Source organism: Variovorax pasteuri (assembly GCF_051216435.1).
Classification (GTDB): domain Bacteria; phylum Pseudomonadota; class Gammaproteobacteria; order Burkholderiales; family Burkholderiaceae_C; genus Variovorax.
The window spans coordinates 163,996-219,410 of record NZ_JBPJZS010000007.1 but is presented as its reverse complement, the minus strand read 5'-3'; the positions used below and the strand labels follow the sequence as shown (position 1 = coordinate 219,410).

At 68.2% G+C, this 55,415-nt stretch carries 51 protein-coding genes and 1 riboswitch; of the genes, 17 read left to right on the top strand and 34 right to left on the bottom strand.

What is annotated here, in order from left to right; all coding sequences use genetic code 11:
• The first annotated feature begins 85 nt into the window (after window positions 1–85).
• A complete protein-coding gene (locus ACSFBM_RS24180) occupies window positions 86–3,004 on the top strand; it encodes a DUF4132 domain-containing protein (protein ID WP_435486648.1) in 2,919 nt (972 codons plus the stop codon).
• A gap of 52 nt (window positions 3,005–3,056) precedes the next feature.
• On the opposite strand, the gene ACSFBM_RS24175 is transcribed toward ACSFBM_RS24180, so the two are convergent.
• A complete protein-coding gene (locus ACSFBM_RS24175) occupies window positions 3,057–3,911 on the bottom strand; it encodes an alpha/beta hydrolase (RefSeq protein WP_435486647.1) in 855 nt (284 codons plus the stop codon).
• The gene (locus ACSFBM_RS24170; RefSeq protein ID WP_435486646.1) at window positions 3,908–5,419 is read right to left on the bottom strand and encodes a M20 family metallopeptidase; all 1,512 of its coding nucleotides are present in this window, start codon (window positions 5,417–5,419) and stop codon (window positions 3,908–3,910) included. Before ACSFBM_RS24170 ends, ACSFBM_RS24175 begins: the two co-directional genes overlap by 4 nt.
• Window positions 5,420–5,510: 91 nt before the next feature.
• Between ACSFBM_RS24170 and ACSFBM_RS24165 the strand changes: the two genes are divergently transcribed.
• The gene (locus tag ACSFBM_RS24165) at window positions 5,511–6,281 is read left to right on the top strand and encodes a DUF72 domain-containing protein (RefSeq protein WP_435486645.1); all 771 of its coding nucleotides are present in this window, start codon (window positions 5,511–5,513) and stop codon (window positions 6,279–6,281) included.
• A gap of 24 nt (window positions 6,282–6,305) precedes the next feature.
• On the opposite strand, the gene ACSFBM_RS24160 is transcribed toward ACSFBM_RS24165, so the two are convergent.
• Window positions 6,306–6,815 carry a bactofilin family protein gene (locus ACSFBM_RS24160; protein WP_435439790.1) on the bottom strand — a complete coding sequence of 170 codons (510 nt, stop codon included), beginning with the start codon at window positions 6,813–6,815 and terminating at the stop codon, window positions 6,306–6,308.
• 138 nt (window positions 6,816–6,953) lie between these two features.
• On the opposite strand from ACSFBM_RS24160, the gene ACSFBM_RS24155 reads away from it, so the two are divergent.
• Complete coding sequence (locus ACSFBM_RS24155; RefSeq protein WP_435486644.1) at window positions 6,954–7,892, top strand: ion transporter; 939 nt, start codon at window positions 6,954–6,956, stop codon at window positions 7,890–7,892.
• On the opposite strand, the gene ACSFBM_RS24150 is transcribed toward ACSFBM_RS24155, so the two are convergent.
• From ACSFBM_RS24150 to ACSFBM_RS24135, 4 genes are all read right to left on the bottom strand, one after another.
• Window positions 7,837–8,424 carry an IMPACT family protein gene (locus tag ACSFBM_RS24150; protein ID WP_435486643.1) on the bottom strand — a complete coding sequence of 196 codons (588 nt, stop codon included), beginning with the start codon at window positions 8,422–8,424 and terminating at the stop codon, window positions 7,837–7,839. The two genes, ACSFBM_RS24155 and ACSFBM_RS24150, sit on opposite strands and share 56 nt — an antisense overlap.
• 25 nt (window positions 8,425–8,449) lie before the next feature.
• Complete coding sequence (gene metW / locus ACSFBM_RS24145; RefSeq protein WP_435486642.1) at window positions 8,450–9,040, bottom strand: methionine biosynthesis protein MetW; 591 nt, start codon at window positions 9,038–9,040, stop codon at window positions 8,450–8,452.
• Complete coding sequence (metX, locus tag ACSFBM_RS24140; protein WP_435439794.1) at window positions 9,037–10,209, bottom strand: homoserine O-succinyltransferase MetX; 1,173 nt, start codon at window positions 10,207–10,209, stop codon at window positions 9,037–9,039. Before metX ends, metW begins: the two co-directional genes overlap by 4 nt.
• 220 nt (window positions 10,210–10,429) lie before the next feature.
• A complete protein-coding gene (locus ACSFBM_RS24135; protein ID WP_435439795.1) occupies window positions 10,430–10,993 on the bottom strand; it encodes a TMEM165/GDT1 family protein in 564 nt (187 codons plus the stop codon).
• 11 nt (window positions 10,994–11,004) lie between these two features.
• Window positions 11,005–11,193, bottom strand: a riboswitch (yybP-ykoY riboswitch).
• A gap of 264 nt (window positions 11,194–11,457) precedes the next feature.
• Between ACSFBM_RS24135 and ACSFBM_RS24130 the strand changes: the two genes are divergently transcribed.
• Window positions 11,458–12,024: an RNA recognition motif domain-containing protein gene (locus ACSFBM_RS24130; protein ID WP_435486641.1), complete on the top strand. Its 567-nt coding sequence runs from the start codon at window positions 11,458–11,460 to the stop codon at window positions 12,022–12,024.
• Between the two features lie 94 nt (window positions 12,025–12,118).
• Here the strand turns inward: ACSFBM_RS24130 and ACSFBM_RS24125 are convergent, their stop codons facing one another.
• Genes ACSFBM_RS24125 through ACSFBM_RS24110 form a run of 4 tightly spaced genes read right to left on the bottom strand, consistent with a single transcriptional unit; the run spans window position 12,119 to window position 15,140 of the window.
• A complete protein-coding gene (locus ACSFBM_RS24125; RefSeq protein ID WP_435486640.1) occupies window positions 12,119–12,901 on the bottom strand; it encodes an SDR family oxidoreductase in 783 nt (260 codons plus the stop codon).
• Between the two features lie 18 nt (window positions 12,902–12,919).
• Window positions 12,920–13,582 (bottom strand): LPS export ABC transporter periplasmic protein LptC, encoded by a 663-nt coding sequence (gene lptC, locus ACSFBM_RS24120; RefSeq protein WP_435486639.1) that lies wholly within the window; start codon window positions 13,580–13,582, stop codon window positions 12,920–12,922.
• Window positions 13,579–14,139 (bottom strand): KdsC family phosphatase, encoded by a 561-nt coding sequence (locus ACSFBM_RS24115; RefSeq protein ID WP_435439799.1) that lies wholly within the window; start codon window positions 14,137–14,139, stop codon window positions 13,579–13,581. Before ACSFBM_RS24115 ends, lptC begins: the two co-directional genes overlap by 4 nt.
• A complete protein-coding gene (locus ACSFBM_RS24110; RefSeq protein ID WP_435486638.1) occupies window positions 14,139–15,140 on the bottom strand; it encodes a KpsF/GutQ family sugar-phosphate isomerase in 1,002 nt (333 codons plus the stop codon). The genes ACSFBM_RS24115 and ACSFBM_RS24110 overlap by 1 nt, the downstream gene beginning before the upstream one ends.
• 96 nt (window positions 15,141–15,236) lie before the next feature.
• On the opposite strand from ACSFBM_RS24110, the gene ACSFBM_RS24105 reads away from it, so the two are divergent.
• Complete coding sequence (locus tag ACSFBM_RS24105; protein WP_435486637.1) at window positions 15,237–17,222, top strand: monovalent cation:proton antiporter family protein; 1,986 nt, start codon at window positions 15,237–15,239, stop codon at window positions 17,220–17,222.
• A 37-nt stretch (window positions 17,223–17,259) separates the two neighbouring features.
• On the opposite strand, the gene ACSFBM_RS24100 is transcribed toward ACSFBM_RS24105, so the two are convergent.
• The 7 genes from ACSFBM_RS24100 to rpmH form a co-directional block, all read right to left on the bottom strand.
• The gene (locus ACSFBM_RS24100) at window positions 17,260–18,168 is read right to left on the bottom strand and encodes a zinc ribbon domain-containing protein (protein ID WP_435486636.1); all 909 of its coding nucleotides are present in this window, start codon (window positions 18,166–18,168) and stop codon (window positions 17,260–17,262) included.
• A gap of 163 nt (window positions 18,169–18,331) precedes the next feature.
• Window positions 18,332–18,793, bottom strand: coding sequence for a Crp/Fnr family transcriptional regulator (locus ACSFBM_RS24095; RefSeq protein ID WP_435486635.1), 462 nt, complete (start codon window positions 18,791–18,793; stop codon window positions 18,332–18,334).
• 90 nt (window positions 18,794–18,883) lie between these two features.
• Entirely contained in the window at window positions 18,884–20,290 is a 1,407-nt protein-coding gene (mnmE, locus tag ACSFBM_RS24090; protein WP_435486634.1) for a tRNA uridine-5-carboxymethylaminomethyl(34) synthesis GTPase MnmE, read from the bottom strand.
• Between the two features lie 73 nt (window positions 20,291–20,363).
• On the bottom strand, window positions 20,364–22,058 hold the full coding sequence (gene yidC, locus ACSFBM_RS24085) for a membrane protein insertase YidC (protein WP_435486633.1): 1,695 nt from the start codon (window positions 22,056–22,058) through the stop codon (window positions 20,364–20,366).
• Complete coding sequence (yidD, locus tag ACSFBM_RS24080) at window positions 22,055–22,342, bottom strand: membrane protein insertion efficiency factor YidD (RefSeq protein WP_435439806.1); 288 nt, start codon at window positions 22,340–22,342, stop codon at window positions 22,055–22,057. Before yidD ends, yidC begins: the two co-directional genes overlap by 4 nt.
• On the bottom strand, window positions 22,339–22,782 hold the full coding sequence (locus ACSFBM_RS24075; protein ID WP_435486632.1) for a ribonuclease P protein component: 444 nt from the start codon (window positions 22,780–22,782) through the stop codon (window positions 22,339–22,341). Before ACSFBM_RS24075 ends, yidD begins: the two co-directional genes overlap by 4 nt.
• Window positions 22,783–22,883: 101 nt before the next feature.
• Window positions 22,884–23,018 (bottom strand): 50S ribosomal protein L34, encoded by a 135-nt coding sequence (gene rpmH, locus ACSFBM_RS24070; protein WP_007834827.1) that lies wholly within the window; start codon window positions 23,016–23,018, stop codon window positions 22,884–22,886.
• Window positions 23,019–23,337: 319 nt separating this feature from the next.
• Here rpmH and dnaA point away from each other — a divergent pair, with 319 nt between their 5' ends.
• From dnaA to gyrB, 3 genes are all read left to right on the top strand, one after another.
• A complete protein-coding gene (dnaA, locus tag ACSFBM_RS24065; RefSeq protein ID WP_435439808.1) occupies window positions 23,338–24,717 on the top strand; it encodes a chromosomal replication initiator protein DnaA in 1,380 nt (459 codons plus the stop codon).
• 90 nt (window positions 24,718–24,807) lie between these two features.
• On the top strand, window positions 24,808–25,914 hold the full coding sequence (gene dnaN / locus ACSFBM_RS24060) for a DNA polymerase III subunit beta (RefSeq protein WP_093054972.1): 1,107 nt from the start codon (window positions 24,808–24,810) through the stop codon (window positions 25,912–25,914).
• A 135-nt stretch (window positions 25,915–26,049) separates the two neighbouring features.
• On the top strand, window positions 26,050–28,671 hold the full coding sequence (gene gyrB / locus ACSFBM_RS24055; RefSeq protein ID WP_435486631.1) for a DNA topoisomerase (ATP-hydrolyzing) subunit B: 2,622 nt from the start codon (window positions 26,050–26,052) through the stop codon (window positions 28,669–28,671).
• A 70-nt stretch (window positions 28,672–28,741) separates the two neighbouring features.
• On the opposite strand, the gene ACSFBM_RS24050 is transcribed toward gyrB, so the two are convergent.
• A complete protein-coding gene (locus ACSFBM_RS24050) occupies window positions 28,742–29,215 on the bottom strand; it encodes a hypothetical protein (RefSeq protein WP_435486630.1) in 474 nt (157 codons plus the stop codon).
• Complete coding sequence (locus ACSFBM_RS24045; RefSeq protein WP_435486629.1) at window positions 29,200–29,457, bottom strand: hypothetical protein; 258 nt, start codon at window positions 29,455–29,457, stop codon at window positions 29,200–29,202. Before ACSFBM_RS24045 ends, ACSFBM_RS24050 begins: the two co-directional genes overlap by 16 nt.
• A 321-nt stretch (window positions 29,458–29,778) precedes the next feature.
• Here ACSFBM_RS24045 and ACSFBM_RS24040 point away from each other — a divergent pair, with 321 nt between their 5' ends.
• From ACSFBM_RS24040 to ACSFBM_RS24030, 3 genes are all read left to right on the top strand, one after another.
• Window positions 29,779–30,315: a hypothetical protein gene (locus tag ACSFBM_RS24040; protein WP_435486628.1), complete on the top strand. Its 537-nt coding sequence runs from the start codon at window positions 29,779–29,781 to the stop codon at window positions 30,313–30,315.
• 158 nt (window positions 30,316–30,473) lie between these two features.
• Entirely contained in the window at window positions 30,474–30,959 is a 486-nt protein-coding gene (locus tag ACSFBM_RS24035; RefSeq protein ID WP_435486627.1) for a hypothetical protein, read from the top strand.
• Between the two features lie 153 nt (window positions 30,960–31,112).
• The gene (locus tag ACSFBM_RS24030; protein WP_435486626.1) at window positions 31,113–32,360 is read left to right on the top strand and encodes a metallophosphoesterase; all 1,248 of its coding nucleotides are present in this window, start codon (window positions 31,113–31,115) and stop codon (window positions 32,358–32,360) included.
• Window positions 32,361–32,369: 9 nt separating this feature from the next.
• Here ACSFBM_RS24030 and ACSFBM_RS24025 read toward each other — a convergent pair whose 3' ends face one another.
• The 4 genes from ACSFBM_RS24025 to ACSFBM_RS24010 all read right to left on the bottom strand — a co-directional run bounded on the left by ACSFBM_RS24025 (window position 32,370) and on the right by ACSFBM_RS24010 (window position 36,193).
• Complete coding sequence (locus ACSFBM_RS24025; protein ID WP_435486625.1) at window positions 32,370–32,867, bottom strand: polyhydroxyalkanoate granule-associated phasin; 498 nt, start codon at window positions 32,865–32,867, stop codon at window positions 32,370–32,372.
• Between the two features lie 150 nt (window positions 32,868–33,017).
• Complete coding sequence (locus ACSFBM_RS24020) at window positions 33,018–33,971, bottom strand: lysylphosphatidylglycerol synthase domain-containing protein (protein WP_435486624.1); 954 nt, start codon at window positions 33,969–33,971, stop codon at window positions 33,018–33,020.
• 140 nt (window positions 33,972–34,111) lie between these two features.
• A complete protein-coding gene (gene clsB, locus ACSFBM_RS24015) occupies window positions 34,112–35,377 on the bottom strand; it encodes a cardiolipin synthase ClsB (protein ID WP_435486623.1) in 1,266 nt (421 codons plus the stop codon).
• Between the two features lie 27 nt (window positions 35,378–35,404).
• A complete protein-coding gene (locus ACSFBM_RS24010; RefSeq protein ID WP_435486622.1) occupies window positions 35,405–36,193 on the bottom strand; it encodes an endonuclease/exonuclease/phosphatase family protein in 789 nt (262 codons plus the stop codon).
• 217 nt (window positions 36,194–36,410) lie between these two features.
• Between ACSFBM_RS24010 and ACSFBM_RS24005 the strand changes: the two genes are divergently transcribed.
• The gene (locus ACSFBM_RS24005) at window positions 36,411–36,839 is read left to right on the top strand and encodes a serine/threonine protein kinase (RefSeq protein ID WP_435486621.1); all 429 of its coding nucleotides are present in this window, start codon (window positions 36,411–36,413) and stop codon (window positions 36,837–36,839) included.
• Window positions 36,840–36,908: 69 nt separating this feature from the next.
• Here ACSFBM_RS24005 and ACSFBM_RS24000 read toward each other — a convergent pair whose 3' ends face one another.
• The 8 genes from ACSFBM_RS24000 to ACSFBM_RS23965 all read right to left on the bottom strand — a co-directional run bounded on the left by ACSFBM_RS24000 (window position 36,909) and on the right by ACSFBM_RS23965 (window position 45,398).
• On the bottom strand, window positions 36,909–37,487 hold the full coding sequence (locus ACSFBM_RS24000; protein WP_435486620.1) for a Spy/CpxP family protein refolding chaperone: 579 nt from the start codon (window positions 37,485–37,487) through the stop codon (window positions 36,909–36,911).
• Window positions 37,488–37,634: 147 nt separating this feature from the next.
• Complete coding sequence (locus ACSFBM_RS23995; RefSeq protein ID WP_435486619.1) at window positions 37,635–38,714, bottom strand: flavodoxin family protein; 1,080 nt, start codon at window positions 38,712–38,714, stop codon at window positions 37,635–37,637.
• Window positions 38,715–38,788: 74 nt separating this feature from the next.
• Window positions 38,789–39,685: a pirin family protein gene (locus tag ACSFBM_RS23990; RefSeq protein ID WP_435439822.1), complete on the bottom strand. Its 897-nt coding sequence runs from the start codon at window positions 39,683–39,685 to the stop codon at window positions 38,789–38,791.
• 61 nt (window positions 39,686–39,746) lie between these two features.
• Window positions 39,747–40,514 (bottom strand): GNAT family N-acetyltransferase, encoded by a 768-nt coding sequence (locus tag ACSFBM_RS23985; protein WP_435486618.1) that lies wholly within the window; start codon window positions 40,512–40,514, stop codon window positions 39,747–39,749.
• On the bottom strand, window positions 40,511–41,704 hold the full coding sequence (locus ACSFBM_RS23980; protein ID WP_435486617.1) for a biosynthetic peptidoglycan transglycosylase: 1,194 nt from the start codon (window positions 41,702–41,704) through the stop codon (window positions 40,511–40,513). Before ACSFBM_RS23980 ends, ACSFBM_RS23985 begins: the two co-directional genes overlap by 4 nt.
• An 84-nt stretch (window positions 41,705–41,788) precedes the next feature.
• Window positions 41,789–42,358, bottom strand: a complete 570-nt coding sequence (locus tag ACSFBM_RS23975) for a hypothetical protein (RefSeq protein ID WP_435486616.1) — start codon at window positions 42,356–42,358, stop codon at window positions 41,789–41,791.
• Window positions 42,339–43,268, bottom strand: a complete 930-nt coding sequence (gene xrtQ / locus ACSFBM_RS23970; RefSeq protein ID WP_435486615.1) for an exosortase Q — start codon at window positions 43,266–43,268, stop codon at window positions 42,339–42,341. Before xrtQ ends, ACSFBM_RS23975 begins: the two co-directional genes overlap by 20 nt.
• Before the next feature lie 24 nt (window positions 43,269–43,292).
• The gene (locus ACSFBM_RS23965; RefSeq protein ID WP_435486614.1) at window positions 43,293–45,398 is read right to left on the bottom strand and encodes a VIT and vWA domain-containing protein; all 2,106 of its coding nucleotides are present in this window, start codon (window positions 45,396–45,398) and stop codon (window positions 43,293–43,295) included.
• Window positions 45,399–45,602: 204 nt separating this feature from the next.
• Between ACSFBM_RS23965 and creD the strand changes: the two genes are divergently transcribed.
• The 4 genes from creD (at window position 45,603) to ACSFBM_RS23945 (ending at window position 51,506) form a co-directional block, all read left to right on the top strand.
• A complete protein-coding gene (gene creD, locus ACSFBM_RS23960) occupies window positions 45,603–47,084 on the top strand; it encodes a cell envelope integrity protein CreD (RefSeq protein ID WP_435486613.1) in 1,482 nt (493 codons plus the stop codon).
• On the top strand, window positions 47,081–48,385 hold the full coding sequence (locus ACSFBM_RS23955) for a glycoside hydrolase family 3 N-terminal domain-containing protein (RefSeq protein ID WP_435486612.1): 1,305 nt from the start codon (window positions 47,081–47,083) through the stop codon (window positions 48,383–48,385). The genes creD and ACSFBM_RS23955 overlap by 4 nt, the downstream gene beginning before the upstream one ends.
• 13 nt (window positions 48,386–48,398) lie before the next feature.
• The gene (locus ACSFBM_RS23950; protein WP_435486611.1) at window positions 48,399–50,807 is read left to right on the top strand and encodes a penicillin-binding protein 1A; all 2,409 of its coding nucleotides are present in this window, start codon (window positions 48,399–48,401) and stop codon (window positions 50,805–50,807) included.
• Window positions 50,808–50,900: 93 nt separating this feature from the next.
• Window positions 50,901–51,506 carry a hypothetical protein gene (locus ACSFBM_RS23945; protein WP_435486610.1) on the top strand — a complete coding sequence of 202 codons (606 nt, stop codon included), beginning with the start codon at window positions 50,901–50,903 and terminating at the stop codon, window positions 51,504–51,506.
• Between the two features lie 5 nt (window positions 51,507–51,511).
• Here ACSFBM_RS23945 and creC read toward each other — a convergent pair whose 3' ends face one another.
• Entirely contained in the window at window positions 51,512–52,963 is a 1,452-nt protein-coding gene (gene creC, locus ACSFBM_RS23940; protein WP_435486609.1) for a two-component system sensor histidine kinase CreC, read from the bottom strand.
• A gap of 76 nt (window positions 52,964–53,039) precedes the next feature.
• A complete protein-coding gene (creB, locus tag ACSFBM_RS23935; protein WP_435486608.1) occupies window positions 53,040–53,831 on the bottom strand; it encodes a two-component system response regulator CreB in 792 nt (263 codons plus the stop codon).
• Window positions 53,832–54,398: 567 nt separating this feature from the next.
• On the opposite strand from creB, the gene ACSFBM_RS23930 reads away from it, so the two are divergent.
• Complete coding sequence (locus tag ACSFBM_RS23930) at window positions 54,399–55,358, top strand: YcjF family protein (RefSeq protein ID WP_435486607.1); 960 nt, start codon at window positions 54,399–54,401, stop codon at window positions 55,356–55,358.
• Window positions 55,359–55,415: the final 57 nt, after the last annotated feature.

Genomic DNA, 55,415 nt, shown 5'->3' with positions numbered 1-55,415 from the left:
TCATTCCGGCGCCCGCGAGGGCGCTTTTTTTTGGCCTGCCGCCGTGGCCGACAATGCCGCTCGCATCAGTTCGAGGGAGCATGGCATGGCGGTCGGTGGCAAATCGAAAGAGGAAAAGGCGGCACAGGGCCTGCAGGCACAGCCCGACGGCAGCGTGCGCTGGACCAAGGGCATGCGCGAATCGCTCGCGCGGTTCAACGACCGGGCCTGCGGCCACTGCGGCGGCTTGCTGTCCACCGAGCGCAGCCTGGACGACAGCCTCGACTTCTATCGCCGGCACCGCGCCAGCTTCTACCCGCCCCGCGCCGCGCGGCTGCGCATGCTCGAGATGCACGGCGCCGCGGCCGCCGAGCTGTTCTTCGAGCCCTCGCCGCACAAGGAGGCCGTGACCGACCTGCTGGCCATCCACGACGCGGCGGTCGTGCGCTTCTTCGTGACGCAGGTCAAGCAGATCGATTGCAAGTCCGCGCTGGCCAAGCAGGCCGCGCGCTGGCCGCTGTTCGTGCTGCGTGCGCTGCTGTCGGCGAACCCGTCACGCCACCAGGCCGGCGCCGCGCTCGTGCTGGAGCTGCTGGCCGCCAACCCCGACTGGCAGGCGGCACTGGAAGCGTCGTGCGACGACAGCCAGCGCAAGACGCTCGCGCGCCTGCAGGAAGACGGCTCCGACGGCGTGACCGACGCCGCCCCCCACGCGTGGCCCGCGCTGCTGCGCCATCCACCGTGGAAGAACCGGCAGGCGCTCCCCGTCGTTCCCACGCTGGCGCTGCAGCCGCTGCCCGCCACCGCCGCGCTCCACTGGAACACGCTGCCCCCGCCGCAGTACCAGCAAGCCACCGGCGAGGCGTCCGACTGGCTGGCGCAGGAGGTGCGCGCCTTGCGCGCGCGCTCCGACGAGCAGGCCAGGGATTTCGCTCGCCAACAGCCCGAGGCGCCCGCGGCCATCCGCAACGGCGACCCCGTGCGCAAGGCGCTGTGGATGTTCGGCGTACGGCCGGAGCGCATCGACGACATCGCCGAGGGCCGCGCGGTGCAACCGGACGACTTCGGCGACATGCCAGGCAGCGCCTGGGCCACGGCCGACTACATCTGGCAGCTGCCGCCGCAGCTGGCCATGGCGGTGTTCACGCACGGGCCGGCGCAGATGCACGCGCTGAGCGACGCGGGCCGCATCCGTCCGGTCCTCCATCACTTCGGCGTCGCCGCGCTGCCGGCGTTGCCGCACTACCTGCGGCACGGCGCGCGCGCCATGTTCGAGCTGGCGTCGGCCATCGAGTGGGACCCGCTGGCGGGCTGGATCGCCAAGGGCCTGCATACCAACCGCTGGGTGCGGCGCGAGGCCGGCGAATGGCTGGCCCGCTATCCCGACGCGGCCGCGCGCGGGCTCATTCCCGCTGCCTTGGGCGAACCCGGCCCCGCGCATGAAGCCGCCCAGGCCGCACTGCGCTGGCTGCACGCGGCCGGCCATGCCGACGCCGTGCGCCGGCAGGCCGCTGCCTACGGCGCCGAGGCCGCCGACGCGGTGGCGACGCTGCTGGCCATCGCGCCCGAAGACCTGCTGCCCGACGGCCTGCCCGTGCTGCCCAAGACACTGCCGCTCGCGGCGCTGCCCCGGCTGATCCTGAAGGGCAGCGGCCACGCGCTGCCGCAGGCCTGCGTGCCGGACGTGCTGATGGCCATGATGCTCGGCCGCCCCGACGCCCCCTACCCGGGGCTGCCCGCGCTGCTGGACACGCTGGCGCCCGACGCCCTCGCGCGCTTCGGCCGCGCGCTGCTGGCCTGGTGGATCGGCAACGGCCGCCCGAGCAAGGAGCGCTGGATGTTCGCACTGCAGGGCCGCCTGGGTGACGACGAAACGGCCCGCCAGCTCTACGGCCTGCTGCGCCAGTGGCGCGCCGCGCTCGACCGCGTGCGCGCCTACGACGCCATGGCCATGCTCGGCGACATCGGCAGCGACGCCGCCCTGATGCACCTGGCCGAGCTCGCGCGCCAGACCCGCTACGACGACCTGCGCACCCGCGCCGACCGCATGCTGGGCGAGGTGGCCGAGCAGCGCGGCCTGAGCCTCGACCAGTTGGCCGACCGCACCGTGCCCGACCTGGGCCTGGACGCGCGCGCGCGGCTCACGCTCGACTTCGGCCCGCGCACGTTCGAAGTGCGCATGGACGACCATTTCCAGCCCGTGGTGCACGACGCCCGGGGCAAGGTGCTCAAGACGCTGCCCAAGCCCGGCGCGAACGACGAGCCCGGCAAGGCCGCCACCGCGACCACGCAGCTGAAAGACCTGCGCAAGCTGGCCAAGACCGTCGCCACCACGCAGGTCAAGCGGCTCGAAGCCGCCATGTGCGCGCAGCGCCGCTGGGGCGTCGACGAGTTTTTGCCCTTCTTCGCGAACCACCCGGTGCTGCGCGTATTCAGCCGGCCGCTGGTGTGGGGCCTGTTCGATGCGTCGAACCGGCTCGAAGGCAGCTTCCGCGTGAGCGCCGAAGGCGAGCTGACCGACCTGCAGGACGACCCTGTCGCGCTGCCGGACACCGCGCGCATCGGCCTGCCCCACCCGCTGGAGATGGCCGCGCTCGACACGGCGCTGGCCCCCGCCTGGGCCGCGGTGCTGGCCGACTACGAAATCATGCAGCCCTTCGAGCAGCTGACGCGCCAGACCTTCATGTGCGACGAGGCGCTGCGCACGCGCCGCGATCTCCCGCACTGGGCCGGCCGGCAGGTGTCGAACGCCGGCCTGATGGGGCTGGAGGCGCGCGGCTGGCTGCGCGAGGTGGGCGACGGCGGCATGGTCGACAGCTTCAACAAGACACTGCCCGGCGGGCGGCGCCTCTGCGTGCAGCTGGAAGAAGGCTGGTTCGTGCAGGACAGCCCCGACGGCAAGGCGCTGCAGACGGTGCGCGCGGTGGCGCTGGACGGCACGCAAGGCTCGCTGGGCGACCTGTCGCCGATCGCCTTCAGCGAGATCGAGCGCGACCTGCAGCGCGTGATACGGGACGCCCCATGAACCGCGACCCCCGGCTGCCCGGCGTCGGCCCGGGGGTTGCTGAAGGGCGCGTTCAGGCGGGCGGAAAGCGCGCGTCGAGCCAGTGCTGCAGGGCCGCGAAGACCGGCTCGGCGTCGAGCTCGTTGAAGATCTCGTGGTACAGCGCATCGAAGCCATGCGCCTCGACCATGCCGCTGGGCGCGGCCGCAGCCGCAAAGGCGCGGCTTGCGTCGGCCTGCACGAGGTGGTCGTCGCCCGCGTAGAGCAGCAGCGTCGGCACGGGCCAGGTCGCAGCGCGCTGCTGCACGGCCCGGCCTTCGGTCGCAAGGAAGCGCGCCAGGCGGCTGCCGATGCGGTCGTGCGTGAGCGGATCGTCGCGGTAGGCCTGCACCACGGCCGCATCGTGCGAGAGGTAGTTGTCGTCCAGGCCGTTGCCCACGCGCAGGTTCGGCGCAATGCGCGGCAGCACCGCCAGCAGCGCCTTCTGCATGCCGCTCAGGCCCGGGTCGAGCCCCGGCGAAGACAGCACCAGGCCGTCGACCGGCCGCACGTCGCGTGCCACGAGGCTCGCCGCGACCAGCCCGCCCAGGCTGTGCCCCAGCAACACCAGCGGCACGCCGGGGTTCAGGCGGCGCGCGTCGTCGATCACCAGCGCAAGGTCGTCGACCAGGCGCAGTTCGCTCGGCAGGCCGCCGCGCGCACCGGTCGATTCGCCGTGCCCGTGGTGGTCGTGCGCCCATACGGCAAAGCCCCATTCGTGCAGGCATTCCGCCACCGCGTGGTAGCGGCCCGCGTGCTCGCCAAGCCCATGGACCACCACGATGACGGCACGCGCCGGGCCGGGTGCCGGCAACCGGCGCAGCGCCAGCGTCTCGCCGTCCGGGGCGGACAGCGACACGCGTTGCGGCAAGGGCAGCGGCTCGCTCAAGCGGCGACGGGCTCCGACGCGGCGGCGCGGTGCGCCACCGGCAGGGCCGCGATCACCTCGGCCACGGCGGCCGTCAGCTTCTTGGCATAGGGCACGTGCAGGAACTCGTTCGGGCCGTGCGCATTGCTCTTGGGACCGAGCACGCCGCAGACCATCATCTGCGCCTTCGGGAACCCGGCGCTGAGCATGTTCATGAGCGGGATCGTGCCGCCCTGGCCGATGTAGCCGCAAGAGGCGCCGAAGTGCGCCTGCGAGGCCTTGTTGAGCGCCTGCTCGAACCACGGCGTGATGGTCGGTGCATTCCAGCCGGTGGCGCCGCCGCCGCTCTCGAAGGTGACGCGGGCCTGGTAGGGCGCGTTGTCTTCCAGCAGGGTCTTGAGCTTTTGCACGGCCTCGGCCGCGTCGATCAGCGGGGGCAGGCGCAGCGACAGCTTGAAGGCGGTGTACGGGCGCAGCACGTTGCCCGCGTCCTTCAGCGCCGGGAAGCCTTCGGCGCCGGTCACCGACAGCGTGGGCTTCCAGGTGCGGTTGAGCAGCGCCTCCACCGGGTCGGTGGTGGTGGGCAGCGCGAACATGGTCGAGCCGCCGCAGTCGTAGTGCGCCCACGGAAAGCGCTTGTAGACCTCTTCCCCGAGGATCGCGGCGGTGGCCTTGGCCTGCGCGAGGCGGTCGGCCGGCACTTCGCAGTGGAAGCTCGCGGGCAGCAGGCGGCCGGTGGCGCTGTCTTCGAGGCGGTCGAGCACCTGCCGCATGATGCGAAAGCTTGAGGGCACCAGGCCCGAGGCGTCGCCCGAGTGAATGCCTTCGGTGAGCACCTCCACCTTCAGCGTGCCGCTGGCCATGCCGCGCAGCGAGGTGGTGAGCCACAGCTGGTCGTAGTTGCCAGCGCCCGAGTCGAGGCAGATCACCAACTCGACGTTGCCCAGTCGCGGACGCAGTGCGTCCACGTAGGGCAGCAGGTCGTAGGAGCCGCTTTCCTCGCAGGTCTCGATGATGCCGACGATGCGCGGATGCGCCGCGCCCTGCGCGTTCAGTGCCTGCAGCGCGGCCACGCTGGCGTACACCGCATAGCCGTCGTCGGCGCCGCCGCGGCCGTAGAGCAGGCCGTTTTCGTACTTGGGCGTCCAGGGGCCGAGGTCGTTGCGCCAGCCGGTGAACTCGGGTTGCTTGTCGAGGTGGCCGTACATCAGCACGGTCTCGCCCATGTCGGTGCCGGTGGCCGGCACTTCGAAGAACAGCACCGGGGTGCGGCCTTCGAGGCGCACGATTTCCAGCTTCAGGCCTTCGACCTTCTGCGCCTCGACCCAGGCCGCGGCGTTGCGCAGCACGGTCTCGAGGTAGCCGTTGGCCGACCAGTCCTTGTCGAAGCCGGGCGACTTGGCCGGAATGGCGATGTAGTCGGTGAGTTGCTTGACGATGTCGCCGTCCCATTGGGCGGTGACGTCAGACAGGGCGCGCGCGGCGTCGAGCGTGCCGGCGGGCATTTCGCGGTGCAGGGGAGCGTTCATCGGGGTTCTCCGCGGAGAGGGGAAAAATTCGCATTTTGCGCCTTGAAGCGACCGCGCGTAGAGTGCGGGCGATCTCAACGCTGGAGGCGACGTGAGCAAGCCAAACATCAAGGTGGGCATCGGCGGCTGGACCTACGAGCCCTGGCGCGACAACTTCTACCCGAAGGGGCTCGCGCAATCGAAGGAGCTGAACTACGCGAGCCGCCGGCTCAGCGCCATCGAGGTCAACGGCACCTACTACAGCACCTTCAAGCCCGAGACCTTCCGCAAGTGGCACGACGACACGCCGGCCGACTTCATGTTCTCGCTCAAGGCCTCGCGCTTCGCGACCAACCGCAAGCTGCTGTCGGGTGCGGGGGATTCGATCAAGCGCTTCATCGACAGCGGCGTGACCGAGCTGGGCGACAAGCTGGGGCCGATCGTGTGGCAGTTCATGCCGACCAAGCCCTTCGAGGCGGAAGACTTCGAGGCGTTTCTGTCGATGCTGCCGAAGAAGGAAGGCAGCCGCGCGCTGCGCCACGTGATGGACGTGCGGCACGAAAGCTTCATCGTGCCCGCCTACAAGGCGCTCGCGAAGAAGCACAAGGTGTCGACGGTGTTCACCGACGCCGACAAGTTTCCGTCCTTCGAGGAGCCCGAAGGCGACGTGGCCTATGCACGGCTCATGATGGCCGACGCCAAGCTCAAGACGGGCTACGGGCCGAAGGCGCTCGACACCTGGGCCGAGCGTGCACAGGGCTGGGCCGCATCGCCAAAAAAGCGCGACGTGTTCGTCTACTTCATCAACGGCGCCAAAGAAAAAGCACCGGCCGCGGCCGGTGCCTTGCTGGAGCGCCTGGGGTGGACGCCGCCTGGAGCCTGATGAGGCCCGCGCGGCGCACCAGAACTACGCCTTGGTGCCGAAGCTGATTTCGCCGGACAGCTGGCCGCCTTCTTCGATGACGATCTTGCCGTAGCGGATCTTGCCGGTGACCTTGCCGGTCGAATGGATCACGAGCTTTTCGCGCACGGTGAGGTTGCCGTCGAACACACCGCGGATCTCGGCGATGTCGATCTCGGCGGAGCCCTTGAATTCGCCCTGTTCGGCGATCTGCATCAGGCGCGAGTCCATCGTGGCTTCGACCAAGCCTTCGACCACGAGCGTGTCGCAATCGGTGATCTCCACGCCCTTGAGCTTGATGTTCGGCCCGACGGTGAGCTTGCTGCCGCCTTCCTTGGCGACGGGTGCAGCAGCTGCCGATGCTGCGTTCAGGCCGCCTTGCTGTGCGGTGAGCGACGAGGGATTGACGGGGGTACCCGAGAGATTGGTGCCTGCGCCGACCAGCGGTGCGGGGCGGGAAGTCAACGAGTCGGTGTCTCGGTCACGCTTGCCGAAGAAGGGGGACTGTGTAGCCAATGGGGAGCTCCTCTAGGAAAAGGACTATCGTAAGAACGCACTTGCGGCCTGCCGTACTTCATTGCGCAAGAGGCGTAACCGAGTAAGACGGTACACCCCGCCGACAATGGCTTTCCAGTAGACCCTAAACCACGGCAGATGACGACCCCTTCGAGCAGCACCGCCACCACCACCTCTTCGGATTCGGCCGCAGGCGACGAGCGTTTCGGCAAGCCCGAGCAGGGTTGGCGCCGCACGTTGTTCTCGGTGATCTTCGAGTCGGAGTCGCGGCTGGGCCGGCTGTTCGACCTGATCCTGATCGCGGTGATCGTGACCAGCGTGGGCGTGGTGATTCTCGACAGCGTGCAGGCCATCCATGTGCGCTTCGGCCACGTGTTCGGCGTGCTCGAATGGGTGTTCACCGCGCTCTTCACGCTCGAGTACCTCGGGCGACTGGCCTGCGTGAATCGGCCGGCGCGCTATGCAGGCAGCTTTTACGGCGTGATCGACCTGCTCGCGCTGCTGCCGACCTTCCTGGCCGTGCTCACGCCGGGCCTGGCCTACCTGATCGACGTGCGCATCCTGCGGCTGCTGCGCGTGTTCCGCATCTTCAAGCTGTCGCGCTACTCCGAGGAATACCGCGCGCTGGTGTCGGCGGTGCATGCGAGCCGGCGAAAGATCACGGTGTTCGTCGGCTTCGTGATGCTGGTGGTGCTGGTGATGGGCACGCTGATGTACGTGGTCGAAGGGCCGGTGCACGGCTTCACCAGCATTCCGGTGGCGATCTACTGGGCCATCTCGACCATGGCCACGGTGGGCTTCGGCGACCTCGTGCCCAAGACCGACCTGGGCCGCGCGATCGCCTCGGTGATGATGCTGCTGGGCTGGGGCGTGCTGGCCGTGCCCACGGGCATCGTGACCGCAGAGATGGCGCGGCGCGGACCCGGCGACGAGGCGGTGCCGCTGGCGCCGCGCGGCATTCTGGCGATGACGGCGTCGGTGTCCAAGGCACCCACTACACCCGCGGTGCCGGCGAAGCGCGTCACGCCTTCGGCCAGACGACGCGCCCTTGCGCAGCATCGCCGAGACGGGCGATGAACGCATCGGCGTCGGGCTCGGGCAGCGAGAAGGCGAAGGCCACGTCGTCGCCGTGCGCCACACCGTCGAGCACCGCGCCCGCCGCGGCAAGCTCGCGACGCACCAGGCCTTCGAGCGCGTAGGGCACCGTGCAGCGCAGGCTGCGCTGGCGCACCAGCGGCACGAGCGCGGCGCCGAGCAGGGCCTGCGCGACCGCATCGGTGTAGGCCCGCACGAGGCCGCCCGCGCCCAGCTTCACACCGCCGAAATAGCGCACCACGGTGGCAAGCGCTCCTTCGATCTGCTGGTGGCGCAGCACCTCGAGCATCGGCCGCCCGGCGGTGCCGCCGGGCTCGCCGTCGTCGTTCGCGGCCGACTGTCCGCCGGCCATCAGGGCCCAGCACACATGCGCTGCGGCGGGGTGCTCGGCGCGCAGCGAAGCCACCACGGCCAGCGCGGCCGCGCGGTCGGCGACCGGCTGCACGCAGCCGATGAAGCGGCTCTTCCTGATGAGCAACTCGCTGTGGACCGGCTCGGCAAGCGTGAAGCTCATCGCGCGCTGCGGGCGTGCTTCAGCTTCAGCTGCCGCCGCGCTCGAACTTGAAGACCGCCGTGCCGGCGCGCGCATTGGGCAGCCAGCGCACGTCGCGGCCGTCCTGCAGGCCGAAGGCATCGAGCACGCGCAGGTTGTTCTTGCCGGCCAGCACTTCGAAGTCCTTGAAGGTGCCCACGCGGATGTTGGGCGTGTCGTACCACTGGTAGGGCAGGCGGCGCGTCACCGGCATGCGGCCGCGCGCCACGCTCAGGCGGTTGGGCCAGTGCGCGAAGTTGGGAAAGGCGACGATGCCGGTGCGCCCCACGCGCGCGGTCTCGCGCAGCATCACCTCGGCGTTGCGCAGGTGTTGCAGCGTGTCGATCTGCAGCACCACGTCGAACGAGGCGTCGTCGAACATCGCCAGGCCTTCGTCGAGGTTCAGCTGGATCACGTCGACACCGCGGCGAATGCACTGCAGCACGTTGCCGTCGGCAATCTCCACGCCGTAGCCGGTGCAGCCGCGCTCGCGCTGCAGCAGGTCGAGCAGGGCGCCGTCGCCGCAGCCGAGGTCGAGCACGCGCGAGCCCTTCGGCACGAGCTGCGCAATCAGGCGTTGATGGTCGAGGTCGCTCATTGGATCTCCTTGGCAACGCGCTCGAAGTAGGAGCGCACCACACCCATGTAGCGCACGTCGTCGAGCAGGAAGGCGTCGTGGCCGTGCGGCGCGTCGATCTCTGCGTAGCTCACGTTGCGGCGGTTCTCCAGCAGCGCCTTCACCAGCTCGCGGCTGCGCGCGGGCGAGAAGCGCCAGTCGGTCTTGAAGCTCACGAGCAGGAACTTGGCCGTGGCATGGGCGAACGCGGTGCTGAGCTTGCCGCCGTGGCTGCGCGCGGGGTCGAAGTAGTCGAGCGCGCGGGTGATCAGCAGGTAGGTGTTGGCGTCGAAGTACTCGCTGAACTTGTCGCCCTGGTAGCGCAGGTAGCTCTCGATCTGGAACTCGACGTCCTGCGTGGAATAGCGGTAGTCGAGCGCCGCGGGCCCGCCGTTGCCCTCACCTTCCACGGCACTGCGCAGGATGCGGCCGAACTTCGCGTTCATCACGTCGTCGCTGAGGTACGTGATGTGGCCGATCATTCGCGCGATGCGCAGGCCGCGCTTCGGAACGACGCCGTGTTCGTAGAAATGGCCGCCGTGGAAGTCGGGGTCGGTCACGATGGCGCGGCGCGCCACCTCGTTGAAGGCGATGTTCTCGGCCGTGAGGTTGGGCGCGCTGGCCACCACCACGGCGTGGCGCACGCGCGCGGGGTACTGCAGCGTCCAGGACAGCGCCTGCATGCCGCCGAGGCTGCCGCCCATCACGGCCGCGAGCGTGTCGATGCCGAGCGCGTCGAGCAGCGCGGCCTGGGCGTCGACCCAGTCCTCGACCGTGACCACCGGGAAGTCGGCGCCGTAGACGCGGCCGGTGGCGGGGTTGACGTGCATCGGGCCGGTCGAGCCGAAGCAGGAGCCGAGGTTGTTCACGCCGATCACGAAGAAGCGGTCGGTGTCGACCGGCTTGCCCGGGCCCACCATGTTGTCCCACCAGCCCTCGGAGCGGGCCTGGCCCTGGTAGACGCCGGCGACGTGGTGCGAAGCGTTGAGCGCATGGCACACCAGCACCGCATTGCTGCGCTCGGCGTTCAGGGTGCCGTAGGTTTCGTAGGCGAGCGTGTAGTCGCTGATCGACGCGCCGCTGCGCAAGGCCAGCGGCCCGGCGAACTGCATCGACTGCGAGGTGACGACCAAAGGAGGTGACGACGACATGAATGAAAAAACCCGGCCTCGCCAAAAACGAGCCGGGTCTGCCGCGCCTGTCTTTAGCTGAATTTATAAAGCGCCCGCAAGCTGTAGCAAATCGGCGCAGGGCAAGTATATCCCTCAGGCTTCGCGCACTTCGTGTCGCTTCTCCACCCCCTTTCCGGGGGCAACACCGGCGGCCCGGCGAAGCCGGTTCCGCGGTGTTCCTGGAAGGAACCCGTCCTTCTTACCAGCCGACGATCATGACGATGCCGAGCACCAGGAAGATCGCGGCGGAGATGCCGTGCACGAGCTTGATCGGCACGCGTCGCACGATCTTGTCGCCCAGCCACACCACCGGCGCGTTGGCCAGCATCATGCCCAGCGTGGTGCCGGCGACCACCCAGAAGTAGTCGTGCGTGAAGCGCGCGGCGAGCATGACGGTGGCGATCTGGGTCTTGTCGCCCATCTCGGCCAGGAAGAAGGCGATCACGGTGGTGCCGAAGACGCCGAACTTCGAAACGCCCGGGGCGTCGTCGTCGTCGAGCTTGTCGGGAATCAGCATCCAGACCGCCATGGCGATGAACGAGCCGCCAAGGATCCAGCGCAACACCTCGGGCCCGAGCCAGCGCGTGATGTAGTTGCCGACGGCACCCGCCAGCGCGTGATTGACGATGGTGGCGACGAAGATGCCGAGCACGATCGGCCAGGGTTTCCTGAAACGGGCCGCAAGCAAAAGGGCCAGGAGTTGGGTCTTGTCGCCCATTTCCGCGAGCGCAACAACGCCGGTTGCAACGAGAAAAGCTTCCATGATGAACGTGGGGTTCCTTGGGCCGAAGGACGCAATTGACCATGCAACACCTTCGGCCATATTTCCCGAAGTTGCATGGTCAAAGGTCTCGCCAGGTGTGGGCTCACTGCACGCGCCATGTCCCGTGTGGGGCAGGACAAGTCTGTTGACGCGGGCCCTTCTCGCAAATCGGAAGGCGGCTACTCCCCAATGACGGGGCGGATTCTAACCACCGGTCGCGCCGGAATACCACCCCCAACAGTAAGCGTGCACTGGCTTTCCGATGGTTTTGACAGGGGCTACCTCAAGACGCAAATTCCCGCTTGCTTTTTAAATATTTCACCCATAATGCACGAGCCTCCCTCTTCATTTTGGCCGGGAGACAGCTCGGTGATCGGTCAGTTTCGCGCGACTCGACGGCTCTCGTTTGAGTGATGCTTTCGGGACTCCATCGCTTTTCTTGATGTGTTTATAGGAGTCCCTCGATGGGCAACAAACTGTACGTCGGCAACCTGCCTTACTCGGTGCGCGACCAGGATCTCGAACAGGCTTTCGGCCAGTTCGGCGCAGTGACCAGCGCCAAGGTCATGATGGAACGCGACACCGGCCGCTCGAAGGGCTTCGGCTTCGTCGAGATGGGCAGTGACGCGGAAGCGCAAGCAGCCATCACCGGCATGAACGGCCAGCCCCTGGGCGGCCGCAGCGTCGTCGTCAACGAAGCACGTCCGATGGAAGCACGTCCCCCGCGCAGCGGTGGTGGCGGCGGCTACGGCGGCGGTGGTGGTGGTTATGGCGGCGGTGGTGGCGGTGGCTACGGCGGCGGCGGTGGTGGCTACGGTGGCGGTGGCGGCGATCGCAGCGGCGGCGGTGGTGGTCGCTCCGGCGGTGGCGGCTACGGCGGCGGTGGCGGTGGCCGCAGTGGCGGTGGCGGTGGCGGTGGAGACGGTGGTTTCCGCAGCCCCTACGGTGCCGGCCCGCGTGGCGGCGGCGGTGGTGGCCGCAGCGGCGGTGGTGGCGGCGGCTACGGCGGTGGTGGCGGCAACAGCTACTGAGCCCTGCACCTCGGCACACAGAAAGACAAAAGGCTCCCTCCGGAGCCTTTTTTCATGGTCGGCGCGCGCAAGACGCGCGCCGGCGTGATCGCGCTCAGGCTTCCCCGCTGCGCTTCTTGCGCCCCCGCCCCTGCACGGCCCGGTCAAGCAGGGCATTGGGCAGCATGCGCATGACCTTCGCGATCACGCCCATCTGCCATGGAATCACGCGGTAGCTGGTGCCCGACTCGATGGCGCGCAGCGCCTGGGCGGCGAAGTCTTCCGCCTTCATGAGAAACGGCATGCCGTAGCGGTTGCCCTGCGTGAGCGGCGTGTCGATGTAGCCCGGGCACAGGGTGACCACCTTGACGCCGCTGTTGTGCAGCTCGCCGCGAAGGCTTTCGCAGTACGCCACCACGCCGGCCTTGCTGGCGCAGTAGGCACCGTGCCCCGGAAGCCCCCGAATGGACGCCACGCTGCCGATGCCCACCAGCCGACCGCTGCCGCGCCGCACCATGGCCCGCACGAACGGATGGAAGGTGGCGGCCAGGCCGACGTTGTTGGTGGCAAAGGTCTGCGCCAGCACGTCCAGGTCGGCGCGCTCCGCCGTGTCGATGCCCACGCTGATGCCGGCATTGGCGATCACCACGTCGGGCAACCCCTGGCGCGCGATGCAGGCGTTGCCTGCAGCCACGATGCTGTCGCTCTGCGCCACGTCAGCACTATAAATTTGATAGCGATCCGTGCTTAATTGACGCGCGTTCGCCCACGATTCGATCTCTGCCGTGCGGCGCGCGACGAGCGCCAGCCGGTAGCCCGCGTCGCAGAAGCTCGCGGCCAGGGCCTGGCCGATGCCGCTCGATGCGCCGGTGATGAAGACTAGCGGGGACGTGGTCATGCGGGGGTTTGTTCTTCTTCAGCGCTTCTTGGCGGGGGCAGGGGCGGCAGCCGCCGCCGACGGAATCAGCACCCCGCGCACCCGGCCGTTCAGGTTGGCCACGCCGCTCAGGTTGTCGTAGTCGAGCGTGTCGCCCACGAACTTGTCGGTGCCGCGGATGAGCGTGACCGGCTTGTTCGAGGTGACGCGCTCGGTGTCGACGTAGGCATGCAGGAAGTCGCCGCGAAACTCGAGCTGCGGCGTGGCCTTGCCGCCCGGGCCCACCGTCGGCTCTCGGATGACGATTGCATTGCCGAACAGCTGGATCTCGCTGCCGTCGGAATTCGACAGGCCCCGGTCGGCCGTTGCGCGGGTCACGAGCCCTTCGGGCGACACGGAGCGCATGCGCACCTTGTCGACTTCCATGGTGTCGGTGTCGGGGAAGTGCCGGCCCTCGGTGCCGTGCAGCTCGCTGCGCAGGTCGCCGTTGGGCAGGAAGTTCTTGATGACGAAATCGCGCATGAAGTAGTCGGGCTCGTGCGTGGGCGCCGCCTTGGCCACGGGCTCCAGCAGCTTGGGCGCGTTGCGCACCAGCCAGTAGGTGCCCAGCGCGACGGCCGCCGTCAGGATGATCGGCAGGTAGATCGTGGCGCGGTCGAGGACGTCGCGCGCCAGGCCCCACACGCGTTTCACATTGCTCATGGCTTCGGTTCCCGGTTCGGGCCCAGCGCCGCGTCGAGCAGCGCGCGGTATTGGCCGCAGGCGGTGAGCAGCAGGTCGCAGAACTCGCGCGCCGCGCCTTCGCCGCCGCGCGCCTGGGTCACATAGTTTGCAATGCCGCGCACCTCGGCATGCGCATTGGCCGGCGCCGCCGCGAAGCCCACGCGCGTGAGCACGGGCAGGTCGGGCCAGTCGTCGCCGATGGCCGCGGCCTGCGCCCAGCCGAAGCCCAGCTGGTCGAGCATGGCCTGTGCGGCGGGCAGCTTGTCTTCGGTGCCGTAGCGCACGTGCTCGATGCCGAGCGCCTCGAGCCGCACGCGCAGCGGCTTGGAGTCGCGCCCGGTGATCACGGCCGGCACGATGCCGGCCTTGCGCAAGAGCTTCAGGCCGTAGCCGTCGAGGATGCTGAAGCGCTTGAGCGTCTCGCCGTGCTCGGTGAAGTACACCCCGCCGTCGGTCAGCACGCCGTCGATGTCGAAGAAGACGATGCGCACGTCCTGCGCGGCGAGCAAGGTCTCGGCCTGGAACTCGAGCGGCATCAGATGACCTTCGCTCGCATCAGGTCGTTGGTGTTGATCGCGCCCACGATCACCCCCGCGCCGTCGATCACAAACAGGCGGGTGATGCCGCATTGCTCCATCAGCTCGGCGGCCTCCACCGCCAGCGCGTCCACGCGGATGGTGCGCGGGTTGCGGTGCATCACCTCGGCCGCCTTGGGGCTGCGCAGGTCGGCGCCGGCTTCGATCAGGCGGCGCAGGTCGCCGTCGGTGAAGATGCCCGCGGCGCGGCCATCGGGCTCGACCACCGCAGCGGCGCCGAAGCCCTTGATGCTCATCGCGCGCATCAGCTCGCTGATGCTGGCCGACGGCGGCACGCGCGGCACCTCGTCGCCCGAGCGCATGACGTCGCTCACGTGCGTGAGCAGCTTGCGCCCGAGCGCGCCGCCCGGGTGCGAGCGCGCGAAGTCTTCGGAGCCGAAGCCGCGCGCGTCGAGCAGCGCCACGGCCAGCGCGTCGCCCATCGCCATCTGCGCGGTGGTGCTCGCGGTGGGGGCGAGGTTGAGCGGGCAGGCTTCCTTGGCCACGCCCGCGTCGATCACGATGTCGGCGTGGCGCGCCAGGGTCGATTCGGGGCGCCCGGTCATGGCGATCAGGGGCACGCCCTGGCGCTTGACGACCGGCAGAATGACGGTGAGCTCGTCGACCTCGCCGCTGTTGGAGATGGCCAGCACCAGGTCGACCGTCTTGATCATGCCGAGGTCGCCGTGGCTGGCCTCGGCAGGGTGCACGAACATCGCGGGCGTGCCGGTGGAGGCGAGGGTGGCGGCGATCTTGCGCCCGACATGGCCGCTCTTGCCCATGCCCATCACGACCACGCGGCCGCGCACGTCGAGGATCTTGCGCACGGCCTCCACGAAACTCGGGCCGACGCGGCCCTTCAGGCCGAGAACGGCTTCGGCTTCGATGTCGAAAGTCAGGCGTGCCCGGGCGAGGATCGCTTCGGGGTCGACCACGGGGGCCGGGGCGGGGCGGGAACTCATCGCCGGATTTTACGGGCGGGCGGCCTTGCCCCCACGCTCGGCACGGCGTGCCCTCCCGCACGCCTGCGCACGAGTCTTGCTCTAGCATCGGCGCCTATGTCTTCGTTCGATCTCACGCTGTTGTATCTGTTGGCCGCGGTGATCGGCGTCGTTGCATGCCGGTCGCTGAAGCTGCCGCCGATGCTCGGCTACCTGTCGGCCGGCGTGCTGATCGGACCGCACGCCTTCGCGCTCGCGCAGAACACCGAAGGCATCCAGCACCTGGGCGAGTTCGGCGTGGTGTTCCTCATGTTCGTGATCGGGCTGGAGTTCAGCCTGCCCAAGCTGCGCGCAATGCGCAAGCACGTGTTCGGGCTCGGCCTGCTGCAGGTGCTGCTGACGATGACCATCGCCACCGTCGGCGCGCTGGTGATCGCCACGCAGCTGCCGCCCGCCTGGCGGCTGGGCTGGCAGACCGCGCTGGCGCTGTCGGGCGCGCTCACCATGAGCAGCACGGCCATCGTGGTCAAGCTGATGGCCGAACGCCTCGAGCTCGAGAGCGAACACGGCAAGCGCGTGATGGGCGTGCTGCTGTTCCAGGACCTGGCCGTGGTGCCGCTGCTGGTGCTGATTCCGGCGCTGGGCGCGCCGCCCGAGGCGCTGGCCAAGGCGCTGGGCTTCGCGCTGCTGAAGGCGAGCTTTCTCATCGGCTTGCTGCTCTACGGCGGGCCGCGCGTGATGCGCTGGTGGCTCACGCTGGTGGCGCGGCGGCGCAGCGAGGAGCTCTTCATCCTGAACGTGCTGCTGGTCACGCTGGGCCTGGCCTGGCTCACCGAACTGGCCGGCCTGAGCCTGGCGCTGGGCGCGTTCATCGCAGGCATGCTGGTGTCGGAGACCGAATACAAGCACCAGGTCGAGACCGACATCCGCCCGTTCCACGACGTGCTGCTGGGGCTGTTCTTCATCACCGTGGGCATGTCGCTCGACTGGCACATCGTGGTCGAGCGCTGGTTGCTGGTGGGCGTGCTGCTGCTGGTGCCGCTGGCGTTCAAGCTGGGGCTGGTGACGGTGCTGGCCAAGGTGCTGGGCGCCACCTCGGGCGTGTCGCTGCGCACCGGCCTCTACCTGGCGCAGGCCGGCGAGTTCGGCTTCGTGCTGCTGACGCTGGCGCAGGAGCGCAGCCTGTTGCCGCCGTGGCTGGCCAACCCGGTGCTGGCGTCGATGGTGCTGTCGATGCTGGCCACGCCCTTCATCATCATGTACAGCAATGCCATCGTGCGAAAGCTCGTGGCGAGCGACTGGATGCAGCAGTCGCTGCAGATGACGAGCATCGCGCGCAAGACCATCAACACCGCCAAGCACGTGATCATCTGCGGCTACGGGCGTTGCGGGCAGAACCTGGCGCGCATCCTGGAGCGCGAAGGCATTCCCTACATGGCGCTCGACCTCGACCCCGACCGCGTGCGCCAGGCCGCCGCCGCCGGCGACTCGGTGGTGTTCGGCGACGCGGCGCGGCTGCAGGCGCTGATGGCCGCGGGCCTGGCGCGCGCGAGCGCCGTGGTCGTCACCTACCTCGACGTGCCGGGCGCCATGAAGGTGCTGGCCAACACGCGCGCCCATGCCGCCCACGTGCCGGTGATCGTGCGCACGCAGGACGACCACGACCTCGAGAAGCTGCAGGCGGCCGGCGCCACCGAGGTGGTGCCCGAGGCCATCGAAGGTTCGCTGATGCTTGCCAGCCATGCGCTGGCGCTGGTCGGCGTGCCGATGCGCCGGGTGATCCGCGTGGTGCAGGACCAGCGCGACGCCCGCTACAACCTGCTGCGCGGCTACTTCCACGGCGCCGACGACGACAACGCCGACGAGATCAACCACGAGCGGCTCAACAGTTTCACCCTGAGCACCGGCGCGCGCGCCATCGGGCAGACGCTGGAGCGCATGGCGCTGCCCACGCTGGACGTGCGCGTGGTCAGCCTGCGCCGGCAGGACGGCCAGACGCGTACGCTGGCCGAAGACACGGTGCTGTCGGACGGCGACACGCTGGTGCTGTCGGGCAAGCCGGCCGCGCTGGCCGTTGCCATCGAGCGGCTGCAAAAGGGCTGACACAGGCCGCTACGGCCGGCCCCGGCCCCGGCGCCGATCAGTTGATCAGGGTCGGATTGCGCTTTTCTTCTTCGAGACGCTGCTGGCGGCGCACCGCTTCGCACTGCGCGTGGGCCTTGAACTCGGCCTTCAGGCACTGGGCGGCCATGCACTGCGCCCTGGCGATGAAGTTGCGGTCGCCGCACAGGGCCTGGGGCTCCGGCGGCGCAGCGGGCGCGGCAGGCGGCGGGGCCGGTGCAACGGCGGGTGCCGCGGGCTCCGGTGTGCTCGGTGCCGCCGCGGCGACAGCCGCCTGCTTGCGCGGCTTGGCGACGGGCTTGGACGTCGCGGCGCCTGCCGCCGGGGCCGGGGCCGTTTCAGCGACAGGTGGCGGCTCGGCTGGCTCGGCGGCCTGCGGTGCCGGCGGCACCGCGGCAGGCGGCGGCTCGGCCGCTGGCGAGGGGGCCGCTGGCGCCGGTGCCGCAACGGCCGGCAGGGGCGCGTCGGCCACCGCGGGCGCCTTGCGCGTCCCGTAGCCGTACCAGCCGGCGACGACCATCGCCACGGCCACGACCAGCAGGCCGAGCCACAGCAGGACCATGCGCTTGCGCGGCGCCGGTTCGGCCGGCGCCGGACGGCGGACCGACATGCGCGCTTTCCTGCGTCCGTCCTTCGCGGCTTGCTGCGACTCGAAGGTCGCCGACACGGCATGCGGCGCAGCGGCGTACGGCGGTTCTTCGTCGCCGTCGTGCACCATGAGCACCGTCTGCTCGTCGTCCCGCGGCGCGGCGCTCAGCCTCCCGAAGAACGGCGACCGCGCAGGTCGGGGCGCCGGCGCGGGCACCGGCGCGCCCGGATCGAACAGCGGCGCCGGAATGGTGGGCGCGCGCAACTGGGCGGGCGCAGTGGTGGCCCATTCGCGCTCGGGGCTGGGCGGCGGGGGAATCCGGTCGGGCGCGGTGGACAACGCGAGGCCGCAGCTTCGGCAGAAATGGGCGCCGTCACGGTTTTCCGTGCTGCAGACCGAACAGATCAAGGCCATGGCTTGCGACTGACTACTCTGGAATCAAGAACGAAAACAGGGCGTCGAGCCCCTGTGGAAGACGGTCTGGCAGCGGACAGCGCAGGCCTCAGGTCACGGCGACGCGCTTGGAGCGATGCGCCATGCGCTTGGCGAGCACGGCACCCAATGCCATGGCAATTTCCAGCGCCATGTTGGGCTGGCGGTTCGACATTTCCCCAAAGCGGATCGCGTTGAGCCGCCACACGCGGCCCGCGCCGGTGACCACCACATTGGCCGAGTGCGGCTGGCGCGAGAAGAACGAACCTTCCCCGACCACCGAGCCGGGCGTGAGCACGGCGAGCTTCATCTGTTCCTTGCTGCTGACACGGTGCACGCTGATGGCGCCGCTCTCGAGGAAGAACACCGAGCGGTCCGGCGTGCCCTGCTCGATCAGCACGTCGCCGACCCCGGTCTCGATGGGCTGCAGGTAGCCCGCCAGCGTGTCCCACTGCTGGACGGTGAACGTCAACGCGAAGGCGTCGCTGTTCATGTTCTCCGCGATGGCGCGGCTCAGGTTCTGGATGGACATGTTTTTCTTCAACCCCGCTTGTGAGCCGCAGTATCCGCGAACGCGGCAAGATTCGGCTACAAGTGTTTACGCTTTTCCGCGCGCCTGTCGCTATTTGCCGATGCAGAAGCTCGAAAAGATGACCCCGAGCAGGTCGTCCGCGCCGAACTCGCCGGTGATCTCGTTCAGCGCGTTCTGCGCCAGGCGCAGTTCCTCGGCCAGCAGATCGAGCAGTTGCGCCTGCGCCGCCAGGTGGCCGGCGGCCAGCGCCAGGTGCGTTTCGACCTGCGCCAGCGCCTGCACATGGCGCGCCCGCGCGAGGTACACCCCCTCGGGCACGGCCTGCCAGCCGGCCATGGCCAGCAGCTGCTCGCGCAGCGCCTCGATGCCCAGGCCGGTCTTGGCCGACAGGACGATGCCTTGGGCGTGGTGAGCCGAAGGCGCCGCGTCCTGCTTGTTCCACACGTCGAGCACCGGCACGCTCGCGGGCAGCTTGCTGCGCAGGCTGGCCAGGATGCCGGCATCGGCGGCGGCGTAGTCGCCCAGGTGGGCGCGCGTCAGGTCGTGCAGGAACAGCACGGCATCGGCGCTTTCGATCTGCCCCCAGGCGCGCGCCACGCCGATCTGCTCGACCTCGTCGCTGCTCTCGCGCAGCCCGGCGGTGTCGGCCACGTGCAGCGGCACGCCGTGGATCTGGATGGTCTGCGAGACCACGTCGCGCGTGGTTCCGGCCACCGCGCTCACGATGGCCAGCTCGGCGCCGGCCAGCGCGTTGAGCAGCGAGCTCTTGCCCGCGTTGGGCTGCCCCGCGATCACCACCTTGATGCCTTCGCGCAGCAACGCGCCCTGGCGCGCGCGCTGCTGCACGGCCGCCAGCTGCGCCTGCAGCCGGTCCAGCTGCCCGGCGGCATCGGCCTTCTGCAGGAAGTCGATTTCTTCCTCCGGAAAGTCCAGCGTGGCCTCCACCAGCATGCGCAGGTGGATCAGCGCGTCGCGCAGCGTGTGGATCTCGCGCGAGAAGGCGCCCGACAGCGAGCGCCCGGCGCTGCGCGCGGCCGCCTCGGTGCTGGCGTCGATCAGGTCGGCGATGGCCTCGGCCTGGGCCAGGTCGATCTTGCCGTTGAGGAAGGCACGCTGGCTGAACTCGCCGGGCTCGGCCACGCGCAGGCCGGGAAGGCGAGGGCGCCCGCTGGCGGGGTCGGGCTCGGCGGCGGCCTCCAGGCAGCGCGCCAGCAGCAGCTGCAGCACGACCGCGCCGCCGTGGGCCTGCAGTTCGAGCACGTCTTCGCCGGTGAAGGAGTTCGGGGAGGGAAAGTGAATGGCCAGGCCGTGGTCGACCGGCTCGCCGTCCTTGTCCCTGAACGGCAGGTAGGTCGCTTCGCGCGGCTTGAGCGCGCGGGCGCAGAGCGCGCCGATCAGCGGCGCCAGCCTGGCCCCCGACACCCGCACGATGCCCACGGCCCCGCGACCGGAGGCTGTGGCGATGGCGACGATCGGGTCGGTGGTGCGTGCGAGCATGGTGGAAGCCGGATTCTTTCAGCAAAAAGGGCCGCTGATGCGGCCCTTCGGGATTGACGCAGCTGGCGTCCGGCTACTTCTTGCCGAGCACGCCGAGTCGCTTGTTGATGAACCACTGCTGCGCGATCGACAGCGTGTTGTTGGTGATCCAGTACAGCACCAGGCCGGCCGGGAAGAAGATGAACATCACGCTGAACGCGAGCGGCATGATCCACATCAGCTTGGCCTGCATCGGATCGGGTGGCGTCGGGTTGAGCCAGGTCTGGAACAGCGAGGTGGCCGTCATCACGACCGGCAGGATGTACCAGGGGTCCGGTGCCGACAGGTCGCTGATCCAGAGAATCCACGGCGCGTGGCGCATCTCGACCGACGACAGCAGCACCCAGTACAGCGCGATGAACACCGGGATCTGGATCACGATGGGGAAGCAGCCGCCCATCGGATTGACCTTCTCGGTCTTGTAGATCCGCATCATCTCCTGCTGCATCTCTTGCGGCTTGTCCTTCAGCCGCTCGCGCATTTCCATGATCTTCGGGTTGATGGCCTTCATCTTGGCCATGCTGGCGTAGGCCTTGGCGTTGAGCCAGTAGAAGGCCGCCTTCAGCAGCACCACCAGCGCCACGATCGACCAGCCCCAGTTGCCCAGGATGCCGTGCAACTGGGTGAGCAGCCAGTACAGCGGCTTCGAGATGATCGCGAAGATGCCGTAGTCCTTCACCAGGTCCAGGCCCGGGGCGATGGCTTCGAGCTTCTTTTCTTCTTCGGGACCGGCGAACAGCGCACTGTTCACGACCTGCGTGGCACCCGGGGCGATCTTCGGCAGCGTGGCCACCATGGCCACGGTGAAGAGGTTGTCGCCCAGGTCCTTCACGCGGAACTCGCGACGCAGCTGTTCGCTGGCCGGGTCGCCCTTGAGCAGCCATGCCGACGCGAAGTAATGCTGCACCATCGCGATCCAGCCGTCGTTGGCCGGCGGCGGCGGTTCGATCTTGCCCTTGGCGATGTCCTTGAAGTCGAGCTTGTGGAACTTCTTCTCGTTGGTGTACGCGGCGGGACCGGTGAAGGTGTTGGTGCCGAACATGGTGCCGGCGGCCACGGTGCCGTGGCGCAGCAGCTGCAGGTACAGCTGCGCGTCGCGCGGCTGGTCGCTCACGTTGACCACCTCGTGGCGCACGCCGATGACGTAGTCGCCGCGGTGGAACACGTAGGTCTTGATGTACTTCAGGCCACCGACGGGCGCGCTCTCGAAGCCCACTTCCAGCGTGTTCTGGCCATCGGCCATTTCGCGCGGGCCGGCCTTCGGCGTCATCGGCGTCAGGTGGTTGGGAAAGCGCTCACCGGTGTCGACCGTGTTCAGCAGGCCGGTCTGCGCGACGTAGCGCGTGGCCGGCGAGCCGTTCTCGAACAGCACGACGCGCTTGGTGCGGTCGGCTTCGTCGTACTTCTGCAGTTCCAGGTGGTTGACCGTGGCGCCTTCGCTGTCGATCGTGGCCTTGAACAGGTCGGTGGTCACGATGACCTGCTCGCGCGGCGCGGCCGCGGCAGCCTGCGTGGGCACGGCGCCTGCGTTGCCGGTGGTACCGGCCGCGGTCGGCACGCCGTTGGCTGCAGGTGCATTGGCATTGGCGGGGGCGGCCGCCGTGGCGGCCGGCTTGCTCGACGGCAGGAAGGTCGGCTTGTTGCCGTTGAAGACCTGCCATTGGTCCCACAGCAGCACCAGCGAGAACCCAAAAATCACCCACAGGATCGTGCGGCGGATATCGTTCATGACGAAGACTTCTTGTCGGAGGAGAGAAGAGACGAAAACAGCGATCCTGACTTGTCAGTGCGACGCTTTGATTTCGGTGGAACCGGATCGTGGCCGCCCTGGCACCAGGGCTGGCAGCGCACGATGCGGTGCGCAGTGAGGTAGCTGCCCTTGAGCGCGCCATGCACCTCCAGCGCCTCGATCGAATACACCGAGCAGGTCGGCGTGAAGCGGCACGACTGGCCGAGCCAGGGGCTCAGCAGCAGGCGGTAGCCCTTCACGAGGCCGATCAGCAGGCGTTTCATGGCGAGGGGGCGGAAGGCGCGGGCGTGGGAGCGCGCCCGGAACGCGCGCGCGGCGGCGCCGCCGGGCGGGCAGCCCGCTCCAGCAGCTGCTGGAGCTCGGCGCGCACGGCGGCCTTGAGCTTGTCCGACGTGGCGCTCAAGAACTCCTTGCGGTCGAAGGTCGAGCGCAACCGCACCACGTGCGCCGCACGCGGCAAGACCACGCCGGGAGCAGCGCTCACGGCGTAGATCTGGCGCTTGATGGCGTTGCGCGTGACCGCACGGCGCGCCCAGCGCTTGGGCACCATGGCGCCCAGCCAGACGTCGTCGGACACGAACAACGGCTGTGCGCTCGATGCGAGATCGAGCGCACAGCGGTGCAATGCGAAATGAGCAGTGCGCGCCACGGTGGCACCTGCGAGAGCGGCCTGGAATTGCGCGCGGGTCTTGAGCCGCTGCATGGAAGCCGGGCCGGGCACGTCGTGACCGGGAATACCGGATGCGCCGGCTGCGGGAGCTGGCGCTGACGTGTCGGCTGCTGGCAACGGCAGGTGAGCTGCCGTCAGACGGCCAGGCGCTTGCGGCCCTTGGCGCGGCGTGCGTTGATGACGGCGCGGCCGCCACGGGTCTTCATGCGGACCAGGAAGCCGTGGGTACGGGCGCGGCGGACTTTGGATGCTTGGTAGGTGCGTTTCATGGTGATTTCCTAATTCCCTGTTCGCGCGGGCTCTTCGTACGGAAGGCATGAAGAAACCTGCGGGGCGCCGGGGGAGCGTATTGGGATGGCCCCTGAGCTCCTAGTGACGAACGCAAGAAGGTTTTCAGGGAAACCCGCAATTATCGCAAACATTGGCCGCGGGGACAATCTTCGAGCAGATTTGCGGGCCTTTCGCCGACCCTCCCAGCATGTGGATAAGGTTTTGACAAGTTAGAATGCCGGGTGCCTTCCAGCAGAGAATATCCACAATACCTATACCAAAAAATGCACGAGGGTTTCACCACTTTTTCAAGCGCTCATGTCCACTGACGGCATCGGCGAAAGCCTCTGGCAGGCCTGCGTCGACCAGCTCGCGCAGGAGCTGTCCGAGCAGCAGTTCAACACCTGGATCAAGCCCCTGACCGCACAGGTTGCCGACGACCTGTCGCGCATGACCGTGTTCGTCGCCAACCGCTTCAAGCTCGACTGGATCCGGGCCCAGTACGCCGGCAAGATTGCCGCCATGGCCGAGAAGATGTACGGCCAGCCAGTGGCTGTCGAGTTAGCGCTTGCTCCTCGCGAAACACCCGTGCGGTCTGCGCCAGTTGCCGTGATGGCCGAGACCGATGTGCCCCGCGACGTCGCCGGCCCGGGCGAGGAGCCCGCGGCCGCCGGCTTCAAGAACCGGCTCAATTCCGGCCTCACCTTCGACACCCTGGTCGAGGGCACCGCCAACCGCATGGCGCGCGCCGCGGCCATGCACGTGTCGGGCATGCCGGGCCATCTGTACAACCCGCTTTTCATCTACGGCGGCGTCGGCCTGGGCAAGACCCACCTGATGCACGCGGTAGGCAACCGGCTGCTCGCCGACCGGCCCGATTCCAAAGTTCTCTACATCCACGCCGAGCAATTCGTGTCGGATGTGGTCAAGGCGTATCAGCGCAAGACTTTCGACGAGTTCAAGGAGCGCTACCACTCGCTCGATCTGTTGCTGATCGACGATGTGCAGTTCTTCGCCAACAAGGACCGCACGCAGGAAGAGTTCTTCAACGCGTTCGAGGCCCTGCTCGCCAAGAAGTCGCACATCGTGATGACCAGCGACACCTATCCCAAGGGCCTGGCCGACATCCACGAGCGCCTGGTGTCGCGCTTCGATTCGGGCCTCACGGTGGCCATCGAGCCGCCCGAGCTCGAGATGCGCGTGGCCATCCTGATCAACAAGGCGCGTGCCGAATCGGCCGAAATGCCCGAAGAGGTGGCCTTCTTCGTCGCCAAGAACGTGCGCTCCAACGTGCGCGAGCTCGAAGGGGCGCTGCGCAAGATCCTGGCGTACTCGCGCTTCAACCAGAAGGAGATCTCGATCGCCCTGGCGCGCGAGGCGCTGCGCGACCTGCTGTCGATCCAGAATCGCCAGATCTCGGTCGAGAATATCCAGAAGACGGTGGCCGACTACTACAAGATCAAGGTCGCCGACATGTACAGCAAGAAACGCCCGGCCAGCATTGCGCGGCCGCGGCAGATCGCGATGTACCTGGCCAAGGAGCTCACGCAGAAAAGCCTGCCCGAAATCGGCGAGCTGTTCGGCGGCCGCGACCACACGACGGTGTTGCACGCGGTGCGCAAGATCTCGGGCGAGCGCCAGCAGCTCACCGAGCTCAACCAGCAGCTCCACGTGCTCGAACAGACGCTCAAGGGCTGACAAACCGGATGTCATCGGGAGCGTCCCCGCGACAGCGGAGAATGGCGCCCTTACAAGCTGATTCAAAGAGATAGAGAAGAGGAAGAAGACATGATCGTTTTGAAGGCAAACCAAGACAAAGTCCTCGCCGCGCTGCAGTCGGTGGCGGGCATCGTGGAGCGGCGTCACACCTTGCCTATCCTGGCGAACGTGCTGATTCGCAAGACCGGTGGCCAGCTGCAGCTGACCACCAGCGACCTCGAGATCCAGATCCGCACCACCGCCGAGCTCGGCGGCGACGAAGGCAACTTCACCACCACCATCGGCGCGCGCAAGCTGATCGACATCCTGCGCACCATGCCGGCCGACCAGACCGTGAGCCTCGAGTCGAGCGCCAGCAAGCTGGTGCTCAAGGGCGGCAAGAGCCGCTTCACGCTGCAGTCGCTGCCCGCGGAAGACTTTCCGCTGGTGCAGGAAGCGGCCAATTTCGGCCCCGTGTTCAGCGTGCCGCAAAAGACGCTGAAGGACCTGCTCTCGCAAGTGTCCTTCGCCATGGCCGTGCACGACATCCGCTACTACCTCAACGGCATCCTGTTCGTCGCCGAAGGCAAGCAGCTGAGCCTGGTGGCCACCGACGGCCACCGCCTGGCGTTCTCCTCGGCCACGCTCGACGTCGAAGTACCGCGTCAGGAAGTGATCCTGCCGCGCAAGACCGTGCTCGAGATGCAGCGCCTGCTGTCCGACGCCGAAGGCGCCATCGAGATGCAGTTCGCGAACAACCAGGCCAAGTTCAGCTTCGGCGGCATGGAGTTCGTCACCAAGCTGGTCGAGGGCAAGTTCCCCGACTACAACCGCGTCATCCCGAAGAACCACAAGAACACCGTCACGCTCGGCCGTGCACCTTTGCTGGCCAGCCTGCAGCGCACCGCCATCCTGACCAGCGAGAAGTTCAAGGGCGTGCGCCTGAACATCGAGCCGGGCACCCTGCGCATCGCGTCCAACAACGCCGAGCAGGAAGAAGCCCAGGACGAGCTCGACATCGACTACGGCGGCGACGCCATCGAAATCGGCTTCAACGTGACCTACCTGATCGACGCGCTGTCGAACATGGACCAGGACATGGTCAAGCTGGACCTGGCGGACTCCAACAGTTCCGCGCTGCTGACCATCCCCGAGAACGCATCCTTCAAGTACGTCGTGATGCCGATGCGTATCTAGCAGACAGACCCTACAGCGCCTTGCGCACACGACCCGCGGCCCCCCGCGGGTTTGCGCTTTCAAGAGGCGGCGAATTGAGTTCTTGCGAGCCCGAAAAATCACGTCAATGCCGTGAGAGAGATAGAGGAATACCGAATGAGTGCAGAAGAAAACAAGCCCGAAGTGCCGCACACCGAGCCGGTCTACACGCCTGAAGTCCAGGTCGTGCCGCCCGAGGCCATCGCGGCCGACACCAGCTACGGCGAAGGCTCGATCACGATCCTCGAAGGGCTTGAGGCCGTGCGCAAGCGCCCCGGCATGTACATCGGCGACACCTCCGACGGCACGGGCCTGCACCACCTGGTGTTCGAAGTGGTGGACAACTCCATCGACGAGGCGCTGGCCGGCCATTGCGACGACATCGTCGTGACCATCCACAGCGACAACTCGATCTCCGTCACCGACAACGGCCGCGGCATTCCCACCGGCGTGAAGATGGACGACAAGCACGAGCCCAAGCGCTCGGCGGCTGAAATTGCGCTCACCGAACTGCACGCCGGCGGCAAGTTCAACCAGAACAGCTACAAGGTCTCGGGCGGCCTGCACGGCGTGGGCGTGAGCTGCGTGAACGCGCTGAGCATCAAGCTGCGCCTGGTCGTGCGTCGCGAAGGCAAGATCCACGAACTCGAATTCAGCCGCGGCTTCGTGCAGAACCGCCTGCTCGAACAGGTGAACGGCGTCGAAGTCTCACCGATGAAGGTCATCGGCGACACCGACAAGCGCGGCACCGAGGTGCACTTTCTGCCGGACACCGAGATCTTCAAGGAGAACTCGGACTTCCACTACGAAATTCTCAGCAAGCGCCTGCGCGAACTGAGCTTCCTGAACAACGGCGTGCGCATCCGCCTGAAGGACGAGCGCACCGGCAAGGAAGACGACTTCTCGGGCGCCGGCGGCGTGCGCGGCTTCGTGGAGTTCATCAACAAGGGCAAGACCGTCCTGCATCCGAACTCGTTCTACGCGGAAGGCGAGAAGCCCGCCGACACCTACGGCGGCATCCCCGGCACGCACATCGGCGTCGAGGTGGCGATGCAGTGGAACAGCGGCTACAACGAGCAGGTGCTGTGCTTCACCAACAACATCCCGCAGCGTGACGGCGGCACCCACCTGACCGGCCTGCGCGCCGCGATGACCCGGGTCATCAACAAGTACATCGAAGAAAACGAGTTCGCGAAGAAGGCGAAGGTCGAAGTCACCGGCGACGACATGCGCGAAGGCCTGTGCTGCGTGCTGAGCGTGAAGGTGCCCGAGCCCAAGTTCTCGAGCCAGACCAAGGACAAGCTGGTGTCCAGCGAAGTGCGCGCGCCGGTGGAAGACATCGTCGGCCGCCTGCTCAGCGACTACCTGCAGGAACGCCCGGCCGACGCCAAGATCATCTGCGGCAAGATCATCGAGGCCGCCCGCGCCCGCGAAGCGGCCCGCAAGGCCCGCGAAATGACGCGCCGAAAGGGCGTGCTCGACGGCATGGGCCTGCCCGGCAAGCTGGCCGATTGCCAGGAGAAGGATCCCGCGCTCTGCGAGGTCTACCTGGTGGAGGGCGACTCCGCCGGCGGCTCCGCCAAGCAGGGCCGCGACCGGAAATTCCAGGCCATCCTGCCGCTGCGCGGCAAGATCCTGAACGTGGAAAAGGCGCGCTACGAGAAGCTGCTCACCAGCAACGAAATTCTCGTGATGATCACCGCCCTGGGCACCGGCATCGGCCGCGCCGGCGCCACCAGCGCGGGCAGTGGCGCGGACGACTTCAACGTCGCCAAGCTGCGCTACCACCGCATCATCATCATGACCGACGCCGACGTCGACGGCGCCCACATCCGCACGCTGCTGCTCACCTTCTTCTACCGGCAGATGCCCGAGCTGGTGGAGCGCGGCCACATCTACATCGCGCAGCCGCCGCTCTACAAGGTCAAGGTCGGCAAGGAAGAGCAGTACCTGAAGGACGAATCCGCCCTCAACGCCTTCCTGATGAAGGTGGCACTGAAGGACGCGCGCATCGAGACCGGCGGCGCCAGTTCCACCACCCTGACCGGCGACACGCTCGCCGAACTGGCGCGCAAGCACCAGCTGGCCGAGGCCGTGATCGCGCGCCTGCGCAACTTCATGGATGCCGAGGCGCTGCGCGCCATCGCCGACGGCGTGACGCTCGACCTCGACACCACGCCCGCCGCCGAAGCCTCGGCCGCGGCGCTGCAGGTCAAGCTGCGCGAGCTCAACACCACCGGCATCCCGGCCGAGGTGAGCAACGAGTTCGACGCGCGCACCGACAAGCCGCTCCTGCGCATCAGCCGCCGCCACCACGGCAACATCAAGAGCAGCGTGATCACGCAGGACTTCGTGCACGGCGCCGACTACGCGGCGCTGGCCGAAGCGGCCAACACCTTCCGCGGCCTGCTGAGCGAAGAAGGTGCCGTGGTCCGGCGCGGCGAGGGCGAGCGCGCCAAGGAAGAAAAGGTCGGCGACTTCCGCCAGGCCATGAAGTGGCTGATCGGCGAAGCCGAGCGCGCCACCTCGCGCCAGCGCTACAAGGGCCTGGGCGAAATGAACCCCGCGCAGTTGTGGGAAACCACCATGGACCCGACCGTGCGCCGCCTGCTGCGCGTGCAGGTCGACGACGCGATCGAAGCCGACCGCGTGTTCACGATGCTGATGGGCGACGAGGTGGAGCCGCGCCGCGAGTTCATCGAGCAGAACGCGCTGCGCGCGGCGAACATCGACGTCTAGGAAGGAAGCGTCGTCGGTTCTCTGCCGCACCGACGACACGCAACGAACGCCCGGCCCCGCCGGGCGTTTGTCATTGGAGCTTCAAGGTCGAAGCCTGCGAACCGTCGGCGCACGGACCATCGGAATACTCCGCCGTGCCCGAAGACGAGACGCACTTGGTCACCGCCATGCGAACCGGTGTGGCCACCACGGGCGAGAGCTCGGCGGCGATGGAGGACGAGGGCACGGCCCGCGCAACGTAGGCCCGAACGGGCGGCGCGGGCGCATACACCGGCATCGCATCGTCGGCGCCAACGCTTGCCAGCGGCGGCTGAACGACGGCGGGGACCACACTCACCGGCACAGGGACGTGCGCGGCGCGCTCCTTCAGCAAGTCGGTCAGCGCCACATAGAAGAGGCTCACGGCCACCAGGGCCACGGCCAGGCACGGCGCCCAGTAACGCTGCGAGCCCGCCGCTCCTTGCGGCGGCCCGTCCAGTATTGCTGCTTGCTGCTGCCCGTTCAGTGCAGCGGCTTGCTGCCGGCCGCTCAGCGCCGCGGCCACGACAGCCCCCCGCCTTGCAACGCTCCCGCCAGCTTCGCGATGCCGCCGGTGCCGCTCGCCGCACGCCCGATCAACGCGCCGCCGGCCGCGCCCACCACGACGCGCATCAGGAACGACCGGCTGCGGCCCGCTGCCAGCAGCAGCAACACGCCCGCGCCCAGCACGGCGAGGTGCTCGCCGGGGTAGTCCGCCCGCTGGGCGTCCACGCGCTTGAACTCGTTGATCGTCGATTCGAGGGTCATGGCCGAAGCTCCTTGTGTCTGTTGCGCCATTCATATCGCGCTGCGCCATGCACCGCTGTAGGCCTGCACCCATGCACGTTTGCGGATTCGGACGCCAGAACGCGTCAAAACGCGGCGAAACCACCCGGATCAGGGTTTCCGTGAGGCTTGTTAACAAAAGTAGCCGGAGCGCGCGTCACACGGAGGTCATCAGCTATGAAAACAATAGCATTCAACTTGAATCCGCAGATCGTTCCTCGTAAACGCTATATCTAGCCCGACTCTTGCTAAGCAAAATCCTTGACGGATTTCACGTTACGCAAGATCGAGGACCCCACAGCAATGAACCCTTCGCGTCTCCGCCGGCCACTGGCCGCGCTGGTATTGAGCGGCACAGCAGCATTCCTCGGGGCCGCGGCCTTGGTCGCACCGGCCCATGCGCTCTCGAACCCACCCATCGAAGTGGCGCAGGGCATCGAGTACATGTGCGGCGGCGCCGCGCGTGACGAAGCTGCCTTCATGGAAATGGTGTCGCCGCGCTGGGCCGCCACCATCGCGCTGGGCGTGAGCGACGGCAAGGGCGCGCAGCAGGGCGGCTTCCCGGCCAAGGCCGCGGTCCAGATCCGCCAGAAATACACCGGCCAGCTGGTGATGGACGTGCAGACCAAGTCGCCGTACATGCTCGCGCGCCTGAACCCGGGCGCCTACGACGTGAACGTGACGCTCGGCGGCCTCACGCTGACGCAGTCGCTGGTGGTGATCGCCGGCGTGCCGGCGCGCGCGTCCTTCGTCTGGCCGTCGAACTTCGACATGGCCTCGGTGGCGCCGCAGCTGCCGCAGACGCAGACGCTGGCGCAGAGCTCGGCCGCCGCGCGCTGAGCCGTTGAGGTCCACAGGCCGCCGAAAGGTGGCCTGTTGCATTTCTCAGCCGCCGCATGGCGGCCTGTTTTCATTTTCCAGGTCAGCCTTTCCTAAGCCACGCCGCGCACAGTGGCACCGTGGCCGCTCGCCACGTCGACCAGGAAAGGATCCAGACCATGACCCCCCGTTTTCCATCGCGCATGCGGCCCCTGGCGGCCGCGCTGTTCTGCGGCGCCGCTCTGCTCGGCGCGCTGTCGTCGGCCCAGGCGGCGGTGAATCCGCCGATCTACATGTCGCACGGCGTCGAGTACATGAGCGGCGGCATCGGCAGCGATGAAGCCCAGCTGATGGAGACGGTGGCGCCGCGCTGGCCCGCCACCTTCGAATTCGCGGTCAAGGACAGCAAGGGCGCCGACTTCGCGGCCAACGTGCATGTCACCGTTCGCGACAGCCACGGCGTGGCGCTGATCGACAACGTGACCTCGGGCGGTCCGTTCATGGTGGCCCGGCTCGAACCGGGCAGCTACGAGGTGGAAGCGCGCCTGGGCAGCCAGGTGCTCAAGCAGCAGGTGCGCGTGCCGGAAGGCGCGTCGGCCAAGGCGACCTTCGTCTGGCCGGCGGGCACCGACATGGCGTCGGCCGGCACACGCGCGGTGCAGTAACGCCGCGAAAGGGCGCGAAAGGGCGTGCAAGTGGGCGCCGGCACCGCGTGGCGACGGCGCTTTTCTTGGGCTCCTTGCCGGCCACAGCGCCCGCTATCCGGGCCCCTCGCGCTATAGAAAAAATAGCGGCTCCCGCGTACCGCGGCGTCTTGAATGCGCGGCATGCGCCTTGCAGGTGGTGTATCCCGGGCAGTGCCCGAACCCATTGCCCCGATGCCGATCCGTCCCCTGAGCGCGCTCACCGCGCTGCTTCACGTCTACATTGCGCTGCGCCTGCTGCCCGCGCTGGCCGCGCTCACGCCTGCCTGGCCGCTGGCGCTGCTTGCGCTGGGGGTGTCCGCAGCCACGATTCCCCTGCCTTTTGTGTCGCGCCGCGTCGGGCGCGACGGCTCGGCCGGCGCCGTCCTGAAATGGGTCGGCCTGATCAGCATGGGCTGGTTCTCCTCGATGTTCGTGCTGACCGTGGTGCGCGACGCGGGCCTGGGGCTGACCTGGCTGGCCAGTGCCGCGGGCGGCGTGCAGGTGCCGTGGAACAGCCTGAAGCCCTGGAGCGCGCTGGCGGTGCTGGCGGTGGCCACGGCCACGTCGGCCGTCGGCTTTTTCAACGCGCGCCGCACGGCCAGCGTGAAGCGGGTCGACGTGCCGATCAGCGGCCTGCCGCAGGCGCTCGAAGGCTTCACGATCGCGCAGCTCAGCGACATCCACGTGGGCCCGACCATCAGGAGCGCGTACATCCAGCGCATCGTCGATGCGGTCAACCGGCTGGGCGCGGACGCCATCGCGATCACCGGCGACCTGGTCGACGGCAGCGTGCCCGAACTGCGCGAGCACATCGCGCCGCTGGCGGGCCTGCGCGCGCGCCACGGCACCTTCGTGGTCACGGGCAACCACGAGTACTACGCCGGCGCGCACGCCTGGATCGTCGAGCTGCGCCGGCTCGGCCTGAAGGTGCTGCTCAACGAGCACGTGGTGCTGCAGACGCGCAACGTGCGCGGTGCGCAGACCGACGAAGAGCTGTTCGAAAGCGCGCTGGTGCTGGCCGGCGTGACCGACTTCACCGCCGGGCACTTCGACGCGGCGCACGCCAGCGACCCGCACCTGGCGCTGCACGACGCCCCTCCGCTGGTGCACACGCGCGTGTTGCTGGCGCACCAGCCGCGCAGCGCCACGCTGGCCGCCGCCGCCGGCTACCAGCTGCAGCTGTCGGGCCACACGCACGGCGGCCAGTTCTTTCCGTGGAACCTGTTCGTGCCGATGCAGCAGCCTTTCACGGCGGGACTGCACCGCCTGCACGACATGTGGGTCTATGTGAGCCGGGGCACCGGCTACTGGGGCCCGCCGAAGCGCTTCGGCGCGCCTTCTGAAATCACGCTGCTGACGCTGGTGCCGGCGAAAGCCTGAACGTTTTCTTCAGGCCTCGAGGTCGGCCAACCGGCGCGCGTTGGACGTGGCGGCCGCATGGATCGGCTTGAGCCCTTCGCGCGCGATGCCCGCCGCGATGCCCGGCAGCTGGCTCGCGGCGTTGACGGAGCCGGCGGCCGACTGCACGAAGGCATCGCCGTTCGCCGCCGCCTGGGCCGGCGTGACGCTGCCAGCCAGCAGGAAGAAGGCGGTGGTGCCCTGCATCCATTGCTGCAGCGTGCGGCTGGCCAGCGATACCTGGCTGTGATGCCACTGCCGTGCCATCGCCATGCCCGATTCGCTCGCGGCGGCCAGCTTCTCCTGGCCCATGAGCTGGAACTCGGCCAGGTCGGCCGCGGTGGGCGTGAGCCCCGCCTTGGCCATGCGCTCGGTCCGCATGCGGATCACCGAACCTGACGACAACAGCATCTCGTGGGTCTTGAGCGCCAGGTCGAGCCACTGCGTGAGCGGATGATTCGGACGGGCGGCGGCATGGAGAGACGGCATGTGGGGCGTGCGCAGGGCTTGGAGGAGGTCGGCCCACTATAGGCTTCTCGCGCCGAAATTGCTGCGTCGCAACAATTGACTCCTGATTGTTGCGACATCGGTCCTGTTTTTCGACAGGCCAACTGCGTGGCAAGCGAGTACGTGGGGCCGTCAGGACCCTGCGCGCAGCCGCCTGGCGCGCACTTCGGTCGCCAGGTAGCCCAAGGTCGCCACCACCAACGGCAGCAGGTAATACAGGCCGCGGTACGCCAGCAGCGCCCCGAGCAACTGCGCTTCCGCCACGGCATGCCCCAGCAGCGCGACGAACACGGCCTCCAGCACGCCGAGCCCCGCGGGCACGTGCGTGACCACGCCCGCCACCGCGGCCACAAGAAGCACCGCGAGCACGTGCACATAGCCGACCTGCCCCTGCAGCAGGAACCAGATCACGCCGCCGATCAGCGACCAGTTGGCGCACGACATCGCCAGTTGCAGCAGCGCCATCGGCAGGCCCGGCGTCTTGAACGCATGCCCGCGCACGCGCCACACGCGCCCCTTGGCCACGGCGCACAGCACCAGGTAAGCCAGCGCCACCGCCAGCAGCGCCGCGCCCAGGATGCGCAACCCCTCGTTGCCGATCTTCCAGCCCGGCGGCAGCGCCAGCGGCCAGAAGCAGAAGGCCGCGCCCGCCACCACCAGGTAGCCGAACCAGTTGGTCAGCATGCTGAAGCCCAGCACCCGCGTGATGGTGTCGTTGCCCAGCCCCAGGCGCGAATACAGCCGGTAGCGGAACGCCACGCCGCCCACCAGCGAGCCCAGGTTGAGGTTGAACGCATAGCTGATGAAGGTCACGCCCATCACCGTGCCGGTGCCCAGCCGGTGCTTCGTCACATGCCGGCCCAGCAGGTCGTAGGTGCTGTACAGCGCGAAGCTGCACACCACCAGCGCGCCGGCGGCCAGCAGCGCGCTCGCGGGCAACGCGCGGATCGCACCGAGCACCTCGCCCCAGTCGATGGTGCGCGCCTGCGTCACCAGCAGCCAGGCGATCAGCGCGAAGAAGCCCCACACGGCCACACGGCGGGCCCAGGGCCACCAGGCGGTGCGGGAGAGAGCCATCGCGCTCATGGCGGCACCTTCGCGCTTCGCGCTGCGGTGCGCGCTTGCTTGGGGCGGCCCGGCGCTGCGTTCATACGAGCACCTTCGCGCTTCGCACTGCGGTGCGCGCTTGCTTGGGGCTGCCCGGCGCTGCGCTCATCGGCTGGGCCTCAGGCGGCTTCCGTCTGCGTGGCACCGCCGGTCGGGCTGCTCAGGCCGGAGTCGCGCCGGCTGGCCAGGTCGGTGGCCTCGGCCAGCGTCAGGCGCGGTACGTGGCGCGGCAGGCGGCCCAGCAGCGCCGGATACCAGCGCAGGATGTGGAACACGAAGAAGCTGCGCACCAGCCGCCAGCCGCTCCATTCGCTGGCCAGGTCCGCCTCCTCGATCTGCTTGCAGCTGTGGCGCATCAGCTGGTCCATGCGCTCCCACAGCACGCCGTTGAAGGCGGTGTCGCGCACGATCACGTTCGACTCCAGGTTGAGCGACAGGCTCAGCGGGTCGAGGTTGCTCGAGCCCACGGTGCTCCACTTGTCGTCCATCAGCGCGACCTTGCCGTGCAGCGGCCGTTCGCAGTACTCGTAGATGCGCACGCCGGCATGCATGAGGTGGTGGTACAGCATGCTCGCGGCCGTCTTCACGATGGGCATGTCCGGCTCGCCCTGCAGGATGAGCCGCACGTCCACGCCGCGGCGCGCCGCGCGGCGCAATTCCTTGATGAGCCGGTAGCCCGGAAAGAAGTACGCGTTGGCGATCACGATGCGCTCTTTCGCCGAACGGATGGCCGCGCGGTACTGGTGCTCGATGTCGTTGGTATGGCGCCGGTTGTCGCGCGTGACGAACATCACGTCGGCGTCGCCGGCATGGCTTTGCCGCACCGGCGGCGCCAGCTTCAGGCGGCGGCGGAACCACCCCGCGCCCCTGCCGCCCAGCGCAATGGCGCGCAGCACGAACTGATGGATCTGCGCGACGATCGGGCCCTCGAGCTCCACCGCGTAGTCCTGCTTGGCCTTGGGGCCGAAGTCCATCAGGTGGTCGGCCGAGTAGTTGATGCCGCCCACGAAGGCGCGCTCGCCGTCGATCACCACGATCTTGCGGTGCATGCGGCGAAACACGTTGAGCCGCTGGCCCATGAAGCGCGAGCCCGGGTCGAACACGCGCACCTTGACGCCCACCGAGGTCAGCCCCTCGATGAACTCGCGCGACAGGTCGGGCGAGCCGAAGCCGTCGATCATCAGGTCGACCTTCACGCCGCGCTGCGCGGCTTCGCGCATGGCGGCGTGCAGCTGCAGGCCGACCTTGTCCTCGAACAGGATGAAGGTCTCGACGATGGCTTCGCGCTTCGCATGGCGAATGGCGTCGAACACGCGAGGGAAGAACTGCTCGCCGTTCTCGAGCAACTCGATGCGGTTGCCACCGATCCAATGGTTGTTGTTCATGGGAATGCTCGCAAAACCTCGGGAATCTCAGAGATCGATGTTGGCCACCAGCGGCGCGTGATCCGACAGGTGCGACCACGGCCGGCGCGGCAGCACCACGGGTGCATGCACGCCGGCGTTGCGCACGTAGATGCGGTCGAGCTGCAGCACGGGGAAGCGCGCCGGAAAGGTCTTGGCCGCGCGGCCGTTGGCCTGCACGAACACCTCGCGCAGCGCGGCGCCCTTTGCGAGCACCTCGTGCGCGCGGCCGCGCCAGTCGTTGAAGTCGCCGGCCACGATCAGCGGCGCGTCGGGCGGCACCTCGTCGCGCACGATATGGCACAGCAACTCCAGTTGCTGCTGCCGATGCGCCTCGGCCAGGCCCAGGTGCGCGCAGATCGCGTGCACGTCGACCGTGCGGCCCGGCAGGCGCAGCACGCAATGCAGCAGGCCGCGCTTCTCGGGGCCGCTCACCGACACATCGTGGTTGCGGAAATGCACGATCGGGAATTTGGACAGCACCGCGTTGCCATGGTGGCCCTTGGGGTACACGGCGTTGCGCCCGTAGGCGAACTGCGGCCACATGGTGTCGGCCAGGAATTCGTAGTGCGGCGCCTCGGGCCAGTTGCTCACCTTGCGCTCATGGCGCGAATGCGTGCCCAGCACCTCCTGCAGGAACACCACGTCGGCCCCCACGGTGCGCACAGCATCGCGCAGCTCCGGCAGGATGAACTTGCGGTTCAGCGCGGTGAAACCCTTGTGGGTGTTCACCGTCATGACCTTCAACGAGGTGGTCACTGGCGCTGCGTCAGCGGATGGAATGGGCGAGGAAGACATCGTTGCACGGGTTGTACGTGGCTGAACGCATCCTGACTGTAGGAACGGGCCACCTTCTCTCGCCCCTTTCAGGCCTGGGGCGCGACCTCCTACAGGCATGCCTGCCACACCCCCACATGGCACGGAATTCGGCGCTCCTACGGTGATTTCAGGGCCTGGAGAAAGCAGCCCGCGTTTTCATCCATCCAAACCGAGACAAGCCACAAGGAGCACAACCATGAAGTCATCCACTTTTCACGCCACGGTTCTCGCCGCGCTGCTGGGCACCGCCAGCATGGCCATGGCGCAGACCACGTCGATCCCCGCCGCCCCCGACGCGTCGGTCGGTGGCGAGGCCAGCACCATGACGCCGGCCGGCGTGGCCAATCCGCCGCAGCGCCCCGACAACTCGATGCCGAACTCGCGCGAAGCCGTGAAGGCCGAAGCGCGCGCGCAGAACCGCAACAACGCCAACAGCATGGTGCCCAAGGGTGAAGCCAGCACCACGTTCAACCACCAGCCCAACGCCACGCCGCAGCCCACCGGCGAGATGTCGCGCGCCGAAGTGAGCCAGACCGGCCGCAAGGTCAAGCCGCAATTCGGCCAGAAGGGCGAGCGCCCGGACGTGGCGACGAACCCGACCGACAAGACCGGCACGCCGAAGTAACCCGGCCACGCACGCAGGAAAAAGCCCGCAGCGCTTTCGCGCTGCGGGCTTTTTTCTACGTGGCGAAGATCAGCCCTTGGCAGGTGCCGCACCGCGCTGGCCGTCAGGGCCGCCGTGGCCGTGGTGACCGCGGGGGCCGCCGTGACCGCCGAAATGCACGGTCTCGGCGTCGAAGGTCTTCTGCTGCTCCGGCGTCAGCCCGGCATAGAAGGTCTTCGTGGCCTCGGCGCGCTTGGCGAACATGGCGCTGCGTTCGGCCTGGCGGGCCTGCATGCGTTCCAGGCGCTGCGGCGTGGTCAGCTTGGCGAACTCGGCGCGGTCCATGCGCGGCGGGCGGGCGCCGGCCGGCGGTTGGCTCGCGGCGGTGAAGGTGCTCCATGCGCCTTCCTGGCCGGCGTTCAGCTTGAGCTTTTCCTTCAACTCGGCGAGGCGCTTGGCGCGGTGCTCCTGCATGCGCTCCATGCGCTTGGCGGGGTCCATGCGCTTGTGCTGCGCCTTGGGCGCGGCAGCGTTGTCGGCCTGGGCCACCGCGGCGGCGGGTGCGGCTGCGGAGGGTGCGACCGGCGCTTGAGCGAAGGCGCCCGAAGAGGCGAGGGCGGCCGAACCGAGCAGGCTGGCCCAGACGATGCGTTGGCGAAGAGAGATCATGAGAAGTGCTTCCTTTCGAAGACTGCCGCCGATGGGCAGCAGGTGAGACGAAGTGTGGAAGACCTCTGTATCGCATCCGTTAGCCCGGCGTGAGCTTGCGTAAAGAACGGTGAACACCGCACCGCGTGCCGGACAGGCGTGCGTTCCCTACTTGGGCCGCGGGCGCTTCAGCCCGCGGTCGGGCGGCTGCAGCTTGCCGGCGCGCAACTCGCCCACGGCGCGGGCCACCGCGCGCGCCACGTTGCGCACTTCTTCCTGCATGTCGGTATCGGCGTCCAGCACGTCATGGCTGGTGGCGTAGGGCTCGTAGTAGCCGATGTAGCGGTCCAGCCGCGCCTGCGTGCCGGCGTCGACGAGCCCCATCCAGTCGAGCCAGTCGCAGAGGTTGCGTCGCAGGCTCTTCACGCCGGCCACGTTGCCGTGCACCACCACGCCGTAGGCGCGGCCGTCGAGGTGCTTGGGGTAGCCCCAGCCCCCGCCTTCCAGCTCGAGCGCCTTGGCTTCCTCGGGCATCTTGCCGTGGGTGCTGCTCGGGTCGGGGTTGCCGCCGTCGGCGCACACCAGCCGGTCGATCATCAGCTTCAGCGGGCTCGTGGCCTGGTACCAGTGCGTGGGCGTGAGCAGGATCACGCCGTGCGCGGACACCCAGCGCTCGTAGATCTCGTTCATCCAGTCGCCGGTCTGGCGCAGCGAATGGTTCGGGTAGCAGCTGCATGGCCAGTGGCACAGCGGCATGGCGGTGGAAACACAACCCTTGCAGGGATGGATCTGCCGGCCGTATTCAGAGGTGACCAGGCTCAGGTCGAGCAGGTCGACTTCGATGCCGCTGCCTTCGAGCACCTCGCGCGCCAGTTCGGCCATGCGCCATGTCTTGGAGATTTCGCCGGGGCAGGTGCCGTCGTTGCGCGGCGAGGCGTTCACCAGCAGCACGCGCGAGCGCGTCTGCGGCAGCCCCCATGCGGCCTGCGCCGCATCGATGCGCGCCTTCGCGTCGAGCCAGTCGACGGACAGGTCGTAGCCGGGATCGGCATAGCCCGGCCCGGCCTTGCGCGTGACCGGTGCCTTGCGGCCTTCCTCGTAGGCCTCCCACGCGACCAGCTCGATGCGCTTGAGCGCTTCGGCCTCGGCCTGGAAGGCCGGGTCTTGGAAAGGCTGCATGAAGCGTTCATGGAACTGGGCGCGCTGCAGCGTGTCAGGCGCCTGTCCTTTTCGGATCGTGAGGGGCATCGCTGCAATCTAGGCAGCCGTGCGTGGGGCCGCGTCCGTGCCCCATGCCGTCTTGCGGTAGGCGGCCGACTACATCAGCCCAGCTTGCCGTTCTGGAAGTCGTGCATCGCCTGCTTGATCTCCTGCTGCGTGTTCATCACGAAGGGGCCGTACTGCGCGATGGGCTCGTGCAGCGGCCTGCCCGCGATGAGCAGCGCGCGCGCCGGGCTGTGGTTGGTGGCGCCCGCGCGCAGCACCACGCCGTCGCTGGCCGCGTCGTTGGCAAGGATGGCCATGCGGCGCGTCGGAATCTCGCTGCCCGCGATCCACAGCGATTCGCGGAACACGTAGACCAGCACGTTGTGATCGTGCGGCAGCGGCTGCGCAAACTCCGCTCCCGGCGGCAGCGTGATGTCGAGGTACAGCGGCTCGGTGTGCTCGCGCCGCACCGCGCCCTCAATGCCGTGGCTCGCGCCCGCGATCACCCGCACATGCACCCCGGCGGCGGTGGTGAACTCGGGAATCTCCTGGCTCTGGATGTCGCGGTACCAGGGCTCGCGCATCTTGTCCTTGGCGGGCAGGTTGAGCCACAGCTGGAAGCCTTCCATCAGGCCTTCTTCCTGCTCGGGCAGCTCGCTGTGCACGAGACCGCGGCCCGCGGTCATCCATTGCACGCCGCCGTTCTCCAGCAAGCCCTCGTGCCCCGCGCTGTCGCGATGGCGCATGCGGCCCGCGATCATGTAGGTGACGGTTTCGAAGCCGCGGTGCGGGTGGTTGGGAAAGCCGCCGATGTAGTCGCCCGGGTTGTCGCTGCCGAAGGCGTCGAGCATCAGGTACGGGTCGAGGCGCTTCTGCAGCGGCTGCTGCAGCACGCGGGTGAGCTTGACGCCGTCGCCGTCGCTGGTGGAAACACCGGCCACGATGTGGTCGATGCCGCGCGGCACGGCGACGGGATCGGTGGGGTGGTTGGCGTGGTGGTTGGCGTTCGTCATGCGGCCATGGTGGCACTAACCCGCGCCCGGCGCCACCCGTGCACGTCTCTGCGTGGTCTTCCTACTTCGTCCAGTAGCTGTACTGCCAGTGCGTCTCGAAGCCGGCGCGCCGGTACAGCGCCAGCGCGGCAGGGTTCGCCGCGTCGACCTGCAGGAACACCCGCTCGAACCCCTGCGCCAGCGCCGCCTGCGCCAGCCCGGCCAACACGCGGCCCGCCAGGCCGCGTCCGCGCTGTGCCTTGTCGGTTCGCATGCCGTGCACGCTGGCCCAGCCGTGGCCGAACGCCATGGCGCCGGCCGCCACCGTGCACCCGCCTTCGCGCACGCTGGCGTACAGCGTGCCCTTGGCGCGCGACAGCATGCGCACGCGGTGCGCGCCGTCCACCGGATCGAACCCCTCGCCGAGGAACAAGGCGGCCCACGCGTCGTCGGGGGCGCTGTCGACATCGGCCGGCGCCACGCCGGGCGCGGCCACCTGCCGCATGCGCTGCGCCGAGCCGACCTGCACGCAGGTCGGGGCGTCCGCCTTGTAATGGCGGCGTTCCAGCTCGGCGCGCAACCCTTCGAAGCAGGGCGCGTCGGCCAGCCGCAGCGCGGTCGCGGCCTGGCGGCTGGCGTAGCGGTCCTCGATGCGGTCGAGCGTGGCGGCATCGACCGCGCCGCGGTGCAGCGGCACGGCCGACTTGGCGCGCTTCACGGTGCCGTCGGCGAAGGGCAGCAGCCAGCCGTCGAGCTCCTCGGTGAGGTCGGGCGAAACGGCCGCGACGGTGGCGCGCTCGATGGCTTCGATGTCGGAGACGTTCAGCGTCATGGGATTCATGGGATTCATGGGGTTGCCTCGGGCGCCGTGAACTTCGCCGCGGCCACGCCCTTGAGCAGCGCCTCGCGCTGGTTCCGGCTGATGCCGCGGATGCCCTCGGCCACCCACTTGATGCGTTCGGCGTCGATGTGGCCGTCGCGCCGCCATTGTTCGAGCACGGCCTGCGGCTTGTGCAGCATGGCCGCAAGCCACACGGCCTGCGCCGGCTCCAGCGTGCGTGCGCTGCGCTTGAAGTAGCGGCGCGCCGCGGCCTCGGCGCCGCAGAGGTTGCCGCCCCACGGCGCGTTGTCCAGGTACAGCTGCAGGATGCGGGCCTTGCCCAGCGTCTGCTCCATTTCCACGGCGTACAGCAGCTCGCGCAGCTTGCGCTCGGCGGTGCGGTCGCTGCCCGTCACCAGCAGCTTGGCCAGCTGCTGCGTGAGCGTGCTGCCGCCGCGGCGGATCTGCCCGGGCTTCTGGTTGTTGTCGATCGACGCGAGGATCTCGGTCAGGTCGTAGCCGGTGTGAGTGAAGAAGCGCTGGTCCTCCGCCGCGATGACCGCGCGCGCCAGCCAGCTGTCGTTGCCGAGCTTGGCCGACGGGCCGCAGCTGGTGCGCGCGTTCAGCATGGCCTCGGTGCCCAGCCCCTCGACCGTGAACTGGCCGATGGTCGGCTGCACTGCGAAGGTGGCCTCGGGCAGCACGAGCTGCCCGCGCAGCGCCAGCGTGCCGCCGATGCGCGCGCGCTGCAGCTCGGGCAGCGTGGGCACCAGCACCGCGTACCAGCGCGCGATGGGCGCGTCCTGCACGCTGGCGTTGAGATGCAGGGTCTTGGGTGCGAGCCTGCCGTCCCACTGGCCCTGCAGCGGGGTGGTGTCGGTGCTCAGCGGCATGGCCTCGAAGGTGCCGGCGAGCATGTTGCCGTCGCGCTTGACGGTGGCGACCAGGCGCTCCACCTTGATCGGCTGGGTGCCCAGCGCCGACACCTCGGCGCTGCAGGGCACGCACTGCATTTCGAGCAGCTCGCCGGCCGGCTTCCAGGCGAAGCGCACGGTGCCGAAGCGGGTGTCGAGCGAACGCCCGTTCAGGTACGGCGCGAACCATGGCGAGGTGGCCACCCGCACCGCGGTCGGCACGCCGATCTCGAAGTTCAGCGGCCCGGCCTTCACGGTGGTGCTCCACTCGCCGGCGGCGGGCGCGAGCGCGAGCTTGACTATCAAAAAGATAGCTACACACGCAGTAATGACAAGGGCCAGCAGGCCATAAAGCACAAATCGCAGGGTCTTCTTCACAGGCACGTTTTCTCAGATCGGTCTCGCCACGGTGACAGCTTGCCATGGGCCATGCGACTGGCCGCTGGCCGCCGCCCAGTACCAGGCTGAAGTGTCAGTGAAAGCCGTGCCCCGGGCATCCACGATCCGCTCGCAGACGCGGATTTTTTGCGCGCCGTGCCGTTGCGCAACAAAACAGCGCCACAGGCGTTCCTGCGCATCGCGCTCCAGCCGCGCCTGCTCGATGCGGTAGCCCAGCGCGCGGTAGCAGTCCACCGCGGGGTGCAGCATGCGCGTGGGCTGCGTCACCGCGCGCATCACCAGCGTCTGCGTGCCGTCGGTCATGCGGCCGATCGCGCCTGGAAAGTTGTCGGCAAAGCGCTGCTCGACCTCGCTCAGCGCCAGCGGGCGCAACGGCGCGCCGTCCCATTCGCGGGGCCATTCATGCGACGTGGCCGCGGCCACCGGCCCGGCCGGCGCGCGCACCGCCGCGGTGAGCGACCACCCCATGCACAGCACCATCGCCAGCGCGAAGGCCGACTTGTGGCCGATGCGGTTGATGAAATGGTTGGCGAACCAGCGCTCAAAGAACGGTGTCGACACGGCGGCCTCCCTGGGTGGTGATCAGGCCCGGAATGGGTTGTTCGGAAAGTTCAGGCGCGGGACGCACCGGCACCATCAGCCGGGCGATGGCGCCGCACACCACGGCCAGCACCAGCAGACCCAGTGCGTTGTGCGCCCAGGGCGCCAGCGGATGGCCCGCGCCTTCGAAGGCGATCAGCACGCTGTTGCGCACGATGTTCCCGCCCAGCACGAAGAGGCCGACCATCGGCAGGCGGCGCACGAAGCCGCGGTCGCTGCGGCCGGCCCACAGCGCGACCGCGCAGGCCGTGAAGTAGCCGAGCCACACCATCTGCACACCGGAGCAGGGCGCATCGACGATCACCAGGCGGCCGTCGATCATGAGGGTCGCGCCTTCGCGCGCCACCTCGAAGCCCGGCGCCAGCAGCCAGCGGCTGAGCTCGGCGGTGACCACGCGCAGCGGGTAGCCGGCATAGAACTGCAGCGACGACAGCAGCGGCAGCGCCAGCACCGACAGGCCGACCACCGGCAGCGCCGCCACGCGCCGCGGCAGGAACGCGAGCAGGCCGCAGGCCAGCGCCAGCACGGCGACCAGGCCCGCCGCCAGCGGCGGCAACGCAGGGACCAGGCCGAGCCCGGTGCGCAGCAGCGTCGCCAGCACGGTGCCCGCGCCCGCCAGCGCGAGCCAGCCCAGGCGCGGCGAAGCGCGCAGTTCGCGCCGGCGATGCCAGGCCAGCGCGGCGAGCGCGACCAGCGCCAGCAGGCCCATCGGATCGTCGGAGCCGTCGCGCATGCGCTGGACCATCCAGGCCCAGGTCGGCACCAGCGCGGTGAACTGCAGCGCGAGCCAGCCGGCGGCCGGCGTGCGGTCGATGTGGATGCCCCAGTCCACGATGCGCGGGTGGCGGTGGGCGAGCGTTGCCAAGGACATGGGTCTTCTCTCTCTCTTTTCTGTTCAGGACGTGAAGCGGCGCGCGTCGTTGCGGCGTGCGCGGCGGCGCAGCATGGCCAGCATCGACAGCACCACGGCAATGGCACCCAGCGATTCGGGCTCGGGCGTGCTCGGCACTTCGGCGCCCAAGGTCGGCACGGCCAGCTCGCTCACGCCTTGCGGCAGGGGCAGCGGCTGGTTCACCGACGCGCTGTCCTGCGGCGCCAGGTTGCGCACCACCTTGTCGACCGCGATGAAGCTCGTGTATTGCGTGAGCAGGCTGTACTTCAGGCCCAGCTCGGTGATGCGCTCCTTGAAGGCCGCGCTGCCTTCTAGCGTTTCCTGGTCGCTCAGGCTCTGGATGCGGTGGCGCGCCCACAGCGTGCGCAGCGCGGCCGTGTCCTGGCGGGTGCGGCTGTCGATGCGCACCTCCTCGCGGTACGGGCCGCTGGCGCTCTGGCCTTCGATGACCACCCGGCCCTTGGCCTGTCCGTTCGAGTCCGCACGCCACTTTCCGAACACGATCACCGGGCGCTCGCCCAGCAAGTCGGGCAAGGCCTGCGGCTCCACGTCGTACACGTCGAGGCCGCCGAAGGTCGCCTTCACATTCGTGAGCACCGGCGACTCCACCATGCGGCGAAAGCGCGCGGCCTGCTCGGGCGCCTGCACCGGGTCGGTGATGATGAAGGGCTCGCCCATGCCGGCGCGCGCAATGCCTTCCATCAGGCTGCGGTTCACCGAAGAGCCGATGCCGAAGGCGAACACATTGGCCTTCGACAGGTTGTTGCGCACCAGCTCGAAGGCTTCGCGCTCCACCGTCACGTAGCCGTCGGTCACCACGACCACGGTGCGCGACACCTTGTCTTCCTTCGGCTCCGCGTACACGCGCTTCAGCGCCGGAATCAGCTCGGTGCTGCCGCTGCCGCTGTAGTTCTGGATGGTCGACAGCGCCTGTTGGATGTTGGCGCGCGTGGCCGGCACCGACCTGGGCGACAGCATCTTGTTGCTGCCCGAGAACAGCAGCACGTTGAAGGTATCGCTGGGGCGCAGCCCGCCGATCAGGCGTTCGAGCACCGTCTTGGCGGTGTCCAGCGGAAAGCCGTGCATCGAGCCCGAGATGTCGACCACGAAGATGTAGTCGCGCGGCGAAATGGCACTGGCGGCCACGGCCTTGGGCGGCTCGACCATCGCGAGGAAGAAGTTCTCCGCGTTCTCACCCTGCCCCTTGTAGAGCATCAGGCCCGACTCGATCTTCTCGCCCGCCAGGCGGTAGTCGAGCACGAAGTCGCGGTTGTCCGCGGGGCGGCCGTCGGCCGTGAGCGCAATGTCGGCGTGCTGGTCTTCGTCGCTCTTCTTCACGTCGATGGTGTGCGTGGCGGAGCGAATTTCCTTCAGGCCCATCGGCGTGTCGATGCTGGCCTTCAACCTGAAGCTGGCGGCGGGCGCGGTGCCCGAGACCCCTGCCGGCAGCGTCGGTTGCGCGACCCACTTCGCCTGGGCGCTCTCCGACTTCGCGCTTTCCGACTGCGGGCTGTTGTAGCGCGGCCCGACCACCGTCGGGAACACGAACTGGTAGTTGCCCGACTGCGGCACCAGCAGTTCGGTGTAGCGCAGTTCCACCTTCACGTCGTCGCCGGGCAGGATGTTGGCGACGTTCATCTGGAACACGTTGGGCAGGTGCTGCTCGAGCAGGGCTGCGGTCTTGCCCTCCTTCTTCGCGGTGTCGTACTCGATCTGCGCCTGCTGCTTCTCGCGGATCTGCGCGGTGATGAGGCGGTCGGCCAGGCGCACGTTCAGGCCGCTCACCGCGGCCTTGGTCGAACCGGGGAACACGTACTTCGCCTCGATGGCGCGCTGGCCTTCGTTGCGGTAGGTCTGCGTGACCGTCACGTCGGCGATCACGCCCGAGATCTTCACCGAGACCTCGGTGCCTTTCAGCGGCAGGCGGTCGACCGCGGGGTCGTCGCTCTTCACGAAGAAGTAGGGGCTCTCGGTCTTCAGGCGCGCGCCGGCCGGCGCTTCCTGCGCGTGGGCCGGGCGCACGCCCATGGCGATGAAGCCCGCGGTCGCCAGGCTCACGGTGGCGAGCCAGAGCCAGAGGCCGGGGCGTGGGTTGGTGTGGGCATCCATGGCGGGGGTCCTTGTCCGTGCGAACTTGCACAGCGGCAACTGTCGCCAGCGCAGGAGAAGGCAGTGGGAAGACGCGTTGAAGTCGCAACCCGTGAATTCGCCGCTGTGTGAAGCCTGTGTGAAGCCGTGCGGCGCGGGCGCTTCACACGGCCTTCGGATCGCGCGGCGAGCATCGCGGCTTCCCTGACAACGAGGAGAGAAAAAATGCTTCAGTTCCTGAGAGCCCTGCAGAGCTCGATGCTGGTCAAGGTGGCCGGCCTGTTCTTCCTGGTGCTGCTGCTGTGCATTCCGCTGGCGGAGATCGACTCGCTCAACCGCGCGCGCGGCGACAGCCAGCGCGAAGCCGCCCAGGAACTCGCCGCCACCTACGCCGGACGCCAGACCATGGTCGGCCCGCTGCTGCTGGTGCCGTATGTCGAGCGCTGGATGGAGCCGCAGCGCAATGCGCAGGGCAAGGTGATCGGCCAGGAAGCGCGAGCCAAGGAAATGGCCCACGTGGTGTTCCCGGAGAAGCTGCACATCGAAGGCACCATGGCGCCGCAGGAGCGCTACCGCGGCATCTTCAAGATTCCGTTCTACACCCTGAACGCCACGCTCGGCGGCGGCTTCGCGGCCTTCGACCCGAAGGCCGTGCAGCGCAGCGAGACCGATTCGAAGATCGAATTCAAGACCCCCTTCATCGCCTTCAACGTGAGCGACCTGCGCGGACTCGACGGCTCACCGGCGCTGGTGATGGGCGGCGAGCCCCTGCGCTTTCGCCAGCGCGTGCCGGGTATCGCCGACGACGCCTGGTTCGCCGACGGCATCCACGCGCCGCTGACCGGCGCGGCGCTGGCGGCATGGCAGGCCAACACCCCCGTGTCTTTCGAAATGAAGCTCGGCCTCGTCGGGCAGGACACGCTGGCCATTGCGCCCATTGCCGAGGAAACCACCGCGCACCTCAGTTCGCCCTGGGCGCACCCGAGCTTCGGCGGCCGCTTTCTTGCGGCCGAGCGCAGCGTGACGCCGCAAGGCTTCGACGCACGCTGGCGCGTGTCCTCGCTCGTGACCTCCGCGCGCGAGCAGGTGCGCGGCGGCCTGGCCGGGCGCGGCGGCGACCCCGGGAGCGACGCCGAACCCGTGGGCCGCGCGCGCCGCACCCTGGGCGCGCTGCAGACCTTCGACGTGTCGCTGGCACAACCCATCAACGTGTATTCGATGAGCACGCGCGCGGGCAAGTACGGCATGCTGTTCATCGGGCTGGTGCTGATGGCGGCCTTCATGTTCGAACTGTTCCGCAAGCTGCGCCTGCACCCGGTCCAGTACGGCCTGGTGGGACTGTCGATCGCGCTGTTCTTCCTGCTGTTGCTGGCACTGTCGGAAAAGTTCGCCTTCTGGATGGCGTACGCGGGCGCAGCCACGGCCAGCGTCGCCTTGCTGGCGGTGTACTTCAGCGCGGTGCTCGAAGGCTGGCGGCGCGGGTTGTCGTTCGGTGCGTTCGTGGCGCTGCTGTATGGCGCGCTCTACGGGCTGCTGGCTTCGGAGAGCAATGCGCTGCTGCTCGGCGCGCTGCTGATCTTCGGCATGCTGGCCGTGCTGATGCTGGTCACGCGCAAGGTCGACTGGTATGCGCTGTCGCGGCAAGGCAAAGCGAATGACGCGAACGAAGCGGCGCCGGCCGCAATCGCCGAAGCACAGGCGGCATGAAGCTGCTGCGGGCCATCGGCGGTGCGCTGGGCTGGCTGGCCCTGGCCACGCTGTGGTTCTGGGCCTGGCACCTGAAGGACCCGCACCTGCTCTTCATGCGCGAATGGGAGCTGCCCCTGCTGCTTGCAGCGCTGGCCGCAAGCAGCGCCATCGCATGGCGGTTCGCGCGCGGCGCGTTGCGCCCGGTGGCGCTGGGCCTCGCATGCACGGGGCTGCTCACGACGGTGTGCAACGAGGCCGCTTCCCGCCAGCACCGCGCCGAAGTCCTTGCGATGTCGGGCCCCACCGCACAGACGCTGGGCGCGCACTTCATCGTTGGCTACGACGATGCGAACGACCTGCGCGAACTCGCGCGCAAGGGACTGATCGGCGGCATTTTCGTGACCGGGCGCAACGTGCGGGGCCGCACCGCCGACCAGCTGCGCGACGAAATCCGGGGCCTGCAGGCGCTGCGCCGCGACGCCGGCTTGCCGCCGCTCGTCGTCGCGACCGACCAGGAAGGCGGCGGCGTCTCGCGCCTGTCGCCGCTGGTGCAACGCCAGCCCGCGCTGTCCACCCTGCTCGACGCGGACATTCCCGACGGCCAGCTCTCGGAACGCGCCCACGCCTACGGTGCGCAACAGGGCAGGGCACTGGCGGCTTTGGGTGTCACGCTCAACTTCAGCCCGGTGGTCGACCTGCGGCCGGGCCGTGCGCCGGGCCGCTGGGACTTTCACACCCGCATCGAGGACCGCGCCATCTCCAGCGACCCCGCCGTCACCACGCAGGTGGCGCTCGCTTACGCGCAAGGCCTTGAATCCGCTGGCGTTCGCGGCACGCTGAAGCACTTTCCCGGCCTGGCCGGCGTGACCGCAGACACCCATCATTTCGCCGCCGAACTGCGCACACCGGTCGCCCGTCTGGCCGCGCAAGACTGGAAACCATTTCAAGAAGTGTCGAAACAATCTGACGCAGCCATCATGCTGGGCCATGTCATCCTTGCGGAACTCGATGCGCTGTACCCGGTCTCTTTCTCGCGCAGAATCGTGCAGCAGCTGATTCGAGGCGAGTGGGGCTACCAGGGCCTGGTCGTCACCGACGATCTCACGATGGGCGCGGCCTACAACCGCGGTCTCTGCGAAGCCACTGTCCGGGCCCTCGACGCCGGGGTGGACCTCCTGCTGATCGCCTTCGACCACGACAAGTACTTCGATGCCATGCATTGCGCGCACCAGGCGGCAGGCCCCGGCGCGCAGCGCGTCGCGCTCGATCTCAAGATGCTGGAACGCCGCGACGCGCAGCGGCTCCAATCCTTTCGCTAGCTAGCTTTCTCCTATGTTCAAACGTTCAAGCTCCACCCCACCCGACGGCCCTGAAGACGATGGGCGTTCCGGCGATCCGAACCGCCGCTGGAAACGCATCGCAGGGTGGGGCGCCATCGTGGTGGGCTCCGGCGCGCTGGTGGCCATCGTCGCGGCCATCGTGGCCGTGGTGGCCATCTACCCGAAGCTGCCCGACGTGTCGGAGCTGGCCGACTACCGCCCCAAGCTGCCGCTGCGCGTGTACTCCAGCGAAGGCCAGCTGATCGGCGAGTTCGGCGAAGAGCGCCGCAACCTCACGCCCTTCGCGAACATTCCCAAGGTGATGAAGGACGCGGTGCTGGCGGTGGAAGACGCGCGCTTCTACGACCACGGCGGCGTCGACTACAAGGGCTTCCTGCGCGCGGCCGTGGCCAGCCTGAAGGGCGGACGCAAGCAGGGCGCCTCGACCATCACGATGCAGGTGGCGCGCAACGTGTACCTGAGCTCGGAGCGCACGCTGAGCCGCAAGTCGTACGAAATCCTGCTGGCGCTGCGGCTCGAGCAGCAGCTCACCAAGGACCAGATCCTGGAGATCTACCTCAACCAGATCTACCTGGGCAACCGTGCCTACGGTTTCGCGGCTGCCGCCGAAACCTACTTCGGCAAGCCGCTGCAGAACGTGACCATCGCCGAAGCCGCCATGCTGGCGGGCCTGCCGAAGGCGCCCGGCGCCAACAACCCGGTGGCCAACCCGCGGCGCGCCCGGGCGCGCCAGCTGTACGTGATCGACCGCATGCAGGAAACCGGCTTCATCACCGCCGCGCAGGCGGCCGAGGCGAAGAAGGAAGAACTGCACCTGCGCGATTCCGCCGACCCCAGCCGCCTGCATGCCGAGTACGTGGCCGAGACGGTGCGCCAGATGATGTATGCACAGTACGGCGACAGCATCTACACCAGCGGCCTGAAGGTCTACACCTCGCTGGTCGCGGCCGACCAGGCGGCGGCCTACAAGTCGCTGCGCAAGGGCATCATGGATTACGAGCGCCGCCAGCCCTACCGCGGCCCCGAGAAGTTCGTCGACCTGCCGACCGAGCAGAAGGAAGTCGACGAAGCCGTGGACGATGCGCTGGCCGAACACCCCGACAACGGCGACGTGGTCGCGGCCGTGGTGCTGGATGTCGACGCCAAGGAAATCAACGCCGTGCGCGCCAACGGCGAAACCGTGCAGATCAGCGGCGAAGGCCTGAAGCCCGCGCAGTCCGGCCTGGCCGCGAAGGCGCCGCCGAACATCAAGATCCGCCGCGGCGCGGTGATCCGCGTGGCCCGCACGCCGAAGAACACCTGGGAGATCACGCAGCTGCCCGAGGTCGAGGGCGCCTTCATCGGCATGGACCCGCGCAGCGGCGCCATCAAGGCGCTGGTGGGCGGCTTCGATTTCGGCAAGAACAAGTTCAACCACGTGACGCAGGCCTGGCGCCAGCCGGGCTCCAGCTTCAAGCCCTTCATCTACTCGGCCGCGCTGGAGAAAGGCTTCTCGCCTTCCACCGTGGTGAACGACGCGCCGCTGCACTTCGACGCCGCCGAGAACGGCGGCCAGGCCTGGGAGCCGAAGAACTTCGAGGGCACCTACGAAGGCCCGATGCCGCTGCGCACCGCGCTCATGAAGTCGAAGAACCTGGTCACGCTGCGCGTGCTGCAGTCGATCGGCGCGCCCTATGCGCAAGACTGGGTCACCAAGTTCGGCTTCGACAAGGACAAGCAACCCGCCAACCTGCCGATGGGCCTGGGCGCCGGCTCGGTCACGCCGATGCAGATGGCGGTGGGCTATTCGGTGTTCGCCAACGGCGGCTACCGCGTCAATCCCTACCTGGTCACGCGCGTCACCGACCTGCGCGACAAGGTCATCATGGAAACCGAGGCACCGGTGCTCGACGAGTCGCGCCGCGCCATTCCGCAACGCAACGCCTTCATCATGGATTCGCTGCTGCAGAGCGTCGTGAAGAACGGCACCGGCTTCAAGGCGCACCAGGCCCTGAAGCGTGACGACCTCTACGGCAAGACCGGCACCACCAACGATTCCTTCGACACCTGGTTCGCGGGCTTCCAGCCGACCATGGTCGGCATCGCGTGGATCGGCTACGACACGCCACGCCAGCTGGGCGTACGCGGCGAGACCGGCGGCAGCCTGAGCCTGCCGATCTGGATCGGCTACATGCAGACCGCGCTGCAGGGCGTGCCGGTGACCCAACCGCCAGAGCCACCGGGCGTGGTGAACGTCGACGGCGAGTGGTACTTCGACGACTTCACGCCGGGCCACAACGTGGCGAGCCTGGGCCTGGAGACCGAGACTGCGCCACCGCCGGTGGAGGAAATCACCGGCGCGCCACTGGGTGCGCCGCCGCAGCCCGAAGAGCGCAACAAGATCCTGGATTTCTTCAGGTAGCCCGCCAGGCCATGGAACGGGGGAAAGCAGGCGGGTCATGGTGCCTACACTCGGTGCTGCGTCCCGCCTTCTCTTTTTCTTCCCCACGATTCCATGGAAATTCTTACCCTGGTGGCATTGATTGCCGCCGGCTTCTACATTCTCAAGTCCCGGGAGCAGCGCCAGCGCATCGCCGTGCTGGGCAGCCACCTCGGCCGCTACCAGATCGAGCGGCTCATGGAGAGCCTGACCTCCGGCTACCTGCGCTGCCTGGGCGAAGACGACGCCGAGCGCCGCCAGCAGATCTGGCACCTGTTGGACGCCACCGAGGAAAAGATCGCCAGCCAGCTCGACAGCTTCTCCACCGAGATGGCGCGCGTGCCGGAACCCATCGCGCGCGTGAGCAAGCTGCCGGTGGCGCTCCCGCTGGCCACGCAGCTTCTTCCGGCCGCGAGCTTCGACCTGCGCGAAGCGCTGCGCATCCATGCACGCGGCGTGGCCGGCGTGACGCGCAACGATGCGAACCGCACGCCCAAGTCGAAGGCTTTCACCATGTCGGCCGAGCTGTTCCTGATGCAGCACACCTGCCACTGGTACTGCAAGTCGAAGACCGTGGCGTCGGCGCGCATGCTGGCGCGGCACCACACGTCCTACGACCAGTTGCTGGCAGCCGTGAGCCCTGAAACGCGCAACGCGTACCGCGCCCTCACGGGTCAGTGACCCGCTCAGTGATGTGACGACAACAGCGGCAACGTGAGCGTCGCCACCGCGCCGCCACGCGACGCGTTGCCCAGCTCGATGCGGCCGCGGTGCAGTGCCGCGATCTCCTTCACGAACGCCAGTCCGAGCCCCGTGCTCTTCTTCTGGCTGTGCGGCCGGGCGAGCGAATAGAACTTCTGGAAGACCTTTTCCTGCGCGTACTCGGGAATGCCCGGGCCGTGGTCGCGCACGCTCACGCGTGCGAGCTTCGAGGTGGTTTCCAGCGTGAGCAGCACCTCGCTGTCGCGCGGTGAAAAATCGATGGCGTTGTCCAGCAGGTTGCTGATGGCCCGGCGCAGCAGGAACGGGTCGCCTTCCGTGCGTGCGTCGTCGCGGACGTTCACCAGCAGGCGGATGTTGCGCTTGGCCGCCGCAGGCTGCGCGCTGAGTGCGATGTCGTCGATCAGCGCGGCGAGCGCCACGGGTTCGGTGCGGTCCAGCCTGCGGCGCGTTTCCAGCGCGGTGAGCTCCATCATGCGATCGACGATTTCCTGGATGCGCTGCGTCTCGCGTTCGATGTTGGTGAGAAAGCGTTCGCGCTCGGCATGCGGCATCGACGGTTCCTGCAGCAGTTCGGCCGCGCCGCGAATGGCCGACAGCGGGCTCTTCACTTCGTGCGTGAAGGTCTGCACGTAGTCGGCCACGTAGTTGCGCCCGGTCAGCGCATCGCGCATTTCGCTGAAACCCGTGCGAACGCCGTCCACCGCGCGGCGCGCCATGCGCCCGATGCTCAGGCTGCCCAGACGGTGCTGGGCGCGCACCCAGGTCCAGTAGTCGCGGATCAGCCCGAAGGGCCGCACCAGCCACACCGAGACGATCACCGCCAGCAGCAGCAGCGCCAGCCCCGAGCCCACGCCCACCCAGATGGTGCGGGCGCGCGCGTCTTCCACGAACTGGCCGAAGCTCTGCACCGGCTTGCCCACGCTGACCATGCCGACGATCTCGTTGTTCCAGCGGATCGGCGCGCCCACGTACATGACCGAGGTGCGCGGGTCGCCGTCGACGTCGCGCGAAGTGCGCGCGCCGTACAGGCCGGCGAGCGTGCGGCTCACGTCGCTCCACTGCGAATAGTCGGCGCCCAGGTGCCTGCCGAGCGAGTCGAACATCACGCGCCCGCTGCGGTCGGTGACGTACACACGCAGCTCGACGCGGCTCTTGTGCAGGTTGTAGATCTGCGCCGAAAACTCGCGCGCGTACACCGTGCGGAACAGCGGTTCGAGCCGTGCGGTGTTGATGGCGCCCGCAATCACGTCCTGCTCGACCAGGCTGGCCACGAGCTGCGAGGTTTCGACCAGCGATTCCTCGGCCGACTCGCGGTAGCGCGGATCGATGTCCGAGACGACGCGGTAGAGCAGCAGCCCGATGCCCGCCGTGTAGATCAGCAGGATGCCGATGAAGATCCGCGTGCGTCGCGTCAAAGGCTGGCACTCCCCCAGGCTTGCCCACTTCGTGTGGCCTCCAACCCCCTCGCCGGGGGGCATGCCCGGGTCGATGTCATGCCTTCGAGGGCAATTCTTCGTTCAATGCATAGCCGGTGCCGCGCAGCGTGCGGATCGGCTCCACGTCCGGCGCGACGGCCTTGAGCTTGGCGCGCAGGGTCTTGATGTGCGCGTCGACCGTGCGGTCGAAGCTGTCGCTGGCGTCGTCCCAGACCAGCTGCAGCAGTTCGTCGCGCGTGAAGACGCGCCCGGGCCGCTGCACCAGCAGCCGCAGCAGGCCGTACTCGTAGCGGGAGAGTTCCAGCAGCCGGCCGTAATAGCGGATCTGCATGCGCTCGTTGTCGAGCAGAAATGGCATTGCAGGTGCCTGCGGGCTCGCTGGAGCAGCCTGCGACGCGATTTGAGGGGGCACCCCATGGTTCGCTGCCGGCGTTGCTGGCGAGGCTCCTGCACCGTTCCTGGCGCTGCGCCGCAGGATCGTCCTCACGCGAGCGACCAGCTCGCGCGGCGAGAACGGCTTGGCGATGTAGTCGTCCGCACCCAGTTCCAGGCCCACCACGCGGTCTATTTCGTCGCTGCGGGCGGTCAGGAACACCATCGGTACCTCCGGGCCGCCCATCGACTGGTTCAGCGCCTGGAGGCGTTTGAAGAGCTCGAAGCCGTTCAGGTCGGGCAATCCGATGTCCAGGATGGCCAGCGCCGGCGGTTCCTGCGCGAACTGGGCGATGGCTTCCTCGGCCGTGGCGCACCAGACCGGAATGAATCCGTCGCTTTTCAGGACGTATTGCAGGGTGTCGGCGATGCCCGATTCGTCTTCGGCAATCAGGATCCGGGGTTTGAAGCTCATGCCCCGGATGGTAGCGAGGGGAGAGAACCGGGAGGACAGCTTTGCGCCCAAGGCGCCGTGGACCGGCGCGGCCGTTCGCGGCTTTTTTTTTGCGCGCAGCTTTCCCTGTTCCCTATCTTCTTATTCTTCTTATTCAAATTAGTAGTAGTAGATAAGGGTCGCACTCTTCTGTGGACATGCCTCTTTTTCCGTTATGTGACAACGAGTTGTCATGCCTGCGTCACTGTGCGCAGCTGCGCTTCCGAGGTGTACCCGCCAAATGAACAACATTGGGTAACCGCTTTGCCCTGTGGATAAGCCATGGCTTGTGCAAAAACTGTCCCCAGAGTTGTCCTTTGACGCCCTCCCGAAAATCTGCGAAAGGCGGTTTTCGAGCAAAGAAATTCATTGCTCAAAATTGAGGCAATATGTAGATTTCCTTTGTAAATCAACAACTTGCAACACCCCTACACAGAACTGCCAGGGTTATCCACAGAGTTGCTCAAGGTTTGTGGGGAGAACACGGCGCGGAACCTTCCCGCCTGTTCGGCAACCCAACACGGTCCTTCCAATTACCAAATGTCGAAAATGACACCTTCAGAAACAAAGTCGATCCTGACCCTGAGCCTGCTGGCTGCCTTTGTCGATGGCGAGAAGCACGAGCGCGAGCGCGCAGAGATCAAGCGGATCGCCGAGGGCCTGTCGCAGGCCGACGGCGTGAACCTGCCGACGCTCTACCAGGACGTGCTGATGAAGCGCGTGTCACTGGCGTCGGTGGCCGCGGAGCTGAAGAGCAGCGAATCCAGGCAGCTGGCCTATGAAATGGCGGTGTGCGTGTGCGACGCGGACGGCACGCAGTCGCAGGCCGAGCGCATGTTCCTGGCGGACGTGCGCACGTCGCTGGGTCTGGACGCGTCGGCGGCCGGGTTTTCGCAGCAGGCGGAAGACATTGCGGCGGCGGTGCCCGCTGCGGCGGCCGGCACGGCGGTTGCAGCGTCGTCGTCGCCGAACTTGCCCGGCGCGCCTGCACCCGACGCCGCCGAGCTCGACAAATCGATCCTCAATGCCGCCATCCTCAACGGCGCACTCGAGCTGCTGCCCGAAACGCTGTCGACGATGGCGATCATTCCGCTGCAGATGAAGCTGGTCTACCGCATCGGGCAGGCCCACGGCTACCAGCTCGACAGCGGCCACATCAAGGACTTCCTGGCCACGGTCGGCGTGGGCCTGACCTCGCAGTACCTGGAGCAGGCCGGGCGCAAGCTGCTCGGCGGTTTGCTCGGCAAGGTCGGCGGCGGCCTGCTGCGCGGGCTGGGCAACCAGGCCGTGAGTTCGGGGATGAGCTTTGCCTCGACCTATGCGCTGGGCCATGTGGCCAAGCGCTACTACGCGGGCGGCCGCACGCTTTCCACGCAGATGCTGAAGGAAGCGTTCTCGGGCGTGGTCAAGGAAGGGCAGAGCCTGCAGACCCAATATCTGCCGGCGATCCAGGAGAAGGCCCGCACGCTGGACGCGGGCAAGGTGCTGTCTCTGGTGCGTGGCGCCTGACCCTTCCGGAGACACCGTGGAACCGGCCTTGCCGGGCCACCGGGTGCAGTCCCCGGC

Excerpts from the sequence above, each read along its gene's own strand:
- creB (WP_435486608.1), bottom strand. The coding sequence starts at position 53,831 with ATGAGCTTCAAACCCCGGATCCTGATTGCCGAAGACGAATCGGGCATC.
- xrtQ (WP_435486615.1), bottom strand. The coding sequence starts at position 43,268 with ATGTCCTTGGCAACGCTCGCCCACCGCCACCCGCGCATCGTGGACTGG.
- gyrB (WP_435486631.1), top strand. The coding sequence starts at position 26,050 with ATGAGTGCAGAAGAAAACAAGCCCGAAGTGCCGCACACCGAGCCGGTC.
- ACSFBM_RS24010 (WP_435486622.1), bottom strand. The coding sequence starts at position 36,193 with ATGTCTTCCTCGCCCATTCCATCCGCTGACGCAGCGCCAGTGACCACC.
- ACSFBM_RS24150 (WP_435486643.1), bottom strand. The coding sequence starts at position 8,424 with ATGAGCTTCACGCTTGCCGAGCCGGTCCACAGCGAGTTGCTCATCAGG.
- dnaA (WP_435439808.1), top strand. The coding sequence starts at position 23,338 with ATGTCCACTGACGGCATCGGCGAAAGCCTCTGGCAGGCCTGCGTCGAC.
- ACSFBM_RS23950 (WP_435486611.1), top strand. The coding sequence starts at position 48,399 with ATGTTCAAACGTTCAAGCTCCACCCCACCCGACGGCCCTGAAGACGAT.
- creD (WP_435486613.1), top strand. The coding sequence starts at position 45,603 with ATGCTTCAGTTCCTGAGAGCCCTGCAGAGCTCGATGCTGGTCAAGGTG.
- ACSFBM_RS24095 (WP_435486635.1), bottom strand. The coding sequence starts at position 18,793 with ATGTCCATCCAGAACCTGAGCCGCGCCATCGCGGAGAACATGAACAGC.
- ACSFBM_RS24040 (WP_435486628.1), top strand. The coding sequence starts at position 29,779 with ATGAACCCTTCGCGTCTCCGCCGGCCACTGGCCGCGCTGGTATTGAGC.
- ACSFBM_RS23965 (WP_435486614.1), bottom strand. The coding sequence starts at position 45,398 with ATGGATGCCCACACCAACCCACGCCCCGGCCTCTGGCTCTGGCTCGCC.
- ACSFBM_RS24130 (WP_435486641.1), top strand. The coding sequence starts at position 11,458 with ATGGGCAACAAACTGTACGTCGGCAACCTGCCTTACTCGGTGCGCGAC.
- ACSFBM_RS24135 (WP_435439795.1), bottom strand. The coding sequence starts at position 10,993 with ATGGAAGCTTTTCTCGTTGCAACCGGCGTTGTTGCGCTCGCGGAAATG.
- yidD (WP_435439806.1), bottom strand. The coding sequence starts at position 22,342 with ATGAAACGCCTGCTGATCGGCCTCGTGAAGGGCTACCGCCTGCTGCTG.
- ACSFBM_RS24155 (WP_435486644.1), top strand. The coding sequence starts at position 6,954 with ATGACGACCCCTTCGAGCAGCACCGCCACCACCACCTCTTCGGATTCG.
- ACSFBM_RS23955 (WP_435486612.1), top strand. The coding sequence starts at position 47,081 with ATGAAGCTGCTGCGGGCCATCGGCGGTGCGCTGGGCTGGCTGGCCCTG.
- ACSFBM_RS24075 (WP_435486632.1), bottom strand. The coding sequence starts at position 22,782 with ATGCAGCGGCTCAAGACCCGCGCGCAATTCCAGGCCGCTCTCGCAGGT.
- clsB (WP_435486623.1), bottom strand. The coding sequence starts at position 35,377 with ATGAACAACAACCATTGGATCGGTGGCAACCGCATCGAGTTGCTCGAG.
- ACSFBM_RS23990 (WP_435439822.1), bottom strand. The coding sequence starts at position 39,685 with ATGACGAACGCCAACCACCACGCCAACCACCCCACCGATCCCGTCGCC.
- lptC (WP_435486639.1), bottom strand. The coding sequence starts at position 13,582 with ATGAGCAATGTGAAACGCGTGTGGGGCCTGGCGCGCGACGTCCTCGAC.
- ACSFBM_RS24025 (WP_435486625.1), bottom strand. The coding sequence starts at position 32,867 with ATGCCGTCTCTCCATGCCGCCGCCCGTCCGAATCATCCGCTCACGCAG.
- ACSFBM_RS24105 (WP_435486637.1), top strand. The coding sequence starts at position 15,237 with ATGTCTTCGTTCGATCTCACGCTGTTGTATCTGTTGGCCGCGGTGATC.
- metX (WP_435439794.1), bottom strand. The coding sequence starts at position 10,209 with ATGTCGTCGTCACCTCCTTTGGTCGTCACCTCGCAGTCGATGCAGTTC.
- ACSFBM_RS24020 (WP_435486624.1), bottom strand. The coding sequence starts at position 33,971 with ATGAGCGCGATGGCTCTCTCCCGCACCGCCTGGTGGCCCTGGGCCCGC.
- dnaN (WP_093054972.1), top strand. The coding sequence starts at position 24,808 with ATGATCGTTTTGAAGGCAAACCAAGACAAAGTCCTCGCCGCGCTGCAG.
- ACSFBM_RS23945 (WP_435486610.1), top strand. The coding sequence starts at position 50,901 with ATGGAAATTCTTACCCTGGTGGCATTGATTGCCGCCGGCTTCTACATT.
- ACSFBM_RS24180 (WP_435486648.1), top strand. The coding sequence starts at position 86 with ATGGCGGTCGGTGGCAAATCGAAAGAGGAAAAGGCGGCACAGGGCCTG.
- ACSFBM_RS24030 (WP_435486626.1), top strand. The coding sequence starts at position 31,113 with ATGCGCGGCATGCGCCTTGCAGGTGGTGTATCCCGGGCAGTGCCCGAA.
- ACSFBM_RS24115 (WP_435439799.1), bottom strand. The coding sequence starts at position 14,139 with ATGCCGCTCGAGTTCCAGGCCGAGACCTTGCTCGCCGCGCAGGACGTG.
- ACSFBM_RS23995 (WP_435486619.1), bottom strand. The coding sequence starts at position 38,714 with ATGCCCCTCACGATCCGAAAAGGACAGGCGCCTGACACGCTGCAGCGC.
- ACSFBM_RS23985 (WP_435486618.1), bottom strand. The coding sequence starts at position 40,514 with ATGAATCCCATGAATCCCATGACGCTGAACGTCTCCGACATCGAAGCC.
- yidC (WP_435486633.1), bottom strand. The coding sequence starts at position 22,058 with ATGAACGATATCCGCCGCACGATCCTGTGGGTGATTTTTGGGTTCTCG.
- ACSFBM_RS24045 (WP_435486629.1), bottom strand. The coding sequence starts at position 29,457 with ATGACCCTCGAATCGACGATCAACGAGTTCAAGCGCGTGGACGCCCAG.
- ACSFBM_RS24005 (WP_435486621.1), top strand. The coding sequence starts at position 36,411 with ATGAAGTCATCCACTTTTCACGCCACGGTTCTCGCCGCGCTGCTGGGC.
- ACSFBM_RS23930 (WP_435486607.1), top strand. The coding sequence starts at position 54,399 with ATGACACCTTCAGAAACAAAGTCGATCCTGACCCTGAGCCTGCTGGCT.
- ACSFBM_RS24170 (WP_435486646.1), bottom strand. The coding sequence starts at position 5,419 with ATGAACGCTCCCCTGCACCGCGAAATGCCCGCCGGCACGCTCGACGCC.
- ACSFBM_RS24000 (WP_435486620.1), bottom strand. The coding sequence starts at position 37,487 with ATGATCTCTCTTCGCCAACGCATCGTCTGGGCCAGCCTGCTCGGTTCG.
- mnmE (WP_435486634.1), bottom strand. The coding sequence starts at position 20,290 with ATGCTCGCACGCACCACCGACCCGATCGTCGCCATCGCCACAGCCTCC.
- ACSFBM_RS24125 (WP_435486640.1), bottom strand. The coding sequence starts at position 12,901 with ATGACCACGTCCCCGCTAGTCTTCATCACCGGCGCATCGAGCGGCATC.
- ACSFBM_RS24035 (WP_435486627.1), top strand. The coding sequence starts at position 30,474 with ATGACCCCCCGTTTTCCATCGCGCATGCGGCCCCTGGCGGCCGCGCTG.
- metW (WP_435486642.1), bottom strand. The coding sequence starts at position 9,040 with ATGAGCGACCTCGACCATCAACGCCTGATTGCGCAGCTCGTGCCGAAG.
- ACSFBM_RS24110 (WP_435486638.1), bottom strand. The coding sequence starts at position 15,140 with ATGAGTTCCCGCCCCGCCCCGGCCCCCGTGGTCGACCCCGAAGCGATC.
- rpmH (WP_007834827.1), bottom strand. The coding sequence starts at position 23,018 with ATGAAACGCACCTACCAAGCATCCAAAGTCCGCCGCGCCCGTACCCAC.